Raw genomic sequence first — 41,607 nt, 5'->3', positions numbered from 1 at the left:
ATATAAGCACCGTGTTTTAGCGAATAGATGCGCAAAAAAAGGGGTAGTCTATTTCTCGTAAAGCTCGCTATTGGGAGTGCTGTACCTTTAATCTCCGCCAAAGGGCTTGATCAAGACGAATCTCAGATTACCCTTCAACTACCCCACCGCCGGTGACACTCGCCATGATGAAAACAGCGTTAGCCCTAGGCACCATGATACTGATCAGCGGGTGTAATCAAGACACCAATACCGCCGCATCAAGTGCCGCCGATTCAGATACGGTAGCCGAGCAAAGCCAGCTCTCTCACGAGGTTACCGATCAATGGGTCGGCAGATGGACTGGTGTGGAGGGTTTATACCTTGAAGTCCAACAGGACGAGACGGCAGGCCCCGGCCATTATCTGCTTGAAATGCAGTACGGCCTGGACGCCGACCAACACGGCACATTCGAAGGGCAAGCCACAGACGACGGCATTAGCTTCAGCCGCGATGACGGCCAGCAGCGACTTCGCGCCGGAGACGGCGAAGCCACCGGCTTGAAATGGCTAGCGGAGAAGGAAGACTGCCTGGTAGTGCAAGCAGGCGAAGGCTACTGCCGCGACTGATTTTCCCGGCAATCACAAGAAGCGGCTACCTGCTTTCGGGTAGCCGCCCATTCGCAAGAATCGTTAAAACCGGGAAAACTTATTCGCTCGCCACTTCAGAAAAGTGGCCCGACTTATCCAGGCTAAATTCAAGAAAATCCCGCGCCAGGTAAAGCGCGCCCGAATAGGCGCTTTGGGCCTCTTTGCGGATATCCTCAATGGAGGGTGATGCCAAGGGGTTTAGCTGATAACGTGGGCTAAAGTGAGTCAGCACCAGGTTGGGCAGCGCTACCGATTCGGCAAAAACAGCCACAAGCCTGGCGTAGCTATGCCCTACTTCAAGCGCCTTCTGGGCCATTTCCTGCGTATACGTGGCTTCATGCACCAGCACTTGCGCCCCTGCGCACGCTTCCCACAACAGCTCAGGCTGGGCATTGTCCCCCGCGATGACCACTTTCCTGGGTTTGTGTTTGAGGAGTAAGAATTCATGGCTTGTTAATGTCTCACCCTCGAACTCAATATCGAACCCTTTTTTCAACTGCCCCCACAACGGCCCTCTGGGGACCCCCTTTTGGATGAGCTTTTCGATGTCCAAAGCAGCGTCGACGTTTTTCTCTGTCAACGCATAAGCATAAGACGCCACCCCATGGGAAAGCTTGAACGTGGCAACCGCCATGTTTTCAAACTCAATGCTCGGCAGGTCATCTGAGCAGATAAACTCCAGCGCGAAAGGCAAGCTTAGCTGCGTGGCCTCGCAAGTAGCCTCCCACCACGCTTTGATACCTGCGGGTGCGACAATGGTAAGCGGCGCTTTTCGGCCGTTCATTCCCGCACTCGCCAGTATGCCCGGCAGCCCATAGCAGTGGTCGCCGTGCACATGGGTAATCAAAATGGCGTTTAATGAATGAAACGACAGCTTCGTACGCAAAACCTGATGCTGGGTGCCCTCTCCACAATCGATCAGGTACCAACCTTTGCCCTTACTCTCGCGCACAGCAATGCCAGTCACATTTCGGCTTTTGGTGGGCACACCGGCGGAGGTGCCCAAGAACAGTAGGTTCATATCCTTCCAGTATCTCTATGGCATGGGGCGTGGTATAGCCGCTCAACGATGTGGAAAATACGATTTTTCATTACCAACCTGCCAACGCTAACCTTTAGCGTGTTAACGATCCGTCTATTAGACGCTGCTTTTAAGCATATTAAAGCTCATTACTGCTAACAGTGATTAAGTAAACTACGCCCACAAGGGGTTGAACAGCACATGATAGTCGCTACCACTCTTTTGAATTGCCCTATTGGCTTGGCTCTCAAGATTTAAAAAATCATCGTCCTCATTAAAGAATGATAAATCAGGAACAGAAACATGCTCTTCAGGCTTCCCTTTAAACTCACGATCCTCCTGGTTGCCTTGGTGGCAGCGAGCGTCATCTGGCAGCGAACCACGTTTATGCTGATGGCATTAACGCGCATTGATCCGCTACCCGAAACCTATGCGTTGGTCGAGGAGGAGCAATACGCTGAAGCGGCTAACTACTTGGGCTTCTTTATGCCCTATGACTACGTGGGCGATGCCCCTGAAGCACAGGCGCTTTATCAAAGTATTGAAGACCAGCGAAGCGATTGGCGTTACCAGCTCAATAAGCTGGGCGAAGGTTTATTCAAGGGCAGCAGTGACGAAACCATTGGGCAAGTTGCCAGCGTTACCTCAGATTTTTTTGTGATAGGTGACCTGCGTGACTTGGCTTACCAAGGCTTAAACCTTGCACAAGGCGAAGAAGTTGACGAATTTTTAGTCGCCCTGGCAACGCTAGGATTGGTGGCCACATCCGCACAAGTAATAAGCACGATGGGCGCCAGCGCTACTGCAGGTGCCGCAACGCCTGCGGTAGCAGGAACCACGATCGCCAAAAGTAGCCTGATAGCGCTTAAGACCGCAAAAAGAGTTGGCAAGCTGCCAGGCTGGCTAAAAACCTCGGTAATGACGGCCGCCAGACAAGTGCGGCAAACCGGGAACATGGGCCAACTACGAAACATGCTCGGCGACATCAATAGTTTGGCCAAAACGCGTGGCGGTTTAAATATGCTGTCCAATACCCAAAATGCCACCGAACTGCGCCGAATGGCACGCTTTGCCGACACCTTCGGTAGCCAAAGCGCCACCTTGTACCGAGTGGGCGGCAAGGCCGCTGTTGATATTAGCCAGCGTACAGCCACCTTGGGAAAAGAGACCATTTTGCTCGCGGCGACCTTCGGCAAAACAGGCTTAAGAGTGCTGGATAGGGTGGGCGCGCTGACATTCACCAAGCTTGCCAGCCGCAGCACCAAAATGGTGTATAAAGGCGACCTATTGGCCCTTATCGCTAAACTGCTTTTAGCACTCCCCGTGTGGCTGCTTTATGGCGTTATCGCGTTTGCCGCCTGGTTATGGGCGCCACGCTGGTTGATGTCGGCTCTGAAGCGGCAGCTCTGGTTACGGCCACAGGCGGAATAAGCATCCAGCCGCCTAAACTGACAGCGGTCAACATAAGCGCTAATAAGTCACACGAACGCAATACACATGCACCTTTCATGTGTTACCAATGGTCAGGCAACCCACTCTCTTTTAGGGACGATTTGCCATGACAGCCATCAACGAGAAAGTCTTTATCAGCCCCGGCCGCTACGTGCAGGGGGAAGGTGTTACCGCCCGCGCCGGACACTATGTGTCAGCGCTCGGGAAAACGGCGCTGCTGATTGCCGACGATGTGGTTTGGGACATCGCGGGTAAGGAGCTAAGCGCGAGCCTGGAAGGCGAAGGCGTCAGTTTCGAGCGCGCAGTGTTCGAGGGTGAGGCTTCTACCCGCGAAATCGACCGCCTCGTTGAGCTCGGCCGCAAGCAGCAGGCAGATGTCGTTATCGGCTTTGGTGGCGGTAAAGCCATCGACACTGCCAAAGGTGTGGCTGAAAAGCTCGAAGCGGCCTGTGCCATACTGCCAACCACTGCTTCTACCGATGCGCCTACCAGCGCCTTGTCAGTCATCTACAGTGACGATGGCGAGTTTGAGTCCTACCGCTTCTACAGCAAGAACCCCGACCTGGTGCTGGTCGATACCGGCATCATCTGCAAAGCGCCGCCGCGTTTTCTGGCCTCGGGCATTGCCGATGCACTGGCCACCTGGGTTGAAGCACGCGCCGCCATTCGCGCTAACGCCAACAACATGGCAGGCGGTAAAGCCACGTTGCTAGGCGCGACCATTGGCGAGAAGTGCGAAGACATCCTTTTCGAACACGCCATGCTGGCCTACCAAGCCAACGAGGCGCAGATCGTCACGCCCTCATTTGAAGCCGTGGTTGAGGCCAATACGCTGCTCAGCGGCTTGGGCTTTGAAAGCGGCGGCCTGGCGGCAGCGCACGCCATTCATAACGGCTTTACCGCCCTGCATGGAGAAATCCACAATCTGACCCACGGCGAAAAAGTAGCTTACGGCACGGTCGCGCAGCTGATTCTCGATCAAGCGCCGCAAGCGGAGCTTGAAGAGTATTTAGACCTCTACCTGGCGCTGGGCCTACCGGTGACGCTGAAAGCACTGAAGCTCGACCAGGCAAGCGAGGAAGATCTTTATCGTGTAGCCGAAGCGGCGCTTAAAGAGGGTGAATCAAGCCATAACCTGGCGTATGAGCTAACGCCCAAGCAGATTGTTCACGCTATTAAAGCGGTGGATGTGCACGCGCGGGCGTTTATGGAGAAAGTGGGTTTGAGCGAGTAAAGCCCACAAGGCACATGGCGCCACGTGTGTGGCGCCATATTGATCGACTAGCCCTGCGCCGGAAATCAGGTAGCAGCCGTCGAGGATGATCCCCGGCACCGCATTCACCCCGGCTTCCATGAATCACTACTCTGCCGCACGAACGTCATGCGCGTACTGATCAGAGCGGGCGATGGCCTCAGCGGCGTCGCCATAAAACCCTACCTCAATGGCCATCGTGAGAAAACCGACAAGGAATTAACAGGTAGCGCTTTTCAAGATGGAAAAACCACCACGTCATCCCCCTCTTGCCATGGATGAAACTTGGTCATGGCCTGCAGAAAAAAACGCGTGTTCCATGACGATACTAACAAGCTTTTCACGAATATAAGTAACAAACTGCTCTGTACCTAAAATGAATGTGAATATATTCGCCACTAGTATAGCAATGCCTGTACTTTGAAAAAGCTGCGACATTAGAACTAGGATGTATTGTATAATGCTATCTTGGCTTGTCAGGCCCGACGATATTAATCCGATCAATATTAAAATTACTGATAGGTAAAACCATTTAGAGAAAAATCGTGTCAAGTCTACACCTCATTGTATTTCTAACGCCGCCAACACGCGCAGCTTTGTAGTGGAGGCGAAGCCGCAACGAAAAAGCTGTCACCGTGCTTGGCATTGTTAGGGGAAGCCAGAATCGGATGAATATGCGTGATTAATAATAAAACAGCTACACTCCGTTCCTAGCAGATTTAATATCGAGAAGGTTGATCTTATCAATTTTATCTTTATGGATTATGATAGTTAGCCTTGCCGGATACTTAAACCTCATTTCACTTATCCGAAATGTCCATAACATGATTTTCAAAAGGTCTTCGTCGCTGATATTTTTATGCCCTTTAATGCGTGCAATTCCCGATCCAAATATCGGTGTAGATACACTTTTCTGAGCATATACATTATTTACCTTGTCCCAGAAGCTTATTAGAAACTCCAAGTATTCAGGCATTGTGAGTATGGCTTTGTTGTTCTCATCGAATTTTGAAAATGCGGTCAATAAAAATTCTTGATATATGCAAATTGTACCGATTTGATAACGGATCTTCTTTCCTTCTTTTCTCGCATCATTAGTTTCAATTATTTCACTGGATTCAAAATTATATCCTTCGATATATTGATCTAGCTCGGAAACAGGAACCTGAAGGTGTTCATTTACGAAGATACCATTTAGCGACCTTTCAGCAATAATCTTGTTGTCAACTTGGGTATCAAAATACTCGTTAAATGCAATCGCTTTTAAACCTTCCTGCAAAAAAATATCACCGACCTTGATCGTAACATCGCTGCCTTCAATGCTAATATCAATCTTGTTGAGATTGTTTGACCATATCCAAATTGCAAGATAAATCAGGATCAACAACCCAAGAAAACCCCACCCGTAGAGAGTTTTGTTCTCAGTCGGAATGTCAACGAATAAAACTACTAATGATAAGGTGGCACTTATCACAGAAGTAATCTTAAGAAAGTTCTCGATTACCCTCCTGTCAAAAAATCTAACTTTTGTCATGTGCGGACCCCAAGACTCATGCTGTAAATCCTCATATCTTGTATATGAATATGCTTGGGTTAGTTTTCGTTCCTACCATGAAATCCTCATCACGCAATGATTTTTCAACAAGACTCTTTTTCCACGGAACATGTAGGGTCGGAACATTTTTCATCGAGTCTCTAAATATTGGCAAGTTATCCCATAGCTTTTTTACAGCAGGTTTCAGGGACCCATTCGTCAGAAGAGATTCCTTAGAATCATACTCAGGGTATATAGCGATAACTGGTAGCCCTTGATTATTAATTCCGTAATCTATCTCTTCTCGTAGCGCTCGGGAACTTTTTGTATTTGAGCTAAGGAAAAGCACGATATTTTTCGATCCCCTTAGACGCTCCCTTAGTCTTGGCTTCAGGGTCGATTCCCAATCACTGTTGTCTCGGACGCTGTAGTTCTTGTTATGTGAATCGTTGAAAGGGAACGCTGCATCAGCTCCCTTCCAAGCACGCAACATGCTGTAGTAACAGAAATCCTTGGTTGCATGAGCACCCAAGGCGCTGGGATCAAAAGGCTCTGCAACGTAAAAAGCCGTGTAGTTTCCGTTTCGGTATGCCATTTACCCTCCTAGATTGATAGTTTTTCTTTCATGCGTCGTAAATTGGGGCAAATTACAGCCCCTAACACCTGAGTTAAGCCGACGTGCGTAGCGGAGCCAACAACATGGCAAGCTGTTCTGCCATGTTGTTGGTATAGCGAAGCGCGTTCGGCTTGAACGAATTGTTAGGCATCAGCCTTTGTCCCATGGAAGTAGTTCATCAGTCCATTGGGGTGGCGGGTCTGTCCGCTCGCAAAGCTATAAAATTCCTCTCCGCCTTGCCGTTGCGCCGCGCTGAACTCAGGGTCTGCTTGCATGGCCATGGAGTCAAAGCAGAATTCAATAGCTCTGCTTGAGTCTCCGTTGAATAAAGGTGAAGAGGTTCCCATTGGGCGAGCAAGATATCCATGACCGATTGAGATGAACGATATGAGTTGCTCATCACTATTGACCGGGATGTCAGCCCACTGAAGAGCTGAATCAAAGAAGCCAACGAGATAGCCACGAAAGAATTTGCTCTTTGTCTTCTGGTCGTAATCTTCAACCGTTGTGCAAATCATCAATTGCATTTGCAGCAGATCTGCAGCGCGCTGCATCTGTTGATGAACACTCTGGTCAATGTTCGCTTTTGCATCGCTCCACTCGGGCGAAAGCGCAACTTGCTTCTTCTTGAATATTCCAAACACGAAAATCTCTCCCCTGATGCCTAACACCTGAATTAAGCCGCGCCGCGAAGCGGCGTCGGCTTGAATGAATTGTTAGGCCCCGGCGTGATCATGGCGGGATGCCTAAGATAGCCGTAACCAGAGAAAGATGATTGCTGCAGCCAAGATGGCTGCTCCTATGCCAATCTGCTTGCGCCTTCTTTGCCCGATTCTTTCTTGCGCCATGTGAAGAAACTCATGTGCAATTGATCGGCGATAACCATCAATGGCGTGTGCAACCATCAGGGTAGCCATGATGTGGTCGTCCTCATCTGTGAATGCTGATGGATACTTCATGTCATACAAGAGAAGGTTCATTGTTGAGAGTGCAGCGGCTTTAGCGCGCGGCTCATCTACTACCTGTAGGACTGCCATCTTGAACGTCTCAGAAACCTCGTTCTGGTCGTTGAAGTGAAATTTGAGAGTGTTGTTGCTGACGGAAAGAGTTGCCCCATTGAGGCGATTGGAAAAAAAGTCCGCAATGGGCTGAATGTGATTGCGTGTGATCGACAACGCTGCCTGAGAAGCAATATCGAGGTCAACTTGGCTAGCCGTACTCTGGCAGGCCTTGTCGTTAAGTGGCTGAAATTTGATCAAATCAAGAGCCAGCTCAGGTGTCATTTTCATGTTTGAATCAAATCTCGAGTGTGTGTGACAAGGGGCCTAACAGTGATTATACGGAAGGCTACATAACCTCAATAAACGCGACGGCACATTCATTGAGGTTATGCTGCCGCAGAAACTGACTCTATCCCATTGTTTCTATTGTTCGCAAAGAAAAATTTGGCGTCATATCCAAAATTCGCGTGCCTGCGCGTTTTGCCGGTTTCAATCATACTGCTGCTGGAGCATCACTCTGCAATGCGCCTACGGTCGAAGGACACAATCCAAAGGTCTCGCGATAAACAGGTAAGCAATTACACCAGTCCCACACACACCAACTCCCCACCAAACCACTGCTGCTTGAGCCCCCGCTGCTTTTCCAGAAGCAGCGTCAGATACTCGTGCAATGGGTGGGCAGCTGGCAGCGCAGCAAGGTGTTTGCGCAGCCTGCGCTGATAAGGAAACTGCTCAGCAGGCACATGCAGCGGCGTAGCATTCTGGGTAAGCCATTCGATAGAAGGCAGAAGTAAGTGCGTGGCGTTACTATCAAGCGCCAGCGTAACGCCTTTAACATCAAAGTCACCGGCGTAAATATGTGGCCGATGGGTTTTGCGCCAAGCATCGGCCAGTAACGCAAAGCCGCCACCGTAGTGGCTGTCGCCACGGTAGACGACCAGCGGGTTTGTGTAGCCGCTCAGTGATGCAATATCCGGCGAAAACTCATAGAAGCTGTCCAGGTTTTCGACCTGAATCATGGCGCTGAATGCGCTCAGCTTTAGTGTCTGTATATCTACATCGCGAATAGCGCGTGGTTCGATGGCAAGCCCCGCTATTGGCTGAGGGGGAAAGCTTACAAGCACCCGCCGTGCGCGGGGGCTTTCGCGGTTGGCTTTATCTTCCTCCACGCCCTCTTTAGCTTGGGCGCTGCTGGTCAGGCCGCTGAGGGAGCGGCCTAGCGGTGCTATTCGGGCGCTGTCTAATACATCGTTGATCTGCGCGAGCAAGGCGGCGTCAAAGCGCAGCGTTTTACTGTTTATTCGCGTGGTCAGGTCAATATCATGCTGATTACACCAAGCCACCACGTTGTTTACCCATTGGCCGCGGGGCTTTTCCACCGAGGGTTGGCGGAGCAGTTCGCGGGCGACATCGTTTAGCCTATTACGCGCACGGCTGGATAGATTCATACGGCCAGCTGCAGTTCAACGTCGTGGATCAGGCGCAGGTGATTGTAGGCACTCGCCTGGGTCTCCTGCTGTTTAAGGCGAAACGCGCGCTGGTCGCTGCGCGGCAGGCCCTGGTACTCGGCAATCACCTGGAAGAGCCAGATTTCATCGGGCCACTCCAGCGGGCTTTCATGCAGGTATTCAAGCGCGCTGACCGGCTCGGCGTCGGGCTGGTCGATCACGCTTAAATAGAAGTGTTCCACATCCTGCTTTAGCGCCTGTTGGCGGGCGGCGGCCAGGCTGCTTTCTTGCGCTTGGGCGGGTGCCGCTGCTTCGACTGTTTGCGTGGTGTGGCGCGGCTGGGGAAGCTGGTGCAGCAGGTCGGCGAGTACCTGGCACTCCAGGTTGCGATCCAGCGCTGGGGCGGCCGCTGCGTTTAGTGGGGCGGCTTGATTGACCAAGCTTGGCACCTCGCTGCGCCGGGCGTAATTGCTGGGCACAAAGCCTGGGTGCTCGCGCATAAACGCGGCCATGCCGCTGATCAGGCGGCTGCGCGCCTGCTGCTTGCGAAAGCGCGCCATCAGCTCGATCAAGCGCCGCTGCACTTCGCGCAAACCGGTGTAGTGGTGGCTTAACTGCTGCTGAAGCTGGCTGATCAATAGTTTGCGCAGGCTGCCGTCGCTGCCTACCAGCTCTATCAACTCGTCAAAGTTAATCAGTGCCAGGCCATCCAGAAGTCTTGCGATCTGTTTCTGGGCGCGGTCGTTTTCGCGAATTTTATCGTTAAGCTGGCTGACGAAACCAAAATCGCTATTCAGCCGCTGCCAGAGGCTGTCGATGGCATCGGCGAAGCGGCCGTTTAGGTCGTCGACTTCCTGGCGCAGGCGCATTAGCTGCTGCTCCAGCCGCCAGTGCTCACCTCGGCTACGCGCTTCGCGGTAGCTGTGTACCAAGGAGCGAATCAGCTCCAGGGTTTCCGCTACGTCGGCGTTCACATGGCGGCGGGTCTCGTCGGCGAGCATTTCGGCGATCAGCTCGCGCACCTTTGGGGCAAGCTTCACGCCGCTCTGCTCATCCGGGCGCCACAGAATACGCGCCGCCAGCATCTTACGCAGCGCGCTATCGCTGAGCGATTCCAGCGGTACTTCATCGCGAGTGTAGGCCTGCATCAGCACGTCAGAATGCTTGCCCAGTAGCGCCAAGCGCTCAGCGCCTGTTTTGAGCAGGCGACTCTCCAGCTCATTCACACTTTTGCCCACGCTCTTATTCACAACAGGGCCTCCTGCGTGCCTTCTTCTCCTTCGGCATCAATCGGCAGGTTCTCTTCATCGCGAATAAAGCGCACCAGGTCCACCAAGTAATCAATCTTGCCGGTGATCACAAATACCTGACGCTCGGAATGCGGCTGAAGCAGGTAGCCGTGCTCTTTCAGGCGCTTAAAGACCTGCTTTACCTGGGCATCGAGTTGGTCACTTTGTGAGCCAAAAAAGCTGTCGGTAGCCAGGCGTTCCAGCCGCTCGCGCAGGCTTTGGTTGTCTTCACACTTGGCGCTGAATTCGGCCGGTTTGAGTACATCGCCGGGGGCGGCCAGAGTATCGCGACCCAGCGCTTCTTGAACCAGCTGTAGCCACTCCAGCAGCGGCAGCAGGCTGTTGAGCGTCTCGCCCAGTTGGCGTGAGAGCTGATCCCGGGCGCTGTCATTCAGCTGTCGCCAGGCCAGAAAATAGACGCTGCCGTCTTCGTTGCTTGCCAGGCGGCGGTTAAGTGGCCGCAGGTAGGTGTCGATCTCCTCGCGGGTTTCTGCGTTGCTCAAGTGGCGATAGCCGGTTTCATCGCTCACCGGGCAGATAAACTCCCCGGCGAGTAAACGCTCAAGCAGTGGGCCATGTTCGATCATGCTGTCACCTCCTGCTGACGTTCCTGGAGCCGCTCGGCCAAGCGGCTCAGGCGCGGTTCAATGCGTTTTAACACCCGTTTATTGGCGTTAGCGTTATCGCGGTCAATCAAGTAGCGATTGGCGAACAGCAGCAGCACGTCGGACTCAGGGTTAGGGAACGCGCCGACAATATGAATATGGTTGCTGTCACAGGCCTCAAACAGCTTTTCTACGTTGTGATAGGCCAAGGTGCCGATCTCATCGATGGGCCAGTGGATGGCGATTTCTGCGTCGCCGCGCAGCAGGCGGGTAAATGCGAGCAGGAATTTGCACAGAATCAGGTACGCCATGCCGTGGCTGGAGGACTCCAGCAGCTGGCGGTCGTTTTTAATCACCAGGTCCGTGCCGCCTTCGTTCAAGTGCAGCTCCAGGCGCAGCAGGCTTTCAAAGCTGTACTGCTGGTCGCTGCGCAGTAAATCGACCACGTCGGCAAGGGTGTTCAGGTAATCGTCGCTGGGCAGTGTCTGGCCGGATTCGCGCCACTCTTTATAGCGCTGAGCGAACAGCTTCAACGGCTCCCAGAAGCCCAGCTCGTCGATGGTGGACTGAATACGCACTTCGGCTTTGGTGATGCCTTCCAGGCGCAGGTCGTCGGCGACCTCTTCCGAAAGCCGGCGACTCTGGGCGCTGATGCGTCGGTTCAAATCGCGGAACACGGTAAAGAATTTATCCAGGTCGTCGCTCAGGTTGCGGCCTTCCTGGATCAACTGCTGCTGTTGATCTTCAAGCAGTTTGAGCATGTCGCGCAGGAGCGGCAGCTGTAGGCGCGGGTTGTCGCTTTGCAGCTTGCTGCGCTCGCTCTCCAGCGCTTCGGCAAAGCCGCTGCTGGCGTCCTTGATCAGTTGGCTTTCAACGTCCAGGCAGCCACGGCGCAGCTGCTCGATGAGCTGGTGGCGATTGCCCAATGCCAGGCGGGCGCGCTCAATGCGCTCGTCCACATCACCCAGCGGCGCCGCCGGGGCCTGGCCATCGGGTTCAATGGCGAGGCCTTCCAACTGTGTCAGCAGTGGCTTTAAAGCTTCCAGGCTGGTGTGTTCGCTTTCACGCTGCGTTTTAAGCGTGCTGACGGTGCTTTGGTGAGTTTTACGCGCGGCCTGAAAATCGTTTTTCAGACGCTCTTTATCGCGTTGAAGCTGCTGTTCGGCTTGTTCGAGTTCGGCTTCCTGGGTAACCAGCTGCGGCTTGTGCTGCCCCCACTCCACGCGCATAAAGCGGGTGTATTCGGTGAGTTCATCCTGACGGGCGGCGGTAACGCGGATGCGCTCCTCCTGGCTTGCCAGCCGCGCCTTGGTGTCTTTTAGCTGTGCCGGGTCGACGCCCTGTTCGGCCAGCTCCTGGCTGAAGGCTTCTTCCAGCTCCGCCCGTTGGCGCTGGTGTTCGGTGTTGGCGTCGCTTAGCTGCTGCTTGTACTGGCGCAGCTGGGCATCCAGGCTGTCCAGATGGCTTTGGCCGTCGGCTTTTAGCTCTAACAGCTGGCTTTGATGGGTTTCACCCAACGCGTTAAGGGCTTGCTGTTTCTCTTCACGCAGCTCGGTTTGTGTTTGTTCCAAGCGGGCTAACGCGGCTTGATGAGTGGCGCGGCGCTCCTGTTGATGCTTGGCGTGGCGCTCTTGCTGCTGGCGGCGCGCCTCGGTCGCAAACTCAACTTCCTGCTCGGCACGCTTATGAGCCATACGGCCCTGATCCTGAGCTTCATCGGCCTGTTGGACGCGCTCGTTATGCTGTTTAAGCGCTTTCTCGGCCGTTTGGCACTCTGCCTGCGCACGTCGTTTGGCGCTATCTGCTTCTTCGATGGCGGCGAGCAGCGTGGCTTCGTCCTGGGCGTAATCAGGCAAGGCAATGGCCGAGAGATCCAGCGCCAGCCCAAACAGGTCGTCGCTGCCGCCGTCGGCTAGTTGAGGCGCTAGATCGCGTCGTTCCAGCAATTCCGGGGCAATCACTTTGCCCAACTGCTGCTCCCAACCGGGGCGATGGTAGCGCAGAAAATGGCGCAGGCTGCCCTGTTCAGGATCACGCTGCTGGTAAAGCGCGTAGCTGCGCTGCTCGGCGCGCTCAAGCTGTTGGCGAAGCTGAACCAGTTGCTGCTCGGCATCGTCCCGGGCGCGGCGGTTGCTTTCAAACTCGCGGCGCAGGCCGTCTAGCGTGGCGGCCGATGCGCTGCGCTCCTGCTGGGCTTGATCCAGCCGCGCCTGGGCAAGCTCAGCATCAGCCGCTTCTTCAGAGGTTTGTGTTGAAAGCGAAAGCTGGGCTTTTAGCTCGGCCAGCTGCTCAACGCCCAATTCAAGCTGCGCCTGATACTCGCCTTCCAGGCGCTGGCGCTCCTGTTGATAGCGCTCATTAAGCTTCTGCTCGGCCTCCCACTGCTGTTCACGACGCAGGGCTTTCTCTTCCACCAGGGCATCAATTAGCTCCTGGGCTTCACCGGTCTGGCGGGCCAGCGCCTCGGAAAGCTCACGCAGGCGCCCATCAAGCCGTGCCTGGCTCTCTTTTACCGCGTCCTGCATCACGCTCAGATGGGCACGCAGTTGATCACGCTGCTCCCGCCACTGGGGCAGCGCATTGATGTCGCGCTCCAGGGCGGGCATGTCCGCCTCAGAATAGTGCTCGTATTGGGTTTGCAGATCATTAAGGCGGCGCAGGGTCTGCTGTAAATCGCTGACCACTTCGCTATGGCGGTCGTTAAGCTCATCCCGCGCCTGGGCGTAGTCGCTTTCCCGCTGCTGAAAATCGCGCTGATGGCGGGCAAGCTCGGCGTCCACATCGGCCATGCGCCGCTCAGCCTGCTGGCGGTCATCTTCAAGCTGGGGCTTAAGCTGCCAGAGGGTGGCATCCAAATGGGCAAGCTCGCGGTCAATCCCGGCAAGCCGGGTGAGCGACGCCTGTAGGGGTTCCAAGCGCATGGATTGGCGCATCTGGGCAATCCATTCACGCGCCTTGGTGTTACGAATCCGCGTGACCGGCAGCTCAACGCCATCCTCTTCGAAAATCGCTGCCAGCATGGTTTTGAGGGTATCCATCTTGCCCTCTTTGGCATGCACCGCCGACACCAGCTTTTCAATATGGCGAATGCGCCGCTCGGGCTTGACTAGGCTGAACTGCGCAGCGATCTGGCGCAGCTTGAGGCCGTCGCGACTATTGCCGTGTAGCTGAGTAAAGTCGTTTTGAATCACCGAGCGAAATTCAGAGGTCGCGCCCAGCTTGGACGACACCGGCGTGCCGCTACGGCGCAGGCCGCTGGCCCACTGGGTGTAGTCGAGTGCGGTCACGCCCGCCTCGCTCTCCACCAAATAATCTTCCGGCTGATAAGGCCCGCCCACAAAGCGGTACTCTACCCCGCCTTCGGCTTTACGGGTCAGCACTGCCTGGCAGATGTTGCCCGCCTCGCGACGGTATTCATACACCAGGTAGCTGTTGCGATGCGGCAGGTAAAACGCATCAAACTTCATGCGCGTTTTGGGCACTACCTTATTGGGCAGCTCGCCATAAAACACCGGCACCAGGCGCTGAAGCGTGGTTTTACCCGAGGCGTTGGTGCCGCAAATATTGGTGTGGCCATCCACACTGAGTTCAACCACGCCTTCAAGGTGGCCGTGAATCATCACGATGCGTAGCAGGTGGGCCATGCCGTGTCCTTGATCGATAGGGTTTCGAAAACGACTATCTTGCCAGACACAATGCAAGGCGACACCTACTGGATGACTCGACTCACCGATTCACTCTCCCAAACGCTTTATGTAATCATTAACCCACTAGCGACTTAAACGCTCAGCAATTACATTCACGCCCACGCTTCACTTTCATTGCAGGAAACCGCCATGCCCCGCTACCCCGAGCACCTTACCGGCGAAGGCCCGGTTAACCCCTTTCCGGGAATTAAAGTACTTGAACGCCGCCTGGGCCGAGCGATCCCCCATCAGTTGGGTTCCAACGAAGGGCTGGACATGCCTCACCAGGCACTGCGCGAGCACTTTGGTGATGCACTGGCGGCGCACGCTTACAGCTATGGCGACGCCGAGGCGTTTGGTGTGCGCACCCGGTTAAGCGCCCAGCTGGGCACGCCTTTTGATCACCTGTTGGTTGATGCGGGTGCCGATAGCCTGATTGCGCTGGCGCTACGCACTACCTGCGAGCCCGGCGCTACGGTGGTATGCACGGCGGGCACCTATCCCACGTTTGGCTACTTTGCGAAAGGCCAAGGCTGCCGCCTGATTGAACCTGGCTACCATGAAGCGCCCGGCGTGCTGGCGCCGGACCTGGAAGCGCTGGCCACCGCCGCGCAACAGGAAAACGCCCGCCTCGTTTACCTGGCCAACCCGGATAACCCCAGCGGCCACCTGCACAGCGACAGTGCCATTATCAAGTTTCGCGAGGCGCTGCCAGATACCTGCTGGCTGCTGCTGGATGAAGCCTATGGCGATTTTCGTGATGATGCGGGAAGCGAGTTTTCGGCTAACGCGCTACCCGGCGTGATTCGCCTGCGCACGCTTTCCAAAGCCCACGGCTTAGCGGGGCTGCGCATTGGCTACGCCATTGCAGAGCCTGACGTACTGGCTATGATGATGAAGGTGCGTATTCACTACGCGGTTTCCGCACTGACGCTGGCCGCCGCCGAAGTAGTACTCGACCATCCTGAAGAAGTGCGCCAGCACGTGGCAGATGTAAAAGCCCGCCGAGAGCAGTTGGCCGAGCACTTTCGCTCTTTAGGGGCCGATGTACTGCCGAGTGCCACCAACTTTATCGGCATTCGCCTGCCCAGTGAGGAACTGGCCGTCCACGTACATCAGCAACTGCTTTCAGAAGGTGTGCTTGTCGCTCGCCTGGCGCACCCGGCGCTCGCCAACGTGATACGCATTACCGCCGTAGCGGATGCCCTGGTGCCGGGCCGGCTGGCAACGCTTGAGCAGGCTATTAAAGGGCACGCTTGATAAGGCAACTCTTTTTACAGGAAAGCCCCTGCCAAGGCAGGGGCTTTCTCGATACTAGCGCTACCCGAACGTTACAAATCAAGCGTTAGGCAGTGCCGCGATAACCATGATTTCCACTTTCCACTCAGGCTTGGCAAGCTTGGCTTCAAGCGCGGCGCGAACCGGGGTACGCCCTGCGACTACCCACGCTTCCCATGCCGCGTTCATCTGATCAAACTCGGCCATATCGGTTACCCATACCTGGGCAGAAATCAGGTGCTCTTTTGAGGACCCTGCCTGAGCCAGCAACTCATCAATGCGCGCAAGCACTTGTTCGGTCTGGCCACGCATATCTGCCGTGGCGTCGGCGGGCACTTGGCCTGCTAGATAAACCGTGCCGTTATGAATAGCCACTTGGCTCATACGTGCATTGCTTTCGTAATAAGTAATACTCATGAAGTCTCTCCGTCATAAGAAATACAGCTGAGATTACCGCGTTTACATTTAAAATGCTTGCCTGCAAATACACCAACTTCTTGCTGCATTCAGACAAGCGATTTACCTACCCACTGAACCCTACATACCAGATCACTAAAGGCACCGAGGCCAAAAACAGGATAGAGACCATGGCAAGCAACCCGTCTCTGGTTAAGAGCCCGGCCGCGAAGCAGGCGATAGCCGCAGATGCTATTGAACCCGACGTGGGGATGACTTCCATAAACGGCATAAAGGGTGTCACGGCCAGGATAACGGCGAGTGGCAGGTACAACCAGGGCGGCTTGACGAAAAATACCCAGCGCGGTTTGAGAAAACGCTCAACAAAGTGCACCGGTTTGCGCAGCCAGTTAATCCCTTTACAGAGTTTATGGGTAGATAGCGCTTTGCGTGAAATGAAGCCTGGCAGCCAGAGGCAATCCCGCCCCAGCATTATCTGCGCCACGAGAATAAACTCAATGAAGGCCACAATGGCAGTGACTCCCGGAATCGAGCTTGCGGGAGACGTCGAAATGAGGGCAAACATGAGCATCAGTGACGCAAAGGAGTGCGCACCAAGCTCGTCCACAAGCGACCCGATCGTTACTTTTTGCCCTTGAACCGAGTGTTCAAGGTGGTTCAGAACCTCGCTGAGTGCCCGCGTCGTGTGTTCGGCCATTATTGAGCTCCCAGCTCGCTATAAAGCGTGCCAGGCCGTTAATCAAGCACCTGTATCCATGGCATGCAATAGCTGTCTACAACAACGGCACTGTCACTGTGGAGTGTAGTTTAGATGAGTGTCATCAAATGTTAGATGTCGAGCCAATGGATGGTGTGAGAAAAGGAGGGTATGAGCAATGTTTGCAATGCTTTATGGTATTTTTTGGAATGCCAAAAACCAAAAAAGGGCCTAGCGATGAACGCTAAGCCCTAAAATTTGGTGCCGGTGGCCAGACTCGAACTGGCACACCCGTAAAGGCGGCGGATTTTGAATCCGCTGCGTCTACCAATTCCGCCACACCGGCAATGGATGCGCATTATACGGAGATAACCACGCAGGTCAATCACATTGACTGACTTTATCTAGCGAAGGGGGTATCCTATGCCGCCTGTTTGACCACCGTTAAGAGCCAACCCATGCAGCGCGCGGACTTTTATTTCGAGCTACCCGATGAGCTGATTGCTCGCTACCCTTCTGAGCAGCGCAGCGACTGTCGTTTGCTGTGCGTGGATGGCCAGAGCGGCGCGCTTGAGCATCGCCAGTTTACGGACCTTCTTGAGCGTTTAAACCCCGGCGATTTGCTGGTATTTAATGACACACGAGTGATTCCTGCCCGCCTGCACGGCCATAAAGCCAGCGGCGGCAAAGTGGAGATGCTGCTTGAGCGTCCGCTGGACAGCCACCGGGGCCTGGCACATATCCGCTCGAGCAAGTCGCCCAAGCCCGGCACCGAGCTGATCTTTGAAGGTGATATTCACGCCGTGGTAGAAGGCCGCCGCGACGCGTTGTTTGAGCTGCGCTTTTTAGGCGAGACGCCAATGATCGCGCTGCTGGAGCAGCACGGCCATATGCCACTGCCGCCTTATATCACCCGGGAAGATGAACTCAGCGACCGCGAGCGCTATCAAACCGTTTATGCCCGCCGAGATGGCGCCGTGGCCGCTCCCACGGCGGGCCTACATTTTGACCAACCGCTGCTGGATGCCCTGGCTGAAAAAGGCATCAACAGCGCGTTTGTCACTCTGCATGTGGGCGCGGGCACTTTTCAGCCGGTGCGGGTGGACAATATTCTTGAACACCATATGCACAGCGAATGGATCGAGGTGTCAGAAGCCACCTGCCAGCAGGTACGCAAGGCGCAAGCCACAGGCAACCGGGTCATTGCCGTGGGCACCACCAGCGTGCGCTGTTTGGAAAGCGCCTGCCAGAAAAGCAGCGATGGGCAGATGGCGCCCTACAGCGGGGATACGGATATTTTCATCTACCCCGGCTACGAGTGGCGCTGTGTGGATGCGCTGATTACCAACTTCCACCTGCCGGAATCGACACTTTTGATGCTGGTGTCGGCGTTTGCCGGTTATGACACGATGATGAACGCCTACCGTGAAGCCGTTGCCGAACGCTACGCTTTCTTTAGTTATGGCGATGCGATGCTGCTCACCCGCTAAGCGCCTTTACGTTGCCCTTAGCGTTTTACCGATGATTTTTTGACGAGTTACCACAATGCGAAACGAATGCTTTATGCGCTTTGAGCGCTTGGCCGACGACGGCCGCGCTCGTCGCGGTCGCCTCCACTTCCCCCGTGGCACGGTCGAAACCCCTGCGTTTATGCCGGTGGGCACTTACGGCACAGTAAAAGGCATGACGCCAGACTCCATCAAGGAGATCGGCGCTGAAATCATTCTGGGCAACACCTTCCACCTGTGGTTGCGCCCCGGCACCGAGGTCATTGAAGCCCACGGCGACCTGCACGACTTCGCCCAGTGGGACAAGCCGATCCTCACCGACTCCGGCGGCTTTCAGGTGTTCTCATTAGGCGAGACGCGCAAGATCACCGAGCAGGGCGTGCACTTCCGCTCGCCGGTAGATGGCAGCAAGGTCTTTATGGGGCCGGAAGAATCCATGGCCGTGCAGCGCTCGCTGGGTTCTGATGTGGTCATGATTTTTGACGAGTGCACGCCCTACCCGGCCACTTACGAGGAAGCCGAGAAATCCATGGAGCTGTCGCTACGTTGGGCCAAACGCTCACGCGATGCCCACGGTGACTCGCCTTCCGCACTTTTCGGCATCATCCAGGGCGGTATGCACCCGGAGCTTCGCGAGCGCTCGCTCAAAGGCCTCTTGGAGATCGGCTTTGACGGCCTGGCGATTGGCGGGCTTTCCGTTGGCGAGCCCAAAGAAGAGATGATCAAGGTGCTGGATTACCTGCCCACCTGGATGCCAGACGATAAACCACGCTACCTGATGGGCGTAGGTAAACCGGAGGATCTGGTGGAAGGCGTGCGCCGGGGCGTCGACATGTTCGACTGCGTCATGCCGACCCGCAACGCACGTAATGGCCACCTGTTTACCGCTGACGGTACAGTCAAGATTCGTAATGCCAAGCATCGCCATGACACCAGCCCCCTTGAAGAGGGTTGTGACTGCTATACCTGCAAGAATTTCTCGCGCGGCTATTTGCATCACCTGGACCGCTGCAATGAAATGCTCGGTTCGATGCTCAATACCATCCATAACTTACGCTACTACCAGCGTGTAATGGCTGATTTGCGCGCGGCAATCGAAGCGGGTACATTGACGACCTTTGTGGAAGGCTTTTATGCTCGGCGCGGCCTGCCGGTGCCTCCCCTGGCCGAATAGTCATCACCCGCTCTGGCGGGTGAATCAAGGGCCGCTTATCAACATAATTGTTAATTAGCGCCCCCTCTAACCCTTTCACCCATTAAGGGTCTTAACCCAGGAGTTCTCTGCAATGCTGGATTTCTTCATCTCATCAGCCCATGCCCAGGAAGGGGCAGCTGGCGGTGGCATCGCACAAATCGTTATGTTGGTCGGCTTTGTGCTGATTTTCTATTTCCTGCTGTGGCGCCCCCAAGCTAAACGTGCCAAGCAGCACAAACAGCTGGTCACCGGCCTGGACAAAGGCGATGAAGTCGTGATCGGTGGTGGCCTGGTTGGCCGCGTCACCAAAGTCAGTGATGAGTTCCTGACCCTGGAAGTATCTGAAGGCACCGAAGTCAACGTACAGAAAAACGCCGTTGCTGCCGTGCTGCCGAAGGGCACCATTAAGTCCATCTAACGCTTAAAACACCCCTGCCGATTCAGTGCCAGCCACCCCGGCAGGGGTGCCATGGTAGATACGATGGTAAATTTTGCTGTGCGTGGAGCTCCCCGCACAGCAATTCCGTTTGTAATTGAAGGCAGGGCTTGCATGCTCAACCGTTACCCCCTGTGGAAGTATCTGCTGATACTGGTCGTCCTGGTGGTTGGCCTTATCTATTCGCTTCCCAACTTATTCCCCGAAGATCCCGCTATTCAGCTCAGTAGCGCCCAAGGCGAAACGCTGAATGAGCGCCAAATTGAACGCGTTGAGAACGCACTCGGCGAAAACGGCATCGCTGTTAAAGGCGTCGAAGAAGTTAACGGCCTGTGGCTGATTCGCCTGCGTAACGACAACGACCAGCTCAATGCTCGCGATATTGCCGCCGACCTTTTAGGCAATGACGCGACGGTCGCACTAAACCTGGCAGAAGCCACGCCGGCCTGGCTGCAAGCATTTTCCGCCTCCCCCATGACACTGGGGCTTGACCTGCGCGGTGGCGTTCACTTCCTGTTGGAAGTAGATATGGAAGCGGCACTCACCCAGCGCCTGGAAGTGAATGCCAGCGCCATGCGCGAGCTGTTGCGTAGCGAGCGTATTCGTTACCGCAATACCGATGTTGAAGGCCGCTCCCTCTCCATCGACTTTGCAAGCACTGAAGACCGCGACAATGCACGCCGTTTGATCAGCCGTGACTTCCCCAACTTTGACTATACCAATGAAGGCAGCGGCCGCTCCTCCAGGCTGGTGATGGCGCTGAGCGATCAGACCATTAACGAAATTCAGGACTACGCCATCAACCAAAACTTGACCACCCTGCGTAACCGGGTGAACGAGCTGGGTGTTGCCGAGCCGATGGTGCAGCGTCAAGGTCCTAACCAGATCGTGGTTGAACTCCCCGGCGTACAGGACACAGTGGCCGCCAAGCGGATCGTGGGCGCGACCGCCAACCTTGAGTTCCGCTTGGAAGCTCGTAACGACACGCCGAGCATGGAAACGGAAACTCACGTATTCCGTAATGATGCATCACGCTCTGCTGAGCTAATGCGCGATGTGATCATTACCGGCGACAGCGTTTCCAGCGCCAGTAACAGTTTTGATGAAAACGGTCGTCCGCAGGTAAATATCAACCTGGATGGCACTGGCGGCACGCTGATGAACCGCGCCACGCGCACCAATATTGGTCGCAATATGGCGGTGCTATTTATCGAGCACAAGAGCGAAGATACGGTCGTCATTGACCCTGAGACCGGCGAAGAGACGATTGAGCGTGAGCCTTATGTAGAGCGCGGCCTGATAAGCCTCGCCACCATTCAAAGCGCGCTGGGCAACAGCTTCCGAATCACCGGGCTCGACTCTCCCACTGAAGCTGCCGAACTGTCGCTGCTGCTACGTTCAGGTGCGCTGGCGGCGCCGATCTACTTTGTACAGGAGCGCACTATCGGCCCAAGCCTGGGTGCGGAAAACATTCAGCGCGGCCTGCTCTCTGTTCAGGTGGGCCTACTGCTGCTCGTGCTGTTTATGCTGGCGCGCTATAAAGTGTTTGGCATTTTTGCCAACATTGCGCTCGCCCTTAACCTGACGATTCTGGTCGCGGTCATGTCGATGCTGGGCGCCACGCTCACCCTGCCTGGCATCGCGGGCATCGTGCTAACGCTGGGCATGGCGGTGGATGCCAACGTCCTGATCTTTGAGCGAATACGTGAAGAGTTGCGTAACGGGCTGTCGATTCAGCAGGCCATTCATGCAGGCTATGAGCGTGCCTTTACCTCGATTGTCGATGCCAATATTACCACGCTGTTAGTGGCGATCATTCTGTTCTCGATTGGCACCGGCCCGGTCAAAGGCTTTGCGGTCACACTGTCTATCGGCATCTTGACGTCCATGTTCACCGCGCTAATGGTGACACGTGCCTTGGTCAACCTGACCTATGGCAGCAGGCCCGTCAAAAAGCTATGGATCTGAACAATATGGATCTGAAGAACCTAGACTTAAAAAGCATGGATCTGAACCACGTGCTCAGCCCCGAATGCAAGAGGTGGCAATGAAACCCCTATCACAACTGCAAATCGACTTTATGGGGCGGCGCAATATTGCGTTTATCGCCTCTGCCGTGATGCTCATCGTGTCGATTGGCGCCCTGCTCTCCCAACAGCTCAACCTGGGGCTCGACTTCACTGGCGGCACACTGATCGAAGTTCGCTACGGCGCCGCACCCTCGCTGGATGCCATTCGCCTTCTGCTGGTAGAAAGCGGCTTCCAGGATGTTTCTGTACAAACGTTCGGCGCATCAACCGAGGTGCTTATTCGCCTGCAACAGGCCTTTGATCCTGACGTTGGCAGCGACGTTGTCAACCTGCTAAGTGCCAGCGGAGACAGCGTTACTCTGGTGCGCGCTGAATTTGTTGGCGCCCAGGTGGGCGATCAGCTGCGCGATCAAAGCGGCCTTGGCCTGCTGGTCGCGCTCGGTGTGGTCATGCTGTATGTCGCTTTCCGCTTCCAGTACAAGTTTGCCATCGGTGCGCTGTTGGCGCTGCTTCACGATGTGATTATCGTCGTGGGCGTGTTCGCACTCTTTCATCTTGAGTTCGACCTGACCGTGCTGGCGGCGATTCTGGCGGTTATCGGCTACTCATTGAACGACACAATCGTCGTCTATGACCGTATTCGTGAGAATATCCGTACGTCACGTATCGACGATATGACGCAGATCATCAACGAAGCCATCAACGCCACGCTATCGCGCACGCTGGCAACCTCCGGCACGACCATGCTGGTACTGTTTGCCCTGTTAATCCTCGGTGGCGATATGATCGAGAACTTCGCTATCGCCTTGCTGATCGGTATTGGCGTCGGCACGTTCTCCTCCATCTACATCTCTGGCGCGCTGCTTCTGCCGCTCAAGCTTTCGCGTGAGGACTTGATCCCCACCAAAAAAGAGCTTGATGAAGAGGAAGAAGAGCTGCCGTAACAAACCGTTCTTGTATAACGACAAAAGGCTCTGCCGGGATAACCCGGCAGGGCCTTTTTAGTGGTTGGCTGGCAACCTGGAACGTCTACCACTCAACATTCACAGCGTGCTATTAACTACCAGCCATTCATTTCCAACTATTCATTTACTACCAGCCCATCAAAAATGCGGCGCCAGTTGTTTGATCAGCGCCTTGTAAAGACGTGGACCAGCGGCCATCAGTTGGCCTTCCACCTTAACGCTCGGCTGACCATCGGGCGTGCCCATTAGCGCACCGGCTTCTTTCAAAAACAGCGTACCCACCTGCATATCCTGCTCTTCCATACCCAGTACAAAGGCGCTGTCCACTCGGCCGCTGGCCAGCTCACACATGTCCAGCAGGCCACAGCCCGTCGCGACAAGAGTTTCTACCTGAGGTGCAAGTTGTTGGGTAACGGTAAGAAATGCCGGCAAGTTGCCAGGACGCAGCCACGCTTCGGGCAGGCTCATGGCTAAACGCGTACCGGTAATCGCGGTGGGTTTGCTAACCCGCATACGCTTGCCATTGTGTTGAGCGCCACGACCACGGCTGGCGATATATTCATCATCGCCAAACGGTGAGATAACCACCGCGTGTTCCGGGCGGCCTTTAACCAGACACACCACTGAGAGAGCAAAGCCTTTACCCGCTACCGCTAAATTAGAGTAGCCATGAATGGGTTCGATCTTCCAAACGGTCTCACTACCTTCGTCTTCACCCGCTTTATGCGAGGTGTAGCGACCCACATAGCCGTGCTGGGGGTAGCCACGCTCCAACTGGTGGATAATGGTCGCCTCGGCCTTGCGCGCCGTGTCTTCAAGCAGACGGTCAAGATTGGATTCTTCATGAGCGTTTTCGATACGCTCACGAACACGTTGAAACTGTTCAACTGCGCTGCGCGCTGCGCGCAACGTAAATTGGACCATCGGATTCATGATCGGGCCTTGTCACAGTGATGTTAAAGAACGTTAGGCGAAGGAATAATTGCCTATGGCGCGCAATTCTAGCAGACCCCTCTCGGGCACGCTATCGACTCGTGCTAAACTGCTCGTTTTCCGCGTTTGTTCGCTATGTTCTTTATCAAGCCCTGTTCTTCATCAAGCCCTGTTCACATTTATCGAGCCCTATCATTATGCTTGAGCGCATTCGTATCGTTTTAATCGGCACTAGCCATCCAGGCAACATCGGCGGCGTTGCTCGCGCCATGCACAACATGGGCCTGGCCGATTTGGCGCTGGTGGCTCCGCGCTGCGAGATCATTACTCAGGACAGCATTTCGCGCGCCTCCGGTGCGGATCATCTTCTGCATCAGGCCAGCGTACATGCAACGCTTGAAGATGCCGTTGCCGACTGCACGCTGGCCGTTGGCGCGAGTGCGCGCTCGCGCACCCTGCCCTGGCCCATGCTGACACCGCGCGAACTGGCAGACCGCCTATCCGGCGAATGTCAGGCATCAACATCACGCGTCGCACTGGTCTTTGGCCGGGAAGATAGCGGCCTGACCAACGCCGAGCTGCAGCGTTGCCACGCCCATGTCCATATTCCCACCAATGCTGACTTTAGCTCGCTGAATCTGGCCGCCGCCGTTCAGGTACTTGCCTACGAAAGCCGCATGGCATGGTTAAGCCAGCAGGACGCAGCGCCCACGCCTGATACTGATGATGAGCTAGTGCCCCACGAAGAGCTGGAGCGTTATTTCGAGCACCTGGAGCGCACGCTAATTACCATTGAATTTCATGACCCAGCCCAGCCTCGTCAGTTGATGGCGCGGCTACGCAGGCTCTATTTGCGCGCCCGCCCCGAAAAAATGGAGATGAACATTTTACGCGGCATTTTAACCGCAACGGAAAAATCAGCAGACAAACAATAACCGGCATCCGCAAATCTGGGGTGGGGCAAAACTTGAAGTTACGCACCCGCGCCCCAACCTCGCTATCCTGCTAACGATGAACGATGCGTTACGTCATCCGCGATGCCTTAAATGACCGCGTGCCAGCCCTGACCAAGGATCACTCATGTTCCAACGCCTACGTGAAGACATTAACAGCGTATTTGACCGCGACCCGGCGGCCCGCAATTTTTTAGAGGTACTGACCAACTATCCCGGCCTCCACGCGCTGTTAATTCATCGTTGCGGTCACTGGCTATGGAAAAAAAACCTGAAATGGCTGGCCCGCACGCTGTCTACGTTTTCCCGCTGGCTGACCGGCATCGAAATTCATCCAGGGGCCACTATCGGTAGGCGCTTTTTTATTGATCACGGCATGGGGGTCGTGATTGGAGAAACCGCGCAGGTTGGTGACAACGTAACGCTGTATCAGGGCGTCACACTCGGCGGCACCAGTTGGAACAAGGGCAAGCGCCACCCCACCCTTGAGGATGGCGTTATTGTCGGCGCGGGGGCTAAAATTCTCGGTCCCTTTACCGTGGGTGCTGGCGCAAAGGTTGGCTCGAACGCGGTGGTCACCAAGGAAGTACCGCCTGGCGCAACGGTGGTGGGCATTCCCGGCAAGATTGTTAAACGCACCGACCCCGACGTTGAAGAAGCGCTAGAGGTAGACCCGGTTCGTCGCGAGGCCATCTGCCAAAAATTTGGTTTTGACGCCTACGGTGTCAGCCAGGACATGCCCGACCCGGTGGCGCGCTCCATGCAGGCAATGCTGGATCACATGCACGCGGTGGATGAGCGCATTGAACGAATGTGTTCAACGCTGCGTAAGCTTGATGGCAGTTACCATGAAGGAAGCCTGCCCGCGCTGCGCGATGAAGACTTTGCCGATATTCTGGATGAAAACGATACCGGTTGCGCTCCCAAAAGCTCAGATGACAATACGCCGCCTCCGGCTAAAGGTTGACCAAACTACTCAGGCTTTCCCATAATGGCAGCACATTTGCCGGGAGCACGCTGAACGTTCAGCGCCGAGGTGCCTGTCATGCGTTTAACTACCAAAGGCCGTTACGCCGTTACCGCCATGCTCGACTTGGCGCTGAACGGCGAGCTCAGCCCGACCAGTCTGGGGGATATTTCGCAGCGTCAGGGGATTTCCCTCTCCTATCTTGAGCAGCTGTTTGCGCGCCTGCGCCGCTCAGGGCTTGTCCGCAGCGTTCGCGGCCCGGGCGGCGGCTATTTGCTGGCCAAACCGGCGGCCGATATTAGCGTTTCAGCAGTCATTGATGCCGTTGATGAAACGGTAGATGCCACCCGCTGCCAAGGATTATCCGACTGTCAGCAGGGAAGCACCTGCCTGACCCACCACTTGTGGTGCGAACTATCCGGCCAGATTCGACATTTTCTTGATGACATCACCCTTGCCCAATTGATGCAGCGCCCCGATGTTCTACGTATCGCCTCGCGGCAAAAAAATCGCGTTGAAGCGGGTATTCTCGCCTCATCACCGTAATGGCCAAGGGCGTTATTACCGCTGCCCTGGCGCTATTAAATTAAGCGGGTCTTCATGACAACGACAACCACACCTTCACTGCCTATTTATCTGGATTACGCCGCCACTACGCCGGTGGATGCCCGCGTAGCCGAGGTTATGCAGCGCTATCTGACCGCGGACCAGCTATTTGCCAACCCTGCCTCGCGCAGCCATATGCTAGGCTGGCAGGCTGAACAAGTGGTGGAGCAGGCGCGTCGCCAGGTAGCCGATACCATTGGCGCCGACCCGCGTGAAATTGTCTGGACCAGCGGTGCAACAGAAGCTGACAACCTGGCGCTGATTGGCTACCTGCGCGCCAACCGCGAACGCGGCATGCACCTGGTCACGTCTACCATTGAGCATAAGGCAATCGTTGATACGGCGGTTGCGCTTGAGCGAGAAGGCTTTGACGTTACCTGGCTTACGCCCGCACACGACGGTACCATTTCGCCGGAGATGCTACGTGCTGCCATGCGTGATGACACCGCGCTGGTTTCATTAATGGCGGTCAACAATGAGCTAGGCAGCATTAACGATATTGCCGCGCTTGCCGAGGTCGCTCATGAATTTGGCGCGGTTTTCCATACCGACGCAGCTCAGGCCGTTGGCCGAATCCCGCTGGACGTGGTGGCGCAAAAGATCGATTTAATGTCCCTTTCCGGGCATAAAACCTATGGCCCCAAAGGCGTGGGCGCGCTGTATGTAAAACGCCACCCGGACATTCGCCTTGAGGCATTGATTCACGGTGGCGGGCATGAGCGCGGCATGCGCTCCGGCACCCTCCCAACGCATCAAATTGCCGGGATGGGTGAAGCATTTTTGTTAATACAAAAAGAGCATGCTAACGATCAGGCACATATCACGCACCTACAACAGCGCTTTTTAAAGGGGCTTGAAACACTGGATGGCGTGGTGGCCAATACTCCGCTTGACCGCGCAGTACCCAATATATTGAACCTCGCGTTTGAAGGCATCGACGGTGAGTCGCTGTTGATGGCCCTGCGCGATGTGGCCATTTCTACCGGCTCCGCTTGCAACTCGGCAAGCGTTGACCCCTCTTACGTCTTACTCGGGGTAGGCGTTCCGCGCACGCTAGCACTTTCATCGCTACGCTTTAGTTTTGGACGCTTCACCACGCAAGACGATATTGATCACGCGCTAACCCTCATTCGCCACGCGGTGAGCGGTTTACGAACACTGCCACGCTAAGCGGCTAGCGCTTTTACAAGGAGCACGCCTTATGGCAACACTCAACATTACCCCAGCTGCCGCACAACAGATCCGCCATGTGCTTGATGAACGTGGCCAAGGCCTAGGCCTACGTGTATCGGTCAAGCCCAGCGGCTGCTCGGGCTACAGCTATGTGCTGGACTTTGCCGATGAAGTCGGCAGTGACGAAGTTCTCTTTGAAGATCACGGCGCCAGCGTTTATGTGGCACCTGATGCACTTGAGATGCTGGATGGTAGCGAAGTGGACTATGTCAGCGAAGGGCTGAACCGCTTCTTCAAGTTCAACAACCCAAATGTTAAAGATGAATGCGGCTGCGGTGAAAGCTTTACGGTGTAAACCGTAGGCGCCAATGTCATCATCGGTATTCAACCCCCGCTTGAGGCGCTATAATCGCGCCCACTCGGTAATCGGTGGGCACTACCGTCATTTTGCCGAAACGATTTTCCTTCGCCGCCCCGGTTTGCCGAGGCGGCAATTTCTGCTTTATCCCTTTCTCTAAAGGCCTCAAGGAGATATTTACATGGCTACTGAACGCACTCTGTCTATCATCAAGCCCGATGCCGTTGCCAAAAACGCCATTGGCGACATCATCGCTCGCTTTGAAAAAGCCGGCCTGCAGGTTATTGCTGCTAAAATGACCCACCTTTCTGAAGAGAAAGCGGGCGGTTTCTACGCCGAGCACAAAGAGCGTCCGTTCTTTAAAGACCTCGTGGGCTTCATGACGTCCGGCCCGGTGGTTGTTCAAGTACTTGAAGGTGAAGGCGCGATTGCCAAAAACCGTGACCTGATGGGTGCTACCAACCCTAAAGAAGCGGCCCCGGGCACTATTCGTGCTGACTTCGCGGAAACAATCGACGCTAACGCTGTCCATGGTTCCGATTCTGCAGAAAGCGCTGCGCGCGAAATTAGCTACTTCTTCGGTAATGACGAAATCTGCCCGCGCTAATTTTTAGCGGCGCCGTTTCAACATTCGTTGCCGGCCATTTTCGCGGGGGCCTGGCCCCCGCCCTTTCTAGAACGCTGACCACCATGACCACCACCGTAGCCCAACATACGCCCGCTCCCCAATCTGCGCCTGACAGTGAAACGCCAGCGGCAAAAGCGCCTGAGCGCCAGAACCTGCTTGGCATGTCGCGCGAACAGATGGAAGCGTTCTTTTTGTCGATTGGCGAGAAGAAATTCCGCGCCGCTCAGTTGATGAAGTGGATCCACCAGGAAGGTAGCGATGACTTCACCGCGATGACCAACCTGTCCAAACCGTTGCGCGAAAAGCTGGCAAAAGTGGCCGAAATTCGTGGTCCCAGCGTTATTTACGAAGGCACCTCAGCCGACGGTACCCGTAAGTGGGTATTAGAAGTAGAGGATGGCAGCTACGTTGAAACCGTGCTGATTCCCGCTGAAAACGGCAAGCGGCGTACGCTGTGCGTCTCTTCTCAAGTGGGCTGCTCGCTGGACTGTAGTTTCTGCTCCACCGGCAAACAGGGCTTTCAGCGTAACCTTACCGCCGCCGAAATCATTGGCCAAGTATGGGTTGCACAGCGCAGCGTCGGGCCGCGCCGTGACACCGCTAACCGCCCGGTTACCAACGTGGTCATGATGGGCATGGGCGAACCCCTGCTCAACTTTGACAACGTAGTGCCGGCCATGAAGTTAATGCTGGATGACAACGGCTACGGGCTCTCCAAGCGTCGCGTTACGCTGTCGACCTCAGGCGTTGTGCCGATGATCGACAAGCTCGGCGACGAGATGGACGTAAGCCTGGCTATTTCGCTGCATGCCTCGACAGACGAGCTGCGCAATGAGCTGGTGCCTATCAACCGCAAATACAACATCCAAATGTTGCTGGATTCGTGTCATCGCTACCTGTCCAAGTGCCCGGACAATCGCCAGGTCACTATTGAATACACGCTGATCAAGGATGTTAACGACCAGCAAGAGCATGCCGAACAGCTCGCCGCGCTGCTTAAAGAGTTGCCCTGTAAGATTAATTTGATACCGTTTAACCCGTTTCCTAACTCAGGATATGAAAAACCATCACGCAACCAGGTCATGCGCTTTCAACAGTGGCTGTATGATTTGGAGTATAACGCGACGGTTCGTATGACTCGGGGTGAGGATATCGACGCAGCCTGCGGTCAGTTAGTGGGACGCGTGAAAGACCGGACAAAGCGCAGCGCTCGCTATATCCAATCGGTACAGATTGACGCTGACTAAACGGTGCTTATCTTGACTTCCGACGAGCACAGCGCTTTGATGGACACGGTTTATTCGTTGTGCCGGCGGTTAGTTAGCTATTTACACCATGAGGATCAACATGATCTGTCACTACAGGCGTTTTAACCCGTTTAGGGTGCCCATGTTCGCTGTACTGTTGAGCAGCGTATGGCTCGCCGGTTGTGCCACATCAAACACGTTACCCTCTCAGGCAAGCAATGACGCCAAGGATGCGTATACGCAGCTCGGCGTTGCCTACCTGGAGCGCAACAATCTCCCACGGGCGCGCGCCGCCCTGGGTCACGCGCTGGAGATCGACCCGCACCATGCCAAAGCATTGCAGGCCTTAGCCATGGTCTATCAACAGCAGGGCGACATCGAACTTGCCGACCAATATTTTAAACAAGCGATCGACGCCGACCCGACATTTACCCGTGCCCGCAATAATTACGCGGCATTTTTGTATCAGCAGGGGCATATTGCTGCCGCTTGCGATCAGTTGGAAAACGCATCTAACGATGCCCAGTACGCCAACCGTGCCCAGCTTTTTACCAACCTGGGCCAATGTTATTTGGCGCTGGAAGAATTTGATAAAGCGCGTGGGCGTTTAGCCCGCGCGCAGCGTATCGACCCGCGGCAGTCGCGGGGGTACTTGACGTTAGCCGAACTGGAAGTTTCACAGGGCAATTACCATGAGGCCTGGTCACCGTTGCACACCTATTTGCAGTTGGCCGGGCCAGACCGGGCAGCGCTGGAAATGGCAATTGATATCGCTCATGCCCAAGGCGACCATGCCACGGCAGCCGATTACCAGCGCCAGCTTGGCCTTATGAACTGACGCCCTGACCACTTAATTTTTAAGGATGCTCAGCCATGAGCGACACACAGTTACAAGATAGCGTTACTTCCTCCCGTACCACCTCCTCACCCGGCGAGATGCTCTTGCGCCAACGAGAAGAGCTCGGCGTGCCCATTGGAGAGGCGGCGCGCGCGCTTAATTTACGCCCGGCCGTCGTTGATGGCCTTGAGCATGATCATTATGACGAAATTCCGGTTATTGCTTACCGTCGTGGCTACCTGCGCTCCTACGCCAAATACCTGGGTCTGAGCGAGCATATGATCCTGGACGCTTACCAGGAGCGCTATGGCGCCGCGGATGCCGAGCGAAAAGTTATTCCGGTGGCGGTTAGTCGGCCCCCCTCAAAGCTGGGCGCCTGGCTATTTAAGCTGGTGACCTTGCTGGTGATTGCTGGCCTGATCGGCGTAACCGTCATGTGGTGGCAGAGCCGTGGTGGCAGCGAGCCGCCTGGCTTTAATGAGACGTCCAGCGTTGAAGAAGGTAGCGAAGTACCGCCGGTATCAGATACTGGCGCTGAGCCCACGCCGCCTCAGCAGCCCGCCATCACCTCGCCTGCCCAGCCGGAAAACGATACGGCCACGGGTGATACCGCTGGTAATAGTGAAACACTGCCTACTGATAACGCGGAGCAGACCGCGACAGTCGACGAGTCTGCCGCGCTTGATATTGCGGCAGATACGGATGCGACCAATACTGATGCAGCAGACGCTGATGAAGGTGCCACCGAGGAAGCGGCAACGGCCCCGGCAGGCAACCCAGGCCAGATGGAGCTCACGTTTAACGAGCAGTCCTGGACTGAAATTTTCGATGCCAACAATCAACGTGTATTTGTTGGCTTACAAACGCCCGGCACCAATGTAACCGTTGAAGGTGTGCCGCCGTTTCGTTTAACCGTAGGAAACGCCACTGGCGTCGTACTGCGTTACCAAGGTGAGCAGATCAACCTTGCAGAACGCGCAGGCGCCAACAATGTCGCCCGATTCACCCTGGGAGAGTGACCCGTCTTATGCACGCCCCTTCTCCGATAAAACGCCGCCAGTCCCGCCAGATTCACGTCGGCAATGTGGCGGTAGGCGGAAATGCGCCTATTTCCGTACAGAGCATGACCAACACCAACACGCTGGACGTGGCGGCTACCGTTGGGCAGATTCAGCAGTTGGAAAAAGCCGGTGCTGACATCGTACGCGTTTCCGTACCGGACATGGACGCTGCGGAAGCCTTTGGCAAAATCAAGCAGCAGGTGGGTGTGCCGTTGGTGGCCGACATTCACTTTGACTACAAGATCGCCCTGCGCGTCGCGGAGCTAGGCGTTGACTGCCTGCGCATCAACCCCGGCAATATTGGCCGTGAAGACCGCGTACGCGCGGTGGTGAGTGCCGCACGTGATAACGGCATTCCTATCCGCATTGGCGTTAACGCCGGTTCGTTGGAAAAAGACCTTCAGAAAAAGTATGGCGAGCCCACGCCTGCCGCGTTGGTAGAATCTGCCATGCGCCATATCGACCACCTGGATCGGCTCGATTTTCAAGAGTACAAGGTCAGCGTCAAAGCCTCTGATGTGTTTATGGCCGTTGCGGCTTACCGTGACCTTGCCACGCGTATTGAGCAGCCGCTGCACTTGGGTATTACCGAAGCAGGCGGGCTGCGCTCGGGCACCGTTAAGTCGTCTATTGGCCTGGGTATGCTGCTGATGGATGGTATCGGCGACACGATTCGTGTGTCACTTGCCGCCGACCCGATAGAAGAGATTAAAGTCGGCTTTGATATGCTCAAAAGCCTGCGCCTGCGCGCCAAGGGCATCAACTTTATTGCCTGCCCCAGCTGCTCACGCCAAAACTTTGACGTTATCAGCACCATGAATCAGCTTGAAGAGCGTCTGGAAGACATCATGACGCCGCTGGATGTTTCGGTGATTGGCTGCGTCGTTAACGGCCCGGGTGAAGCAAAAGAGACCGATATTGGCCTGACCGGCGGCAGCCCCGCCAACCTGGTGTATATCGACGGCAAACCGGCCAGCAAACTGCGTAACGACCACCTGGTGGATGATCTTGAGCGGATGATCCGCGAAAAAGTGCGCCAAAAACAGCAGCAAGAAGATGACATGATCGCCCGCAGCGTTTAATGCCGGGGCCATGCATCAGCCAGGATGCAGAACGAGGAGTTTTCATTGAGCAAGTCCGCTGTTAAAAAGATTCAAGCCATCCGTGGTATGAACGACCTGTTGCCCAGCGATAGTCCTCGCTGGCAATTTTTTGAGACCAAAGTACGTCAGTTAATGCATCGCTACGGCTTCGATGAAATTCGCACGCCGATTGTCGAGCAAACAGCGCTGTTCGCCCGCTCGATTGGTGAAGTGACCGATATCGTCGAAAAAGAGATGTACACCTTCGACGACCGCAACGGCGATAGCCTGACACTGCGTCCTGAAGGCACCGCCAGTTGCGTGCGCGCAGCGATGGAACACGGCCTGCTCTACAACCAGACCCAACGACTTTGGTACCAGGGTCCGATGTTTCGTCACGAGCGCCCTCAAAAAGGCCGCTATCGTCAGTTTCATCAGGTAGGTGTTGAGACATACGGCTTTGAAGGGCCGGATATCGATGCCGAAGTGATTCTGCTCTCGGCGCGCCTGTGGAAAGAGCTAGGCCTGTTTGAGCATGTCACGCTTGAGCTTAACTCGCTGGGCTCGTCCGAGGCGCGCGCCGCCTACCGCGATAAGTTGGTGACCTACTTTGAGCAGCACCGCGAGATTCTCGACGAGGACTCTCAGCGCCGTTTGATCACTAACCCGCTGCGCATTCTGGACTCTAAAAACCCGGCCATGGCAGACATGCTTAACGGCGCCCCGCAGCTCATGGATCATCTTGATGATGCGTCGCGCGAACACTTCGAGCAGCTGAAAGCCATGCTGGATGCGGCGGGCATCCCCTTTGTGATCAACCCTCGCCTGGTGCGCGGGCTCGACTACTACTGCCGTACGGTGTTCGAATGGACCACCAGTGCGCTGGGTAGCCAAGGCACGGTATGTGCTGGCGGTCGTTACGATGGCATGGTGGAACAGCTGGGCGGCAAACCGACCCCGGCGGTTGGGTTCGCCATGGGTATTGAGCGGTTAATCCTGTTGCTGGAGACGCTAAACCTGGTGCCGGACGAAGCCCTGGGCGGCTGCGATGTCTATCTCCTGCCTATGGACGATAACGCAACGATTGCCGCGCTCACGCTTGCCGAACAGCTGCGTAGTGAGCTTCCCGACTTGCGCCTTCAACTGCACTGCGGCGGTGGTAGCTTTAAGAGCCGCATGAAAAAGGCCGATAAAAGCGCTGCGCCCATCGCCATCCTGCTGGGCGAGGACGAACTGGCCGAACACGCCGCCACGCTTAAGTTCTTGCGCGATGACCGCGAACAGCAACGCGTGAGCCAAGCGGCACTTTCTGCCACGCTAGGCGACCTGCTGGCCCACTAAGCCAACCGAACAGGCGCTGTGCGCTTACAAATAACTAATCGCCGCTGTGCTGCGGCGATTTTATGCAATAGGAGGCCGCCCGTGGCGGATCGAAGCGAAGAAGAGCAGCTGGACATCGTTAAGCGCTGGTGGAAAGAGAATGGAACCTCTCTGATTGCAGGTGCCGCTCTTGCTGCTGCGGGCGTCTTTGGCTGGAATGCATGGCAAAACTATCAGCAAGGTCAGTCGGAAGCCGCCTCAGTGCGCTACCAGCAATTGATCAACGTTGCCATGGCCAACGAGCTGGATGAGCAGCAAACGGCCAGCGCCCGCGAGCTCATTAGCGAGCTTACCGACGATTATGGCAAAACGCTCTATGCTGAATTGGCGCTGCTTATGGACGCTCGGTTAGCCGTACAGCAGGGCGATATCGATGCGGCAAAGGTCTCTCTTGAACAGGTAGCTGATAACTCATCGCGTCGCTATGTGCAAAGCCTGGCCTGGCTGCGTCTGGCACGCATTGAGGTCGCCAACGGTAATCCTGAAGCGGCACTTGCTTTACTGGATGAGCCGATCAGCGAAGCCCTGGCGGCGCAGCAAGCCAACGTCCGCGGTGACGCCTACGCAGCCTTAGGGCAAACCGATCAGGCGCGGAGCGCTTGGCAAAACGCGCAGGAACTTGCAGAGAGCCTCGACCAAACGCTTTACGGCGTACCATTCAAGCTTGACGATCTTGGCGCCGAGGAGGCGACACAATGATGAATCTGCGTCTTTCCAAACAGATCATGCGCGTGACGCTAGGTGCGGTAGCCATTGCTCTACTGGCAGGTTGTGCCAATAAAGGCGAACCCGCGTATACGCCCAAAGAGCTGCGTAGCTTTGATGAAACATCAAATCTGACCACCCAGTGGCGCCAGAATATCGGCAGCGGCCTGGGCCGTGCGCGTTACCCTATCGCCCCTTCCCGTGAAGGCAGCACGATCTTTGCCGCCGATGCACAAGGCCTGGTCATGGCGTTAAACGCTAATACCGGTAATCGTGAGTGGCGCGTAGAGCTTGATACACCGATCTCCAGCGCACTGACCGCGATTGCAGGCCAGGTCTACCTGGGCACTCGCAACGGTGAAGTGATTGCACTGGATCAACGCGATGGCAGCGTCAGCTGGCGCTCCAGAGTATCCAGCGAAGTACTGGCCGCGCCTCAAGCCAACCAGCAATTGCTGGTCGTCCAAAGCGTTGATGGTCAGATAACGGCGCTAGACCGCACCAACGGTCAGGAGCGCTGGGTTTATACCAGTTCTCAGCCTGCCCTTACCCTTCGCGGTACCGGGACGCCGATGGTCATTGACCCGGTCACTTTCGTCGGCCTCGCAAACGGACGCCTAGCCACGCTTGATAACCGTAGCGGCCAGCCGCTGTGGGATATGCAAATCGCCACCCCCAGTGGCCGTAGCGAAGTTGAGCGACTGGTCGATATTGCCGGCCAGCCGCTGATTACGCCTGACGGCCGCCTGTTTGTCACCAGTTACAACGGTCGCGTGGTGGCACTGGAAGCCACACGCGGCAGCGTACTCTGGGAAAGTAATCTCTCTAGCCGCCATTCACCGCTGATGGTGGGTAACTATCTTTATGTGGTTACCGACGACAGCCACCTCGTCGCGCTTGATGCCGAAAATGGCCAAGAAATATGGCGTAACAATGAACTTGAAGATCGCTGGCTTACCGCCCCAGCCTTTGCTGATGGCCGTATCGTGGTTGGCGATTTTGAAGGTTATGTCCATTTGATCGACGCGCGTGAAGGTAACATCGTGGGCCGCACCCGGGTGCATAAATCCGGCATTAGCGTGTCCCCCATTACTGATGGCAGCACCATTCATGTCCAGGCCGACAATGGTCGTCTGGAAACCCTGGAAGTCACTCCATGACACCCGTCATTGCTTTGGTCGGTCGCCCCAATGTGGGCAAATCGACACTGTTTAACCGCCTAACGCGTTCGCGTGATGCACTCGTGGCCGACTTTCCCGGCCTCACCCGCGACCGCAAGTATGGCAACGGCATGCTGGGCGGCAAAGCCTATACGGTGATTGATACCGGTGGTATCAGTGGTGATGAGGAAGGCATTGATGCAGCGATGGCTGAACAGTCGCTTGCCGCGATTGATGAAGCCGATATTGTCCTGTTCCTGGTCGATGCCCGTGCCGGGCTTAACGTAGCGGATGAAGCGATTGCCAACCACCTACGCGTTAACCAGAAAAAAACCTGGTTGGTGGTGAACAAGACCGATGGCCTGGAAGAGCACTCGGCCATGGCCGACTTCTGGAAGCTGGGCCTTGGCGACCCTTGGGCCATTGCTGCCGCGCACGGACGTAATGTTTCAACGCTGATTGATACCGTGCTTGAGCCGTTTCCCGAGCGCGACCCCAGCATTCCAGCGGATATCGGTTCCAAAGGCATCCGCATTGGGGTCATTGGTCGCCCCAACGTGGGCAAATCCACGCTGGTCAACCGCCTGCTGGGTGAAGATCGTGTCGTGGTGTTCGATGAAGCCGGTACCACGCGTGATGCTATCGAGATTCCTTTCGAGCGCCGCGGCAAGCCGTATGTGTTGATCGACACCGCCGGTATTCGCCGCCGCAAGAACGTTAGCGAGATTGCCGAGAAGTTTTCCATTATCAAAACCCTTGACGCGATTAAAGAGTGTCATGTGGCGGTGATGGTACTGGATGCCCGCAGCGGCCTGGTTGAGCAGGATCTTCACCTGTTGGATTACGTGCTGACAACGGGGCGTGCGCTGGTACTGGCGATCAACAAGTGGGATGGCCTGGAGAGCGAAGCAAAAGACAAGATGCGTGCCGATATCAAGCGCCGCCTGGGCTTTGCCGACTACGCTGAAATGCACTTTATTTCAGCTCTGCACGGTACCGCAGTGGGTGATTTATACCCCTCCATTGAGCGGGCATTTAATGCGGCCAACGCACACTGGTCGACCAACCGGTTGACGACCCTGTTACAGGATGCGGTCAGCCAGCACCAGCCCCCGATGGTTAACGGGCGGCGTATTAAGCTGCGTATGGCCCACCAGGGCGGCAGTAATCCGCCGATTATCGTTGTGCACGGTAATCAGACCGCGTCGGTTCCTGAAGCGTATCGCCGCTATCTGATCAATACTTTCCGTAAAGTGCTGAAGGTGCGCGGCACGCCCATGCGGTTTGAGTTCCGCTCAGGCGATAACCCGTTTGACTCTATGGCCGGGGCCAGTGATAAAGAGAAAGCCAAAAAGCGCGAGCTTACCCGCACTAAAGATGCACGCAAAAGCCGTCGCTAAACGCTCCATGCGCTATCCCGCAGTAATAACGCCTGCTTGTTTAAGCAGGCGTTTTTTGTTTTAAGCTAACATGTGCAAATTTGCTTGACAGAAACCAGCGCGGCCCCTCAAATAGCCGCGCTTCTCGCTCATGCTCCCCGGCGCTTGCCGCCACCACCCTTCTCAGGAGGGAACCTTATGTTATATGCCGTTCGTTACTGGCGCTGGCTTGTGATGCTGAGTTTGGCAAGCCTGCTTACCGGCTGCCTTGCACTCCCCCAAACGGGGCTATTTGCCTTTCGCTTGGCCATTACCTCACTCGGCGTGGAGAATGTACGTATTGGCCCCTACTCCGTTGACGCAGGCCTGGACACCAGCGATTTGACCAGCCTGCTGGCTTCAAGCCTGGGCATGGGTAGCCTGCCGGTTCAGGCAACACTCGCAATGGGCCTTGGGCTGCCTGCGGGAATGCCGGCAGTAGCCATGTCAGGCTTTAACTGGACGCTGGACATGCCAGGTGTTGACCCCGTGGAAGGGGAGTATACCCAGGATGTTTCATTAACCTCGGGCGACGGCGCCAATCTACGCTTGCCGGTGGCATTTGATATCCTGGGCACCGATGCCCAAAAAATGGCGCCAATGCTGAACCTGGTCCAGCAGCTCGCCTCTCAAGGCGAACTACCCGCAGGCAGTGAGCTTGCGATCACGCCGGGCGATTTACGCGGCCTAGGCATGACGCTACCGGCGGGGCTGCTCACACCGACCATTCGCCTTAATGTGGGTGAAGATGGTCAGCTAATCCCTCAGCGTTAAGCTGTTTCTGCCCAGCATGGCAACAGAGGCTAGCCAATGCTCCACGTGGTCAAGTCATCTGGTTAAATGTCGGCTCAGTTCAGCGTTTCCCCCTAGCCTCAATCCCTGTCCTTAATCACTGTCCTCAAGTGCATTAAGTGGCAACAAGGGGATTGATTTACCCTGCACAGTGGTTATCTTGTGTGCATGGAATTCAATCATCTTTAAGGAAATCATCTCATGCGTTGGCTTCGTCCCTTTGCTGTTACTGCGCTATGCGCTTCTTTAGCGGCCTGTTCAACGTCCCCTACCGGACGCTCGCAATTATTGCTGCTTTCTGATGACCAGCTTAACGAGATGGGCCAACAGGCATTCGCCCAGTACCAGCAGGATATTCCTACCGCAGGCCAGGCAAGCCACCGCTATGTGCAGTGCATCACCAATGCCATCGTGGATGTATTACCGGCTGAACAGCGTAACCTTGACTGGCAAATCCGGGTATTTGAAGCCGAACAGCCCAACGCCTTCGCACTGCCTGGCGGTTATATGGGGGTCAACACCGGCATGCTGAATGTTGCCACCAACCAGGATCAACTGGCCTCCGTGGTAGGCCATGAAATTGGTCACGTACTTGCCCGCCACGCCAATGAGCGGGCATCGACCGAAAACGCTACGTCACTAGGGCTTTCGGTTATTTCCAGCGCATCGGGTATGCAAACCCCTGGCGGACAACAGCTGATGGGCGTGCTGGGCATGGGCGCGCAATACGGCATTGCCTTGCCGTTCTCACGTAGCCATGAAAGCGAAGCGGATGTGATTGGCCTGGACCTGATGGCACAGGCAGGCTTTGACCCGCGTCAAAGCGTTACGCTCTGGGAAAACATGCAGGCCGCCTCGGGCGGTGGCGCGCCACCGGCCTGGATGTCGACGCACCCAAGCCAGGGGCAGCGCATTGAGGGCCTACAAGCCAATATGGACACAGCGCTTGCCACCTACGAGCAGGCGCGCAACAGCGGGCACACACCTAACTGCCAGCGTCCGTAACCCTTTGCTTTAATTTGTAACGATAAAGGGCCGATCCATCTCGGCCCTTTTTTGATGAACACATGCAAGCGGCTAACCCGCGTTGAGCATTCTGCGCAGCATCTGGCGTACCTGAGTCGTCTCGGGGCGTACATTTCGCCATAGATAAAATGCTTCAGCGGCTTGCTCTACCAGCATTCCCAGGCCATCCAACCGCTGGGCACCATGCGTTCCTGCCCACTTCAAGAAAACCGTTTGCGTAGCGCCATACATCATGTCGTAGGCCCAGGCATCGTTTGCAAACAGATGACCCGGCAGAGGGGGTAAATCGCCCGTTAGGCTGGCACTGGTTCCGTTGATCACGACACTAAAAGGGCCTTTTGCTGCCTTAAACCCTCCGCCGTGAATCTCGCCCAAATCAGCAAAATCGTCGGCCAATTGTTGGGCTTTTTCAGCCGTTCGGTTAACGACCACCACCTCGCCAGGCTTTTCTGCGAGTAACGGCTCTAAAATTCCCCGCACGGCCCCACCAGCGCCCACCACCAGGATGCGCTTATCGGCAAGCGCTACACGGTTATATGCAAGGTCGCGTAACAAGCCAACGCCATCGGTATTATCGCCGTAAGTAAGGCCATTACCTCCGACTATCAGCGTATTCACCGCGCCAGCCCGCTGAGCACGTCTGCTCAGGGTATCGCAGAGCGCAAACGCCTCCTCCTTAAAGGGTACGGTAACGTTGGCCCCTCGCCCGCCGTTACCAACAAACGTTCGCCAGGCATCGGTAAAGCCATCCAACGGCGCCAGTTGTGCTGTGTATTCAATTTTTTGCTGTGTTTGCAGGGCAAATTCGTTATGAATGAGGGGTGATTTTGAGTGCTCAATGGGATTACCCAATACGCAATAAAGGTCACTCATCAACTCGTTCCTGTACGCTGTTTTATATTTCTGTGGATCACGATGTTTAAGCCCTATCCGACACGTTGAGCCAGTCTCTTGGCACCAGGTAATCATTTAGCGTGGCTTCAGCACTGCCAGGGGCAGGCGTATAGGCATACTCCCAGCGCGCCAGTGGTGGCATCGACATTAAAATTGACTCGGTGCGCCCGCCACTTTGTAAGCCAAACAGCGTTCCTCGGTCCCATACGAGGTTAAATTCTACATAGCGGCCGCGACGGTAAAGCTGAAACGCTCGCTCACGCTCGCCCCAGGCAGCCGCTTTGCGGCGCTTAACAATCGGCACGTAAGCCTCTAAAAAGCTATCGCCCACGGCGCGTTGAAAGGCGAAACACTCCTCGAAACTGCCAGCATTCAAATCATCGAAAAACAGCCCGCCCACCCCACGGGTCTCATCACGGTGCTTTAAATAAAAGTACTCATCGCACCACGCTTTATAGCGGTCATAAACATCATCGCCAAAAGGGTCACAGGCGGCTTTGGCCGCCTGGTGCCAGTGCACAACGTCCTCAAGCACCGGGTAATAGGGCGTTAAGTCAAAGCCTCCACCAAACCACCAGACGGGCGTTTCGCCCTCTTTTTCAGCCATAAAAAAGCGTACGTTGCCGTGGCTGGTAGGGACATGCGGGTTTTCAGGATGTAGCACCCAGGAAACTCCAACCGCATGAAAGCTGCGACCGGCAAGCTCCGGCCGGGCTGCCGTTGCCGAGGGCGGCAGTTGAGCACCATACACATGGGAAAAGTTGACGCCGCCTTTTTCAAAGACACCGCCCTGCTCAATCACGCGTGAGCGTCCACCACCGCCCTCCTCACGCTGCCAACTGTCCTCCTTAAACGCAGCTTTACCATCAGCCGCGGCCAGCCCCTCACAAAGCCGGTCTTGAAGGCCGAGCAGGTACTGCTTAACGTCGTCTAAATGCTCGTGCGCCACGATGACTCCCGTTCAAAATTTTTACTACACAGTAATCTTCACCATAGCGCGTTTAAGCACTTGGTACTTAAGCCGTTTACTTATCTATTTAAGCGCGCATTACCTGGCCACTGGCTAAATCACGGATGGTGCTGGGTCGTGGATTCCCACCCAGCTCGCCCGCTACTATCGCGGCGACCTCCTGCCCAAAAATAGTGGCTACTTCTTCATCGCTCATGGCAGGTGCCTCACCCGCACGATTGGCCGATGTCGACACCAGTGGCCCGCCAAACGCTTCGCATAACGCTTTCATTAAGGGGTGGTCGGTCACGCGTAAGGCCACGCGTTGATGAGCACCGCGAACCAGCGCATGGCTGCGACCGTTATCCGGCACCAGCCAGGTGTTAGGGCCAGGCCAAC

General features: G+C 55.6%; 40 protein-coding genes and 1 tRNA gene (1 of these 41 running past the window's edge). 25 read left to right on the top strand and 16 right to left on the bottom strand.

Annotated features, from left to right (window positions below):
• The first annotated feature begins 164 nt into the window (after positions 1-164).
• Positions 165-587, top strand: a complete 423-nt coding sequence (locus FKN99_RS15030) for a hypothetical protein (protein ID WP_172118635.1) — start codon at positions 165-167, stop codon at positions 585-587.
• A 79-nt stretch (positions 588-666) separates the two neighbouring features.
• Here the strand turns inward: FKN99_RS15030 and FKN99_RS15025 are convergent, their stop codons facing one another.
• Positions 667-1,629 (bottom strand): ribonuclease Z, encoded by a 963-nt coding sequence (locus FKN99_RS15025; protein ID WP_172118634.1) that lies wholly within the window; start codon positions 1,627-1,629, stop codon positions 667-669.
• Positions 1,630-1,932: 303 nt separating this feature from the next.
• Here FKN99_RS15025 and FKN99_RS15020 point away from each other — a divergent pair, with 303 nt between their 5' ends.
• Both FKN99_RS15020 and FKN99_RS15015 read left to right on the top strand, forming a co-directional pair.
• Complete coding sequence (locus tag FKN99_RS15020) at positions 1,933-3,060, top strand: hypothetical protein (protein ID WP_172118633.1); 1,128 nt, start codon at positions 1,933-1,935, stop codon at positions 3,058-3,060.
• Between the two features lie 127 nt (positions 3,061-3,187).
• Positions 3,188-4,315, top strand: a complete 1,128-nt coding sequence (locus tag FKN99_RS15015) for a glycerol dehydrogenase (protein ID WP_087110182.1) — start codon at positions 3,188-3,190, stop codon at positions 4,313-4,315.
• A gap of 715 nt (positions 4,316-5,030) precedes the next feature.
• Here the strand turns inward: FKN99_RS15015 and FKN99_RS15010 are convergent.
• The 8 genes from FKN99_RS15010 to FKN99_RS14975 form a co-directional block, all read right to left on the bottom strand.
• Positions 5,031-5,867: a macro domain-containing protein gene (locus FKN99_RS15010; RefSeq protein WP_136869076.1), complete on the bottom strand. Its 837-nt coding sequence runs from the start codon at positions 5,865-5,867 to the stop codon at positions 5,031-5,033.
• 31 nt (positions 5,868-5,898) lie between these two features.
• Entirely contained in the window at positions 5,899-6,462 is a 564-nt protein-coding gene (locus FKN99_RS15005) for a TIR domain-containing protein (RefSeq protein ID WP_172118632.1), read from the bottom strand.
• Positions 6,463-6,626: 164 nt separating this feature from the next.
• Positions 6,627-7,127: a hypothetical protein gene (locus tag FKN99_RS15000; protein ID WP_172118631.1), complete on the bottom strand. Its 501-nt coding sequence runs from the start codon at positions 7,125-7,127 to the stop codon at positions 6,627-6,629.
• 102 nt (positions 7,128-7,229) lie between these two features.
• The gene (locus FKN99_RS14995; RefSeq protein WP_172118630.1) at positions 7,230-7,772 is read right to left on the bottom strand and encodes a hypothetical protein; all 543 of its coding nucleotides are present in this window, start codon (positions 7,770-7,772) and stop codon (positions 7,230-7,232) included.
• A 290-nt stretch (positions 7,773-8,062) separates the two neighbouring features.
• Positions 8,063-8,932, bottom strand: a complete 870-nt coding sequence (locus tag FKN99_RS14990; protein ID WP_172118629.1) for a DUF7281 domain-containing protein — start codon at positions 8,930-8,932, stop codon at positions 8,063-8,065.
• A complete protein-coding gene (locus FKN99_RS14985) occupies positions 8,929-10,182 on the bottom strand; it encodes a hypothetical protein (protein ID WP_319941291.1) in 1,254 nt (417 codons plus the stop codon). Before FKN99_RS14985 ends, FKN99_RS14990 begins: the two co-directional genes overlap by 4 nt.
• On the bottom strand, positions 10,179-10,808 hold the full coding sequence (locus tag FKN99_RS14980; RefSeq protein ID WP_172118628.1) for a condensin complex protein MksE: 630 nt from the start codon (positions 10,806-10,808) through the stop codon (positions 10,179-10,181). Before FKN99_RS14980 ends, FKN99_RS14985 begins: the two co-directional genes overlap by 4 nt.
• On the bottom strand, positions 10,805-14,470 hold the full coding sequence (locus FKN99_RS14975) for an ATP-binding protein (RefSeq protein ID WP_172118627.1): 3,666 nt from the start codon (positions 14,468-14,470) through the stop codon (positions 10,805-10,807). Before FKN99_RS14975 ends, FKN99_RS14980 begins: the two co-directional genes overlap by 4 nt.
• Positions 14,471-14,662: 192 nt before the next feature.
• On the opposite strand from FKN99_RS14975, the gene FKN99_RS14970 reads away from it, so the two are divergent.
• A complete protein-coding gene (locus FKN99_RS14970; protein WP_172118626.1) occupies positions 14,663-15,772 on the top strand; it encodes a pyridoxal phosphate-dependent aminotransferase in 1,110 nt (369 codons plus the stop codon).
• Between the two features lie 78 nt (positions 15,773-15,850).
• Here the strand turns inward: FKN99_RS14970 and FKN99_RS14965 are convergent, their stop codons facing one another.
• The 3 genes from FKN99_RS14965 to FKN99_RS14955 all read right to left on the bottom strand — a co-directional run bounded on the left by FKN99_RS14965 (position 15,851) and on the right by FKN99_RS14955 (position 17,250).
• Positions 15,851-16,207, bottom strand: coding sequence for a RidA family protein (locus tag FKN99_RS14965; protein WP_087106579.1), 357 nt, complete (start codon positions 16,205-16,207; stop codon positions 15,851-15,853).
• A gap of 106 nt (positions 16,208-16,313) precedes the next feature.
• Positions 16,314-16,904, bottom strand: a complete 591-nt coding sequence (locus FKN99_RS14960) for an exopolysaccharide biosynthesis protein (RefSeq protein ID WP_172118625.1) — start codon at positions 16,902-16,904, stop codon at positions 16,314-16,316.
• Between the two features lie 259 nt (positions 16,905-17,163).
• A tRNA-Leu gene (locus FKN99_RS14955) sits at positions 17,164-17,250 on the bottom strand.
• A gap of 112 nt (positions 17,251-17,362) precedes the next feature.
• On the opposite strand from FKN99_RS14955, the gene queA reads away from it, so the two are divergent.
• From queA to secF, 5 genes are all read left to right on the top strand, one after another.
• A complete protein-coding gene (queA, locus tag FKN99_RS14950) occupies positions 17,363-18,394 on the top strand; it encodes a tRNA preQ1(34) S-adenosylmethionine ribosyltransferase-isomerase QueA (RefSeq protein ID WP_172118624.1) in 1,032 nt (343 codons plus the stop codon).
• A 73-nt stretch (positions 18,395-18,467) separates the two neighbouring features.
• Positions 18,468-19,586 carry a tRNA guanosine(34) transglycosylase Tgt gene (tgt, locus tag FKN99_RS14945; protein WP_087106573.1) on the top strand — a complete coding sequence of 373 codons (1,119 nt, stop codon included), beginning with the start codon at positions 18,468-18,470 and terminating at the stop codon, positions 19,584-19,586.
• Between the two features lie 112 nt (positions 19,587-19,698).
• Positions 19,699-20,025, top strand: a complete 327-nt coding sequence (yajC, locus tag FKN99_RS14940; RefSeq protein WP_087106571.1) for a preprotein translocase subunit YajC — start codon at positions 19,699-19,701, stop codon at positions 20,023-20,025.
• Positions 20,026-20,157: 132 nt separating this feature from the next.
• The gene (gene secD / locus FKN99_RS14935; protein WP_087106568.1) at positions 20,158-22,011 is read left to right on the top strand and encodes a protein translocase subunit SecD; all 1,854 of its coding nucleotides are present in this window, start codon (positions 20,158-20,160) and stop codon (positions 22,009-22,011) included.
• Positions 22,012-22,090: 79 nt separating this feature from the next.
• Complete coding sequence (gene secF / locus FKN99_RS14930; RefSeq protein ID WP_172118622.1) at positions 22,091-23,017, top strand: protein translocase subunit SecF; 927 nt, start codon at positions 22,091-22,093, stop codon at positions 23,015-23,017.
• Between the two features lie 159 nt (positions 23,018-23,176).
• Here the strand turns inward: secF and FKN99_RS14925 are convergent, their stop codons facing one another.
• A complete protein-coding gene (locus FKN99_RS14925) occupies positions 23,177-23,971 on the bottom strand; it encodes an inositol monophosphatase family protein (protein ID WP_087106565.1) in 795 nt (264 codons plus the stop codon).
• Positions 23,972-24,168: 197 nt separating this feature from the next.
• On the opposite strand from FKN99_RS14925, the gene trmJ reads away from it, so the two are divergent.
• From trmJ to FKN99_RS14845, 16 genes are all read left to right on the top strand, one after another.
• A complete protein-coding gene (trmJ, locus tag FKN99_RS14920; RefSeq protein WP_172118621.1) occupies positions 24,169-24,906 on the top strand; it encodes a tRNA (cytosine(32)/uridine(32)-2'-O)-methyltransferase TrmJ in 738 nt (245 codons plus the stop codon).
• Positions 24,907-25,051: 145 nt separating this feature from the next.
• On the top strand, positions 25,052-25,891 hold the full coding sequence (gene cysE, locus FKN99_RS14915) for a serine O-acetyltransferase (RefSeq protein ID WP_087106562.1): 840 nt from the start codon (positions 25,052-25,054) through the stop codon (positions 25,889-25,891).
• A gap of 78 nt (positions 25,892-25,969) precedes the next feature.
• On the top strand, positions 25,970-26,437 hold the full coding sequence (locus tag FKN99_RS14910) for a Fe-S cluster assembly transcription factor (RefSeq protein ID WP_087106560.1): 468 nt from the start codon (positions 25,970-25,972) through the stop codon (positions 26,435-26,437).
• Between the two features lie 54 nt (positions 26,438-26,491).
• On the top strand, positions 26,492-27,667 hold the full coding sequence (locus FKN99_RS14905) for an aminotransferase class V-fold PLP-dependent enzyme (protein ID WP_172118620.1): 1,176 nt from the start codon (positions 26,492-26,494) through the stop codon (positions 27,665-27,667).
• 31 nt (positions 27,668-27,698) lie between these two features.
• The gene (locus FKN99_RS14900) at positions 27,699-28,025 is read left to right on the top strand and encodes a HesB/IscA family protein (protein ID WP_087106557.1); all 327 of its coding nucleotides are present in this window, start codon (positions 27,699-27,701) and stop codon (positions 28,023-28,025) included.
• Between the two features lie 184 nt (positions 28,026-28,209).
• Positions 28,210-28,635 carry a nucleoside-diphosphate kinase gene (ndk, locus tag FKN99_RS14895; RefSeq protein WP_172118619.1) on the top strand — a complete coding sequence of 142 codons (426 nt, stop codon included), beginning with the start codon at positions 28,210-28,212 and terminating at the stop codon, positions 28,633-28,635.
• Positions 28,636-28,718: 83 nt separating this feature from the next.
• A complete protein-coding gene (gene rlmN, locus FKN99_RS14890) occupies positions 28,719-29,903 on the top strand; it encodes a 23S rRNA (adenine(2503)-C(2))-methyltransferase RlmN (protein WP_172118618.1) in 1,185 nt (394 codons plus the stop codon).
• A 100-nt stretch (positions 29,904-30,003) separates the two neighbouring features.
• Positions 30,004-30,741 (top strand): type IV pilus biogenesis/stability protein PilW, encoded by a 738-nt coding sequence (gene pilW / locus FKN99_RS14885; RefSeq protein ID WP_172118617.1) that lies wholly within the window; start codon positions 30,004-30,006, stop codon positions 30,739-30,741.
• Positions 30,742-30,776: 35 nt separating this feature from the next.
• Entirely contained in the window at positions 30,777-31,760 is a 984-nt protein-coding gene (locus tag FKN99_RS14880) for a RodZ domain-containing protein (RefSeq protein ID WP_172118616.1), read from the top strand.
• 8 nt (positions 31,761-31,768) lie between these two features.
• Positions 31,769-32,884 carry a flavodoxin-dependent (E)-4-hydroxy-3-methylbut-2-enyl-diphosphate synthase gene (gene ispG, locus FKN99_RS14875; protein WP_172118615.1) on the top strand — a complete coding sequence of 372 codons (1,116 nt, stop codon included), beginning with the start codon at positions 31,769-31,771 and terminating at the stop codon, positions 32,882-32,884.
• Between the two features lie 45 nt (positions 32,885-32,929).
• Positions 32,930-34,225: a histidine--tRNA ligase gene (hisS, locus tag FKN99_RS14870; RefSeq protein ID WP_172118614.1), complete on the top strand. Its 1,296-nt coding sequence runs from the start codon at positions 32,930-32,932 to the stop codon at positions 34,223-34,225.
• Between the two features lie 81 nt (positions 34,226-34,306).
• Positions 34,307-34,963 (top strand): YfgM family protein, encoded by a 657-nt coding sequence (locus FKN99_RS14865; RefSeq protein WP_172118613.1) that lies wholly within the window; start codon positions 34,307-34,309, stop codon positions 34,961-34,963.
• Positions 34,960-36,129, top strand: a complete 1,170-nt coding sequence (gene bamB / locus FKN99_RS14860) for an outer membrane protein assembly factor BamB (RefSeq protein WP_172118612.1) — start codon at positions 34,960-34,962, stop codon at positions 36,127-36,129. The genes FKN99_RS14865 and bamB overlap by 4 nt, the downstream gene beginning before the upstream one ends.
• A complete protein-coding gene (der, locus tag FKN99_RS14855) occupies positions 36,126-37,529 on the top strand; it encodes a ribosome biogenesis GTPase Der (protein ID WP_172118611.1) in 1,404 nt (467 codons plus the stop codon). The genes bamB and der overlap by 4 nt, the downstream gene beginning before the upstream one ends.
• A 177-nt stretch (positions 37,530-37,706) precedes the next feature.
• Complete coding sequence (locus FKN99_RS14850) at positions 37,707-38,321, top strand: hypothetical protein (protein WP_172118610.1); 615 nt, start codon at positions 37,707-37,709, stop codon at positions 38,319-38,321.
• 219 nt (positions 38,322-38,540) lie between these two features.
• Positions 38,541-39,344, top strand: a complete 804-nt coding sequence (locus FKN99_RS14845; protein ID WP_172118609.1) for a M48 family metallopeptidase — start codon at positions 38,541-38,543, stop codon at positions 39,342-39,344.
• Positions 39,345-39,416: 72 nt separating this feature from the next.
• Here FKN99_RS14845 and aroE read toward each other — a convergent pair whose 3' ends face one another.
• The 3 genes from aroE to FKN99_RS14830 all read right to left on the bottom strand — a co-directional run.
• Positions 39,417-40,238 (bottom strand): shikimate dehydrogenase, encoded by an 822-nt coding sequence (gene aroE, locus FKN99_RS14840; protein WP_172118608.1) that lies wholly within the window; start codon positions 40,236-40,238, stop codon positions 39,417-39,419.
• A gap of 46 nt (positions 40,239-40,284) precedes the next feature.
• The gene (hemF, locus tag FKN99_RS14835; RefSeq protein WP_172118607.1) at positions 40,285-41,208 is read right to left on the bottom strand and encodes an oxygen-dependent coproporphyrinogen oxidase; all 924 of its coding nucleotides are present in this window, start codon (positions 41,206-41,208) and stop codon (positions 40,285-40,287) included.
• An 88-nt stretch (positions 41,209-41,296) separates the two neighbouring features.
• Positions 41,297-41,607, bottom strand: partial view of an L-threonylcarbamoyladenylate synthase gene (locus tag FKN99_RS14830; RefSeq protein ID WP_172118606.1) — the 3' portion only. It continues 247 nt past the right edge of the window; only the last 311 of its 558 coding nucleotides appear in the window; the start codon falls outside the window, past its right edge — the gene reads right to left on this strand; the stop codon is at positions 41,297-41,299.

The organism is Halomonas hibernica (assembly GCF_013183775.1).
Taxonomy (GTDB): domain Bacteria; phylum Pseudomonadota; class Gammaproteobacteria; order Pseudomonadales; family Halomonadaceae; genus Vreelandella; species Vreelandella citrativorans.
The sequence above is the reverse complement of the archived record's forward strand: the minus strand, read 5'-3'. Positions and strand labels throughout refer to the sequence as shown.

Bases quoted from the DNA above. Each gene is read 5' to 3' on its own strand.
- FKN99_RS15005 (WP_172118632.1), bottom strand. From the start codon at position 6,462: ATGGCATACCGAAACGGAAACTACACGGCTTTTTACGTTGCAGAGCCT.
- secD (WP_087106568.1), top strand. From the start codon at position 20,158: ATGCTCAACCGTTACCCCCTGTGGAAGTATCTGCTGATACTGGTCGTC.
- FKN99_RS15020 (WP_172118633.1), top strand. From the start codon at position 1,933: ATGCTCTTCAGGCTTCCCTTTAAACTCACGATCCTCCTGGTTGCCTTG.
- queA (WP_172118624.1), top strand. From the start codon at position 17,363: ATGCAGCGCGCGGACTTTTATTTCGAGCTACCCGATGAGCTGATTGCT.
- secF (WP_172118622.1), top strand. From the start codon at position 22,091: ATGAAACCCCTATCACAACTGCAAATCGACTTTATGGGGCGGCGCAAT.
- FKN99_RS14960 (WP_172118625.1), bottom strand. From the start codon at position 16,904: ATGGCCGAACACACGACGCGGGCACTCAGCGAGGTTCTGAACCACCTT.
- FKN99_RS14970 (WP_172118626.1), top strand. From the start codon at position 14,663: ATGCCCCGCTACCCCGAGCACCTTACCGGCGAAGGCCCGGTTAACCCC.
- tgt (WP_087106573.1), top strand. From the start codon at position 18,468: ATGCGCTTTGAGCGCTTGGCCGACGACGGCCGCGCTCGTCGCGGTCGC.
- FKN99_RS14845 (WP_172118609.1), top strand. From the start codon at position 38,541: ATGCGTTGGCTTCGTCCCTTTGCTGTTACTGCGCTATGCGCTTCTTTA.
- FKN99_RS15025 (WP_172118634.1), bottom strand. From the start codon at position 1,629: ATGAACCTACTGTTCTTGGGCACCTCCGCCGGTGTGCCCACCAAAAGC.
- FKN99_RS14980 (WP_172118628.1), bottom strand. From the start codon at position 10,808: ATGATCGAACATGGCCCACTGCTTGAGCGTTTACTCGCCGGGGAGTTT.
- yajC (WP_087106571.1), top strand. From the start codon at position 19,699: ATGCTGGATTTCTTCATCTCATCAGCCCATGCCCAGGAAGGGGCAGCT.
- rlmN (WP_172118618.1), top strand. From the start codon at position 28,719: ATGACCACCACCGTAGCCCAACATACGCCCGCTCCCCAATCTGCGCCT.
- FKN99_RS14925 (WP_087106565.1), bottom strand. From the start codon at position 23,971: ATGAATCCGATGGTCCAATTTACGTTGCGCGCAGCGCGCAGCGCAGTT.
- FKN99_RS14995 (WP_172118630.1), bottom strand. From the start codon at position 7,772: ATGAAAATGACACCTGAGCTGGCTCTTGATTTGATCAAATTTCAGCCA.
- aroE (WP_172118608.1), bottom strand. From the start codon at position 40,238: ATGAGTGACCTTTATTGCGTATTGGGTAATCCCATTGAGCACTCAAAA.
- ndk (WP_172118619.1), top strand. From the start codon at position 28,210: ATGGCTACTGAACGCACTCTGTCTATCATCAAGCCCGATGCCGTTGCC.
- FKN99_RS14975 (WP_172118627.1), bottom strand. From the start codon at position 14,470: ATGGCCCACCTGCTACGCATCGTGATGATTCACGGCCACCTTGAAGGC.
- ispG (WP_172118615.1), top strand. From the start codon at position 31,769: ATGCACGCCCCTTCTCCGATAAAACGCCGCCAGTCCCGCCAGATTCAC.
- FKN99_RS15010 (WP_136869076.1), bottom strand. From the start codon at position 5,867: ATGACAAAAGTTAGATTTTTTGACAGGAGGGTAATCGAGAACTTTCTT.
- FKN99_RS15015 (WP_087110182.1), top strand. From the start codon at position 3,188: ATGACAGCCATCAACGAGAAAGTCTTTATCAGCCCCGGCCGCTACGTG.
- FKN99_RS14910 (WP_087106560.1), top strand. From the start codon at position 25,970: ATGCGTTTAACTACCAAAGGCCGTTACGCCGTTACCGCCATGCTCGAC.
- cysE (WP_087106562.1), top strand. From the start codon at position 25,052: ATGTTCCAACGCCTACGTGAAGACATTAACAGCGTATTTGACCGCGAC.
- pilW (WP_172118617.1), top strand. From the start codon at position 30,004: ATGATCTGTCACTACAGGCGTTTTAACCCGTTTAGGGTGCCCATGTTC.
- der (WP_172118611.1), top strand. From the start codon at position 36,126: ATGACACCCGTCATTGCTTTGGTCGGTCGCCCCAATGTGGGCAAATCG.
- trmJ (WP_172118621.1), top strand. From the start codon at position 24,169: ATGCTTGAGCGCATTCGTATCGTTTTAATCGGCACTAGCCATCCAGGC.
- FKN99_RS15030 (WP_172118635.1), top strand. From the start codon at position 165: ATGATGAAAACAGCGTTAGCCCTAGGCACCATGATACTGATCAGCGGG.
- FKN99_RS14900 (WP_087106557.1), top strand. From the start codon at position 27,699: ATGGCAACACTCAACATTACCCCAGCTGCCGCACAACAGATCCGCCAT.
- FKN99_RS14965 (WP_087106579.1), bottom strand. From the start codon at position 16,207: ATGAGTATTACTTATTACGAAAGCAATGCACGTATGAGCCAAGTGGCT.
- bamB (WP_172118612.1), top strand. From the start codon at position 34,960: ATGATGAATCTGCGTCTTTCCAAACAGATCATGCGCGTGACGCTAGGT.
- FKN99_RS14990 (WP_172118629.1), bottom strand. From the start codon at position 8,932: ATGAATCTATCCAGCCGTGCGCGTAATAGGCTAAACGATGTCGCCCGC.
- FKN99_RS14905 (WP_172118620.1), top strand. From the start codon at position 26,492: ATGACAACGACAACCACACCTTCACTGCCTATTTATCTGGATTACGCC.
- FKN99_RS14850 (WP_172118610.1), top strand. From the start codon at position 37,707: ATGTTATATGCCGTTCGTTACTGGCGCTGGCTTGTGATGCTGAGTTTG.
- FKN99_RS14880 (WP_172118616.1), top strand. From the start codon at position 30,777: ATGAGCGACACACAGTTACAAGATAGCGTTACTTCCTCCCGTACCACC.